Source organism: Xenorhabdus doucetiae, assembly GCF_000968195.1.
GTDB classification, from domain to species: Bacteria; Pseudomonadota; Gammaproteobacteria; order Enterobacterales; family Enterobacteriaceae; genus Xenorhabdus; species Xenorhabdus doucetiae.
This window is the reverse complement of the sequence record NZ_FO704550.1, coordinates 461,372-519,042: the sequence shown is the minus strand read 5'-3', so window position 1 is coordinate 519,042 and position 57,671 is coordinate 461,372. Positions and strand designations below refer to the sequence as shown.

55 protein-coding genes and 5 pseudogenes (1 of these 60 cut by a window edge) are annotated in these 57,671 nt (G+C 43.5%); 30 read left to right on the top strand and 30 right to left on the bottom strand.

All coding sequences use genetic code 11. From position 1 onward, the window contains the following. The first annotated feature begins 112 nt into the window (after positions 1 to 112). Genes XDD1_RS02590 through XDD1_RS20455 form a run of 3 tightly spaced genes read left to right on the top strand, consistent with a single transcriptional unit; the run spans position 113 to position 2,405 of the window. Positions 113 to 997, top strand: coding sequence for a DUF2829 domain-containing protein (locus tag XDD1_RS02590; RefSeq protein ID WP_045968413.1), 885 nt, complete (start codon positions 113 to 115; stop codon positions 995 to 997). A gap of 32 nt (positions 998 to 1,029) precedes the next feature. Further along, a complete protein-coding gene (locus tag XDD1_RS02585) occupies positions 1,030 to 2,067 on the top strand; it encodes an IS630 family transposase (RefSeq protein WP_045968390.1) in 1,038 nt (345 codons plus the stop codon). Continuing rightward, a complete protein-coding gene (locus XDD1_RS20455) occupies positions 2,055 to 2,405 on the top strand; it encodes a DUF7823 domain-containing protein (protein ID WP_456243156.1) in 351 nt (116 codons plus the stop codon). The genes XDD1_RS02585 and XDD1_RS20455 overlap by 13 nt, the downstream gene beginning before the upstream one ends. Positions 2,406 to 2,559: 154 nt before the next feature. Here XDD1_RS20455 and XDD1_RS18365 read toward each other — a convergent pair whose 3' ends face one another. Next, entirely contained in the window at positions 2,560 to 5,619 is a 3,060-nt protein-coding gene (locus tag XDD1_RS18365; protein ID WP_052705630.1) for an inverse autotransporter beta domain-containing protein, read from the bottom strand. Between the two features lie 200 nt (positions 5,620 to 5,819). Continuing rightward, complete coding sequence (locus XDD1_RS02570) at positions 5,820 to 7,085, bottom strand: Ig-like domain-containing protein (protein WP_045968409.1); 1,266 nt, start codon at positions 7,083 to 7,085, stop codon at positions 5,820 to 5,822. Between the two features lie 429 nt (positions 7,086 to 7,514). Between XDD1_RS02570 and XDD1_RS20450 the strand changes: the two are divergent. Both XDD1_RS20450 and XDD1_RS20445 read left to right on the top strand, forming a co-directional pair. After that, positions 7,515 to 7,760: pseudogene (locus tag XDD1_RS20450) on the top strand (Thoeris anti-defense Tad2 family protein); the annotation flags it as partial. Beyond that, positions 7,743 to 7,955, top strand: a complete 213-nt coding sequence (locus XDD1_RS20445) for a DUF7823 domain-containing protein (RefSeq protein WP_456243155.1) — start codon at positions 7,743 to 7,745, stop codon at positions 7,953 to 7,955. The pseudogene XDD1_RS20450 and the gene XDD1_RS20445, both read left to right, overlap by 18 nt. Before the next feature lie 174 nt (positions 7,956 to 8,129). Here the strand turns inward: XDD1_RS20445 and XDD1_RS02560 are convergent, their stop codons facing one another. Next, positions 8,130 to 8,333 carry an RpnC/YadD family protein gene (locus XDD1_RS02560; RefSeq protein ID WP_045968405.1) on the bottom strand — a complete coding sequence of 68 codons (204 nt, stop codon included), beginning with the start codon at positions 8,331 to 8,333 and terminating at the stop codon, positions 8,130 to 8,132. A gap of 139 nt (positions 8,334 to 8,472) precedes the next feature. Beyond that, a complete protein-coding gene (locus XDD1_RS02555) occupies positions 8,473 to 9,438 on the bottom strand; it encodes an Rpn family recombination-promoting nuclease/putative transposase (RefSeq protein WP_045968403.1) in 966 nt (321 codons plus the stop codon). Positions 9,439 to 9,888: 450 nt separating this feature from the next. Between XDD1_RS02555 and XDD1_RS02550 the strand changes: the two genes are divergently transcribed. Beyond that, entirely contained in the window at positions 9,889 to 10,125 is a 237-nt protein-coding gene (locus XDD1_RS02550; protein ID WP_045968401.1) for a TA system antitoxin ParD family protein, read from the top strand. Continuing rightward, entirely contained in the window at positions 10,094 to 10,423 is a 330-nt protein-coding gene (locus tag XDD1_RS02545; protein ID WP_045968399.1) for a type II toxin-antitoxin system RelE/ParE family toxin, read from the top strand. Before XDD1_RS02550 ends, XDD1_RS02545 begins: the two co-directional genes overlap by 32 nt. Positions 10,424 to 10,548: 125 nt before the next feature. Here XDD1_RS02545 and XDD1_RS02540 read toward each other — a convergent pair whose 3' ends face one another. Together XDD1_RS02540 and XDD1_RS02535 are read right to left on the bottom strand one after the other, a co-directional pair. After that, the gene (locus XDD1_RS02540; RefSeq protein ID WP_045968398.1) at positions 10,549 to 10,866 is read right to left on the bottom strand and encodes a type II toxin-antitoxin system RelE/ParE family toxin; all 318 of its coding nucleotides are present in this window, start codon (positions 10,864 to 10,866) and stop codon (positions 10,549 to 10,551) included. Beyond that, positions 10,866 to 11,120 (bottom strand): antitoxin, encoded by a 255-nt coding sequence (locus tag XDD1_RS02535; RefSeq protein ID WP_045968396.1) that lies wholly within the window; start codon positions 11,118 to 11,120, stop codon positions 10,866 to 10,868. The genes XDD1_RS02540 and XDD1_RS02535 overlap by 1 nt, the downstream gene beginning before the upstream one ends. Positions 11,121 to 11,324: 204 nt before the next feature. On the opposite strand from XDD1_RS02535, the gene XDD1_RS02530 reads away from it, so the two are divergent. Continuing rightward, positions 11,325 to 11,597 (top strand): type II toxin-antitoxin system TacA family antitoxin, encoded by a 273-nt coding sequence (locus XDD1_RS02530; RefSeq protein WP_045968394.1) that lies wholly within the window; start codon positions 11,325 to 11,327, stop codon positions 11,595 to 11,597. Then, a complete protein-coding gene (locus XDD1_RS02525; protein WP_045968392.1) occupies positions 11,588 to 12,076 on the top strand; it encodes a GNAT family N-acetyltransferase in 489 nt (162 codons plus the stop codon). The genes XDD1_RS02530 and XDD1_RS02525 overlap by 10 nt, the downstream gene beginning before the upstream one ends. 5 nt (positions 12,077 to 12,081) lie before the next feature. Here the strand turns inward: XDD1_RS02525 and vapB (XDD1_RS18715) are convergent. Together vapB (XDD1_RS18715) and XDD1_RS02520 are read right to left on the bottom strand one after the other, a co-directional pair. After that, a pseudogene (vapB, locus tag XDD1_RS18715) lies at positions 12,082 to 12,292 on the bottom strand (type II toxin-antitoxin system VapB family antitoxin). 6 nt (positions 12,293 to 12,298) lie between these two features. Next, a complete protein-coding gene (locus tag XDD1_RS02520) occupies positions 12,299 to 13,336 on the bottom strand; it encodes an IS630 family transposase (protein ID WP_045968390.1) in 1,038 nt (345 codons plus the stop codon). Here XDD1_RS02520 and XDD1_RS02515 point away from each other — a divergent pair. Beyond that, positions 13,325 to 13,858, top strand: a complete 534-nt coding sequence (locus XDD1_RS02515) for an MFS transporter (protein ID WP_231854449.1) — start codon at positions 13,325 to 13,327, stop codon at positions 13,856 to 13,858. The genes XDD1_RS02520 and XDD1_RS02515 overlap by 12 nt on opposite strands. Positions 13,859 to 13,994: 136 nt before the next feature. Here the strand turns inward: XDD1_RS02515 and XDD1_RS02510 are convergent, their stop codons facing one another. The 4 genes and pseudogenes from XDD1_RS02510 to argF all read right to left on the bottom strand — a co-directional run bounded on the left by XDD1_RS02510 (position 13,995) and on the right by argF (position 19,001). Further along, the gene (locus XDD1_RS02510) at positions 13,995 to 14,987 is read right to left on the bottom strand and encodes a D-cysteine desulfhydrase (RefSeq protein ID WP_045968388.1); all 993 of its coding nucleotides are present in this window, start codon (positions 14,985 to 14,987) and stop codon (positions 13,995 to 13,997) included. A 21-nt stretch (positions 14,988 to 15,008) separates the two neighbouring features. Then, entirely contained in the window at positions 15,009 to 16,433 is a 1,425-nt protein-coding gene (locus tag XDD1_RS02505) for a Na+/H+ antiporter NhaC family protein (protein WP_045968386.1), read from the bottom strand. Between the two features lie 43 nt (positions 16,434 to 16,476). Then, positions 16,477 to 17,621 (bottom strand): annotated as a pseudogene (locus XDD1_RS02500) (trans-sulfuration enzyme family protein). A gap of 366 nt (positions 17,622 to 17,987) precedes the next feature. Continuing rightward, on the bottom strand, positions 17,988 to 19,001 hold the full coding sequence (argF, locus tag XDD1_RS02495) for an ornithine carbamoyltransferase (RefSeq protein ID WP_045968384.1): 1,014 nt from the start codon (positions 18,999 to 19,001) through the stop codon (positions 17,988 to 17,990). 232 nt (positions 19,002 to 19,233) lie between these two features. Here argF and rraB point away from each other — a divergent pair, with 232 nt between their 5' ends. Beyond that, complete coding sequence (rraB, locus tag XDD1_RS02490) at positions 19,234 to 19,656, top strand: ribonuclease E inhibitor RraB (protein ID WP_045968382.1); 423 nt, start codon at positions 19,234 to 19,236, stop codon at positions 19,654 to 19,656. A 45-nt stretch (positions 19,657 to 19,701) separates the two neighbouring features. On the opposite strand, the gene XDD1_RS02485 is transcribed toward rraB, so the two are convergent. From XDD1_RS02485 to vapB (XDD1_RS02475), 4 genes are all read right to left on the bottom strand, one after another. Continuing rightward, the gene (locus XDD1_RS02485; protein ID WP_045968380.1) at positions 19,702 to 20,205 is read right to left on the bottom strand and encodes a GNAT family N-acetyltransferase; all 504 of its coding nucleotides are present in this window, start codon (positions 20,203 to 20,205) and stop codon (positions 19,702 to 19,704) included. 107 nt (positions 20,206 to 20,312) lie between these two features. Next, the gene (locus XDD1_RS02480; protein WP_045968378.1) at positions 20,313 to 21,407 is read right to left on the bottom strand and encodes an MFS transporter; all 1,095 of its coding nucleotides are present in this window, start codon (positions 21,405 to 21,407) and stop codon (positions 20,313 to 20,315) included. Positions 21,408 to 21,648: 241 nt separating this feature from the next. Next, positions 21,649 to 22,032, bottom strand: coding sequence for a type II toxin-antitoxin system tRNA(fMet)-specific endonuclease VapC (gene vapC, locus XDD1_RS18710; protein WP_231854493.1), 384 nt, complete (start codon positions 22,030 to 22,032; stop codon positions 21,649 to 21,651). 19 nt (positions 22,033 to 22,051) lie between these two features. Next, positions 22,052 to 22,294: a type II toxin-antitoxin system VapB family antitoxin gene (vapB, locus tag XDD1_RS02475; protein ID WP_045968376.1), complete on the bottom strand. Its 243-nt coding sequence runs from the start codon at positions 22,292 to 22,294 to the stop codon at positions 22,052 to 22,054. A 165-nt stretch (positions 22,295 to 22,459) separates the two neighbouring features. Between vapB (XDD1_RS02475) and XDD1_RS02470 the strand changes: the two genes are divergently transcribed. Further along, positions 22,460 to 23,686 (top strand): PrpF domain-containing protein, encoded by a 1,227-nt coding sequence (locus XDD1_RS02470; RefSeq protein ID WP_052705628.1) that lies wholly within the window; start codon positions 22,460 to 22,462, stop codon positions 23,684 to 23,686. Positions 23,687 to 23,727: 41 nt separating this feature from the next. On the opposite strand, the gene XDD1_RS02465 is transcribed toward XDD1_RS02470, so the two are convergent. The 4 genes from XDD1_RS02465 to XDD1_RS02450 all read right to left on the bottom strand — a co-directional run bounded on the left by XDD1_RS02465 (position 23,728) and on the right by XDD1_RS02450 (position 26,912). Then, positions 23,728 to 24,501 carry an amino acid ABC transporter substrate-binding protein gene (locus tag XDD1_RS02465; protein WP_045968374.1) on the bottom strand — a complete coding sequence of 258 codons (774 nt, stop codon included), beginning with the start codon at positions 24,499 to 24,501 and terminating at the stop codon, positions 23,728 to 23,730. A gap of 49 nt (positions 24,502 to 24,550) precedes the next feature. Next, the gene (locus XDD1_RS02460) at positions 24,551 to 25,315 is read right to left on the bottom strand and encodes an amino acid ABC transporter ATP-binding protein (protein WP_045968371.1); all 765 of its coding nucleotides are present in this window, start codon (positions 25,313 to 25,315) and stop codon (positions 24,551 to 24,553) included. Continuing rightward, positions 25,293 to 25,994, bottom strand: coding sequence for an amino acid ABC transporter permease (locus XDD1_RS02455; protein ID WP_045968369.1), 702 nt, complete (start codon positions 25,992 to 25,994; stop codon positions 25,293 to 25,295). Before XDD1_RS02455 ends, XDD1_RS02460 begins: the two co-directional genes overlap by 23 nt. Before the next feature lie 144 nt (positions 25,995 to 26,138). Beyond that, entirely contained in the window at positions 26,139 to 26,912 is a 774-nt protein-coding gene (locus tag XDD1_RS02450) for an amino acid ABC transporter substrate-binding protein (RefSeq protein ID WP_045968367.1), read from the bottom strand. A 237-nt stretch (positions 26,913 to 27,149) separates the two neighbouring features. Here XDD1_RS02450 and XDD1_RS02445 point away from each other — a divergent pair, with 237 nt between their 5' ends. Then, positions 27,150 to 27,335 (top strand): AzlC family ABC transporter permease, encoded by a 186-nt coding sequence (locus XDD1_RS02445; protein WP_045968366.1) that lies wholly within the window; start codon positions 27,150 to 27,152, stop codon positions 27,333 to 27,335. Here the strand turns inward: XDD1_RS02445 and XDD1_RS02440 are convergent. Continuing rightward, a pseudogene (locus XDD1_RS02440) lies at positions 27,330 to 28,372 on the bottom strand (IS630 family transposase). The gene XDD1_RS02445 and the pseudogene XDD1_RS02440 sit on opposite strands and share 6 nt — an antisense overlap. A 552-nt stretch (positions 28,373 to 28,924) precedes the next feature. Here XDD1_RS02440 and rnz point away from each other — a divergent pair. The 8 genes from rnz to XDD1_RS02400 all read left to right on the top strand — a co-directional run bounded on the left by rnz (position 28,925) and on the right by XDD1_RS02400 (position 37,804). Then, the gene (gene rnz / locus XDD1_RS02430; protein ID WP_045968362.1) at positions 28,925 to 29,842 is read left to right on the top strand and encodes a ribonuclease Z; all 918 of its coding nucleotides are present in this window, start codon (positions 28,925 to 28,927) and stop codon (positions 29,840 to 29,842) included. A gap of 142 nt (positions 29,843 to 29,984) precedes the next feature. Further along, the gene (locus XDD1_RS02425; RefSeq protein ID WP_045968360.1) at positions 29,985 to 30,413 is read left to right on the top strand and encodes a carboxymuconolactone decarboxylase family protein; all 429 of its coding nucleotides are present in this window, start codon (positions 29,985 to 29,987) and stop codon (positions 30,411 to 30,413) included. Between the two features lie 64 nt (positions 30,414 to 30,477). Then, positions 30,478 to 30,648, top strand: a complete 171-nt coding sequence (locus XDD1_RS19595) for a hypothetical protein (RefSeq protein WP_167541619.1) — start codon at positions 30,478 to 30,480, stop codon at positions 30,646 to 30,648. Positions 30,649 to 30,706: 58 nt separating this feature from the next. Continuing rightward, positions 30,707 to 31,648, top strand: a complete 942-nt coding sequence (gene pyrB / locus XDD1_RS02420) for an aspartate carbamoyltransferase (protein WP_045968358.1) — start codon at positions 30,707 to 30,709, stop codon at positions 31,646 to 31,648. A 347-nt stretch (positions 31,649 to 31,995) separates the two neighbouring features. Further along, complete coding sequence (locus tag XDD1_RS02415) at positions 31,996 to 33,306, top strand: DUF4123 domain-containing protein (RefSeq protein ID WP_045968356.1); 1,311 nt, start codon at positions 31,996 to 31,998, stop codon at positions 33,304 to 33,306. Beyond that, the gene (locus XDD1_RS02410) at positions 33,303 to 34,916 is read left to right on the top strand and encodes a toxin VasX (protein WP_045968354.1); all 1,614 of its coding nucleotides are present in this window, start codon (positions 33,303 to 33,305) and stop codon (positions 34,914 to 34,916) included. The genes XDD1_RS02415 and XDD1_RS02410 overlap by 4 nt, the downstream gene beginning before the upstream one ends. Further along, positions 34,913 to 36,820, top strand: a complete 1,908-nt coding sequence (locus XDD1_RS02405) for a hypothetical protein (protein ID WP_045968351.1) — start codon at positions 34,913 to 34,915, stop codon at positions 36,818 to 36,820. Before XDD1_RS02410 ends, XDD1_RS02405 begins: the two co-directional genes overlap by 4 nt. Continuing rightward, positions 36,821 to 37,804 (top strand): hypothetical protein, encoded by a 984-nt coding sequence (locus tag XDD1_RS02400; RefSeq protein ID WP_045968349.1) that lies wholly within the window; start codon positions 36,821 to 36,823, stop codon positions 37,802 to 37,804. A gap of 125 nt (positions 37,805 to 37,929) precedes the next feature. On the opposite strand, the gene XDD1_RS02395 is transcribed toward XDD1_RS02400, so the two are convergent. Together XDD1_RS02395 and aac(6') are read right to left on the bottom strand one after the other, a co-directional pair. Then, positions 37,930 to 40,248: an FdhF/YdeP family oxidoreductase gene (locus tag XDD1_RS02395; protein WP_045968348.1), complete on the bottom strand. Its 2,319-nt coding sequence runs from the start codon at positions 40,246 to 40,248 to the stop codon at positions 37,930 to 37,932. A gap of 264 nt (positions 40,249 to 40,512) precedes the next feature. Further along, positions 40,513 to 40,980 carry an aminoglycoside 6'-N-acetyltransferase gene (gene aac(6'), locus XDD1_RS02390; protein ID WP_231854448.1) on the bottom strand — a complete coding sequence of 156 codons (468 nt, stop codon included), beginning with the start codon at positions 40,978 to 40,980 and terminating at the stop codon, positions 40,513 to 40,515. 72 nt (positions 40,981 to 41,052) lie between these two features. Here aac(6') and XDD1_RS02385 point away from each other — a divergent pair, with 72 nt between their 5' ends. The 5 genes from XDD1_RS02385 to nrdG all read left to right on the top strand — a co-directional run bounded on the left by XDD1_RS02385 (position 41,053) and on the right by nrdG (position 45,579). After that, entirely contained in the window at positions 41,053 to 41,796 is a 744-nt protein-coding gene (locus XDD1_RS02385; protein ID WP_045968347.1) for a metallophosphoesterase family protein, read from the top strand. 184 nt (positions 41,797 to 41,980) lie between these two features. After that, a complete protein-coding gene (gene pyrI, locus XDD1_RS02380) occupies positions 41,981 to 42,445 on the top strand; it encodes an aspartate carbamoyltransferase regulatory subunit (protein ID WP_045968346.1) in 465 nt (154 codons plus the stop codon). Between the two features lie 102 nt (positions 42,446 to 42,547). Beyond that, positions 42,548 to 42,934, top strand: coding sequence for a 2-iminobutanoate/2-iminopropanoate deaminase (ridA, locus tag XDD1_RS02375; protein ID WP_045968345.1), 387 nt, complete (start codon positions 42,548 to 42,550; stop codon positions 42,932 to 42,934). A gap of 205 nt (positions 42,935 to 43,139) precedes the next feature. Then, positions 43,140 to 45,110 carry an anaerobic ribonucleoside-triphosphate reductase gene (nrdD, locus tag XDD1_RS02370; RefSeq protein WP_148885927.1) on the top strand — a complete coding sequence of 657 codons (1,971 nt, stop codon included), beginning with the start codon at positions 43,140 to 43,142 and terminating at the stop codon, positions 45,108 to 45,110. A 4-nt stretch (positions 45,111 to 45,114) separates the two neighbouring features. Beyond that, positions 45,115 to 45,579 carry an anaerobic ribonucleoside-triphosphate reductase-activating protein gene (gene nrdG, locus XDD1_RS02365; RefSeq protein ID WP_045973293.1) on the top strand — a complete coding sequence of 155 codons (465 nt, stop codon included), beginning with the start codon at positions 45,115 to 45,117 and terminating at the stop codon, positions 45,577 to 45,579. A 21-nt stretch (positions 45,580 to 45,600) separates the two neighbouring features. On the opposite strand, the gene XDD1_RS02360 is transcribed toward nrdG, so the two are convergent. Further along, a complete protein-coding gene (locus XDD1_RS02360; protein ID WP_045968344.1) occupies positions 45,601 to 46,032 on the bottom strand; it encodes a YhbP family protein in 432 nt (143 codons plus the stop codon). Between the two features lie 99 nt (positions 46,033 to 46,131). Then, positions 46,132 to 46,383 carry a multiple stress resistance protein BhsA gene (gene bhsA / locus XDD1_RS02355; RefSeq protein WP_045968343.1) on the bottom strand — a complete coding sequence of 84 codons (252 nt, stop codon included), beginning with the start codon at positions 46,381 to 46,383 and terminating at the stop codon, positions 46,132 to 46,134. Between the two features lie 321 nt (positions 46,384 to 46,704). Here bhsA and XDD1_RS02350 point away from each other — a divergent pair, with 321 nt between their 5' ends. Beyond that, positions 46,705 to 47,055, top strand: a complete 351-nt coding sequence (locus XDD1_RS02350; RefSeq protein WP_269450550.1) for a GIY-YIG nuclease family protein — start codon at positions 46,705 to 46,707, stop codon at positions 47,053 to 47,055. Here XDD1_RS02350 and XDD1_RS02345 read toward each other — a convergent pair. From XDD1_RS02345 to XDD1_RS02325, 5 genes and pseudogenes are all read right to left on the bottom strand, one after another. Continuing rightward, complete coding sequence (locus tag XDD1_RS02345) at positions 47,018 to 47,527, bottom strand: GNAT family N-acetyltransferase (protein ID WP_045968341.1); 510 nt, start codon at positions 47,525 to 47,527, stop codon at positions 47,018 to 47,020. The two genes, XDD1_RS02350 and XDD1_RS02345, sit on opposite strands and share 38 nt — an antisense overlap. Further along, positions 47,521 to 47,709, bottom strand: a pseudogene (locus tag XDD1_RS02340) (ubiquinone anaerobic biosynthesis accessory factor UbiT); the annotation flags it as partial. The pseudogene XDD1_RS02340 and the gene XDD1_RS02345, both read right to left, overlap by 7 nt. A 127-nt stretch (positions 47,710 to 47,836) precedes the next feature. Next, on the bottom strand, positions 47,837 to 49,009 hold the full coding sequence (locus XDD1_RS02335) for an ABC transporter permease (RefSeq protein ID WP_045968339.1): 1,173 nt from the start codon (positions 49,007 to 49,009) through the stop codon (positions 47,837 to 47,839). Next, a complete protein-coding gene (locus XDD1_RS02330; RefSeq protein WP_045968338.1) occupies positions 49,009 to 50,154 on the bottom strand; it encodes an ABC transporter permease in 1,146 nt (381 codons plus the stop codon). The genes XDD1_RS02335 and XDD1_RS02330 overlap by 1 nt, the downstream gene beginning before the upstream one ends. 9 nt (positions 50,155 to 50,163) lie before the next feature. Continuing rightward, complete coding sequence (locus tag XDD1_RS02325) at positions 50,164 to 51,135, bottom strand: HlyD family secretion protein (RefSeq protein ID WP_045968337.1); 972 nt, start codon at positions 51,133 to 51,135, stop codon at positions 50,164 to 50,166. Positions 51,136 to 52,123: 988 nt separating this feature from the next. On the opposite strand from XDD1_RS02325, the gene XDD1_RS02320 reads away from it, so the two are divergent. The 3 genes from XDD1_RS02320 to btsR form a co-directional block, all read left to right on the top strand. Further along, the gene (locus XDD1_RS02320; RefSeq protein WP_052705627.1) at positions 52,124 to 55,219 is read left to right on the top strand and encodes an inverse autotransporter beta domain-containing protein; all 3,096 of its coding nucleotides are present in this window, start codon (positions 52,124 to 52,126) and stop codon (positions 55,217 to 55,219) included. A gap of 99 nt (positions 55,220 to 55,318) precedes the next feature. After that, positions 55,319 to 57,016: a sensor histidine kinase gene (locus XDD1_RS02315; protein WP_045968336.1), complete on the top strand. Its 1,698-nt coding sequence runs from the start codon at positions 55,319 to 55,321 to the stop codon at positions 57,014 to 57,016. Positions 57,017 to 57,018: 2 nt separating this feature from the next. Further along, a protein-coding gene (gene btsR, locus XDD1_RS02310; RefSeq protein WP_045968335.1) for a two-component system response regulator BtsR crosses the window boundary here: on the top strand, positions 57,019 to 57,671 show its 5' portion. Its footprint extends 67 nt past the window's final position; 653 of the gene's 720 nt are visible here — the first part of the coding sequence; the start codon lies at positions 57,019 to 57,021; its stop codon lies off the right edge, out of view.

Sequence of the window (57,671 nt, the reverse complement as noted above, 5' to 3'; positions counted from 1 at the left end):
CTTTTATAGCTTATATTATTGAAATAAAAATCTAACCTAAGTAATATTGACTGACGGTTTAGCAGTAGGATGAAATGACCTTTAACTTTAATACCTAATAAGTGAGGAAATTATGTCTGAAATTAACAAGCCAGAAAATAACGACGCCAGTCTTAACTGCCCATTCAATCCTGACATATATAATCTTGACTATTTGACGGGTAATATCACTGTACCGGTCGGTACTTTCGCATGGGCACTGAGCCAAGTATGTTTGGGACAACATGTCTATCGTAGTGGTTGGAATTCCCCCGAAAAATATGTGCGCCTTGCCTATGGACAAGTATCTATTGATAAAAGAGGTGAAGCTCCTTATATCGAGAAAAGCGATAAAGATGGCTATTGGGTTTCTTGGAAACCAACCCAAGAAGATTTGATGGCTTGCGATTGGAAATTTTTTAACGACGCCAATCTTCACTGCCCATTCAATCCTACCATATATTATAATCTTAAAGATTGGGCTGGTAATATCACTGCACCGGTCGGTACTTTCGCATGGGCACTGAGCCGAGTATATTTGGGACAACATGTCTATCGTAGTGGTTGGAATGCCCCCAAGGAATATGTGCGCCTTGCCTATGAACAAGTATCTAGTAATAAAAAAGGGGAAGCTCCTTATATCGAGAAAAGCGATAAAGATGGCTATTGGGTTTCTTGGCAACCAACCCAAGAAGATTTGATGGCTTGCGATTGGAAATTATTGCAACAAGATATTTGGATGTCTTTTGATATTAATTTAGGATATACCACAGTTCCATATTGGTCAAAAGCTATGGGGTATCTTTCCAACGATATGATACCGATTATAAAAGAAAAACATCTCTTTGAGGTTGACCCGGAGGGTTCCATAATCCAAAACAGCTTCGGTACCTTATCTAATGTCCAGAATCAAGCAACTTCAGCTATTAGGGCAGTCGAAGGATTTATGTATATACCAATCGCCATTGAAGATGCTTGATTTCTTATCCAAACCCGATCATGCTTGCAATCATGAAAATTCATCTGACACCAGAACAAAAACGTGCCCTCGAATTGATGCATGATACCACTCGTGATAGTCGAGTCTGTGATCGCATCAAGGCCGTGCTTTTGGCGTCAGAGGGCTGGACAGCTCAGATGATTGCTCAGGCCTTACGTATTCATGAAACTACGGTAAGCCGTCACCTAAAAGATTTCATCGCGCAGGAAAAACTCACCCCCGAAAATGGCGGTTCTGAAAGCCATCTCTCTGCCAAACAAACCGCCGATCTGGTTGATTATTTGACGGCAAATTTGCTGCATACGACCGCTCAAATTGTGGATTATGTACGAGCTCGTTGGCAGGTGTCTTTCAGCGTGGGAGGCATGACGAAATGGCTTCACCGACAAGGTTTCAGCTACAAAAAGCCAAAGGGCGTTCCTCATAAATTCGATGCGGATAAGCAGCAACAATTTATTGATGACTACCAGTCTCTGAAAGACCGGGCAGGTCAGAATGAACCTATCCTATTTATTGATGCGGTGCATCCTTCGCAGTCCACAAAGCTCAGCTATGGTTGGATGAAAGCGGGGAAAAATCAGGTAAAAGTGGTCGAAACCACCGGCAGTCGTACCCGTCTCAATCTTCTGGGCGCCCTCAATTTACAACGAATTGAAGACACCGTGATCCGTGAATACCCGAGTATCAATGCCGAAAATATCGCGTATTTTTTCGGCGCTATTAGAGAAACTTACCCACTTTCGCAAAAAATTCATATTATTCTGGATGGGGCGGGTTACCACCGGGCAGAATTGGTGAAAGAGGTGGCATATGTCCTTAATATTGAACTGCATTACCTACCGCCTTACAGCCCAAACCTCAATCCAATAGAGCGATTGTGGAAGTATATGAATGAGCAAGTACGTAACAATGTTTATTTTCCGGATGCGAAGACATTCCGTGAAACCCTTCGTCACTTTTTTCATGTCACTTTGCCAGAAAAAGCGAAAGAACTCACGACTAGACTGACTGACAACTTTCAGATTTTAAAACCTGCATCTTCAAGTTAGATTGGTATAGTTCTTTTCAACCCCCATATGACTCCATAGCATTTTTATTTTTTATCGTATCCTGTGAAGATAAGGATAAATGCCAGAAAGTGCTAAGGTTACTTAAAAAAGATCTTGTAGTAACGGTTGATGGTAACACCTATCATTTTAGTATTACTGACCGTGATTCTAGTGTTGATATAGTAGATTCATCTAACGGATACATTGTATATGTGACATATCGGCAAGAAACCATGGCCAGCATGGCGATAGGTGACATATTGGAACAAACAGGTAAAACCAAGCATTTCCACTTTCGCTGGTACGATAATATAAATTACCCCGATTACTCCAAATAGCTTCATCCTAAGGGCGCGTAATAAAAAGTTATCGCTTCTTCCATAAAAAAACAGGCTCAATGATTTTGAGCCTGTTTTTTGTTATTTTATCCTATTTAACAATATTCCAAATGTGTTGGTTCCTGAGAGAATTATGGTTCCAGTGTTTTCACCTTTACTGAAAGTCCACGGGGTATGACTCTACTGTCAACGGATTGCCACCTAATATTGGCGTAAGCGTCAGTATGATCTTAGCGCCCTGAACTGGGCCTTTACTTTTTAATTTTGCGGTTAAGAACGCTTTATCATCCGTGGTGGTACCTGTAATATCTTCCACACTTAGATCACTCTGATTTCCTGACGTCGGCTTGCCCGTGGTCCAGGCTACTTTATAGTACTTCGACAGATCCAGATAGGGTAAACCATTTTTGTTGGAATCCACTACTGCAACCTGGTAAATATCATCATCATCGCCAACCTTATAATCATGTGTCTTTTTTGTTATCAATGCATCATCAAGCCGAATATCACTCTTATCCACGAAAGTCGCATAATCACTAAAGTAGGTTATAGTGTTATTAGCAGCACCAAAAGAATTAGAATTCACGTTTATACCGACTTTAACATTTCTTGCTGGCTTGTCACTGTGTAAGATCATTGACACTTCCCCAGAAGGGCCTACTTTCTCAGGTTGGAAAAACGGCTTCAAACCTGGAGCAACATTGGCAAAATGGCCATCTTCAGTTTTTGCCCAAAGAATCGACGGTGCAATAAAATTATTCAGCTCCAGTCCTTCAGGCAACGGAGCATTCGTACCTTTATCTATAAGTTTTGCCTTAAAGGTAAAACTTTGGACACCATCGGCGAAAAGTGTCTGTTTTGCCATTGGGAGCGGTTCAGCTATAACGTTATAATGGAACGTCACACCATCATGGAAGTCGATTTTGTTCTTACCACCATCCAGGGAGATTTCGACGTTGAACGGATTGGTTACCTGCTTGGTACTGCTTAAGGTCGCAAACAATTGCCCCTGCTCATCCGTTTTGTCTGTCACTGATGACCACTTCACGCCATCCGGCAAGGTCTCTGGATACCATTTAATATTCACAAACTGGTTTTTCAGTGGGTGACCCTGCTTATCACTGACCACAACCGTAAAGGTATAACCCTTATCTCCAGTGAAAATGACGGGTAATGACTGTTTGGCAAACTTAGCTTGAATACCGTCAGCATTAATGATCACGAAATTTACGGGCTTATCTGTGTATACGGGCTTACCACCCTCCATTGACGCACCGACTTTAATCCCTGTTGCTGGTTTGGTACTACTTAAGGTCGCAAACAATTGCCCTTGGTCATCCGTTTTGTCTGTCACTGATGACCACTTCACCCCCTCCGGCAAGGTCTCTGGATACCACTTAATATCCACTTTTTGGTTTTTCAGTGGCTCCCCCTGCTTATTGGTGACCACAGCCGTAAAGATATGATCATTGTTTCCAACAAGAAGTGGCCCTTCTGCCGGTGGCTTAACTGACTGAAGGTTAAAATCAGAAAGCAGACTACTAAAGTTAACATCACCAAGCTGTTTTTTGCCCATGCCCGGTATTTCGAGGAAAACTTTGGCATCTTTCAGCGGCTGGGAACTGCTTACCGTGGCCAGCAATTGCCCGTCAGCATCGGTTTTACTGGGTTTTGCCCACTCAAGGCTCACGTCGTCATTTTTCGGCTCAATCCACCATTTGACATTATCAAACGGCGTATCGCGGATAATATCGGTATCGGCCAGACCATGCGTCAGCGTGGCCAATAAGTGATAACTTTCCTTACCATCAGCAGCAGAAGGAACTTTTTCAATCCTAAATTGTTTTACAGCCAAAGGTTTTACGGTCACATGCAAAAGAGCCGGCTTGGTGTGCTTGCCGTTAGTGTCTTCCGCAATGACATTGACGGTATACCTATTCTGGCTGTTCTGCACAAAATGAGGCAATGTCAGATGCAGTGCCTTATTATTATCGCTGGTAATGTTCCCGCCATTTTGGGTAAATGCGTCACTGGCCTGCCAGATGATGCGCTTGACGCGGGATTCTGCGTTTGCCGTCACCGGGATTGGCGTTGGCCAGGATTGCAGGCTGTAACCGACAATCGCGTTTTGCGCCAGCGTCAATTGCAGTTCTTCCACTTTCTTGCGGTAATCCAGCACAATCTGGTTGTTTCTTTCCACCAGATCATAACGGCTGCCGGCCAGTGTCCGCATGGAAGCCACACTATCCGGCGAGAACTGCTCACTAAAAGGCACACCAAACCGATAATTCAGGTTGGCCTGAAACAGGGTTTCACTGTGCCCGCTGCCGCCATATTTGTAATCCGCACCGATGGTCACCAACGGAACCGGCGTATAATTCAGGCCAACCCGACCCAGACTGGGGTTTTTCTGTTTACTGTCACGATTGAACAAGGCGACGTTATCACCATAATATTGTTCAAAGCCTAACTTACCGCCCAGATTCGGGTAAGCGGGTAAATAGAATTCACCGAGAAGATCAAAACCGTTGGCCGGGCGCTCTTCCCAACCGTGCTCTTCCGGTGAATCACGCCATTTAGTCAGGCGCCAGTAGGTATTGGCGGAGAGTTTGACATAATCGGTCCACGCTTCGCCCCCAACGCCGAGACGCTGGTTTTTACCCGTGACATCATGGTCATAGAAGGTATTCAGCCCGTACATCCAACTGGGGGTAAAATAACGCCCGCCCAAACCGACGTTCACGGTATGGCGGTCATCTTTATGGCGATAACCCAACTGGGAGAAAGCCAGCCAATCCGCTTTATTGTCATAGAGCGGCAGCAGCAGATCCAGCGAGCCATTATCCAGCTTGCCTTTTCTGTCGAAAGCAAAGTTAATTCTGGCTGTCCCGAACTGGGATAACCATTTCTGGGTTTCGCCGAACAGCGCGCCGTTGATTTTTCCCAGCGCATAGGATTTAGCCTGTTCGGTCAATTCAGAAGGGGAAGACGATAATACCTGAGCCACCGACTGAACATTTTGTGCAATTAAGCCGGCGGTTTCATTGTCTCTATTATTTGATTCGTTTAGCCACTTTTCACTTTCCACTTTCTGCGTTTGGTGTTCTGTGTTTTTTTCACCTATCGCCGATGAACTGATGGCGACAAAGGGCAAAAACAGAGAACCGATATAAGGTAAAAATCGAATGAACTTCTTACCAATATATGGACTCATATATAGCACCTCATAGAATATTTGATGTCCCAACTTTCAATAAGAATAAAAATTAATACTTTTGTGCACTTAAATTACATTAGGTGACTTGTTGGAAAGATGCTTAATGAAATGTTGTTATTGGCTGATAATAAAAAGTTATCGCTTCTTCCATAAAAAAACAGGCTCAAAATAATTGAGCCTGTTTTTATTACTTTATCCTATTTTTTATGGATCACACAGAGGAAAGCATAGCTCTTATTTGTTGGTAAAGATGCTGGTATTACATCAGTTATCTGCTTGGTAGATATATCATATGTAACTAACTTGCCAACCGTTGGTACCCCGGGCCTGTCATCTTTCACCATGAGTTTGACGCTGTCTGGGGCAACCGCATGCTTCGAATCAGCCCACGAAAGCAGGGTCCAATGTCTCAGGTCGGGATATTCTTCCAATAGAGTTATACCCTGACTTACCCCAGATACTGGTATAATCTCCGACAAATTCACGGCTGTAAGCGTGTAGGATTGACCTGGATTACCACCATACTTGCCACTACTACAGTCATTATCATTAGTAACATAACCCGCCCCTGTAGCGCTGTTAATAGACATTATATTTGTCAACTGCCGCTGATAATTTAGTGTATGAGTGTAGGCTTTTATTGCTCCCGTCTTATCGTTGATCACACTCAACTTAAGCTCTGTCAAACCCAGTGCTGGAGCGTCACCTCCATTCATTTTACCCAGATAGAACTTACCAAATTCGGGGTTGTAAACGACCGCCGTACTGCCACGGGTAACTTCAGCTATGGCTGTTTCACTATCAGGATCGAAAACAGGTGTATTTGCAGCATCCCGTAGCTCTGCTATCGTACGGTCTGGGAGGTTAACAGGTCCATTCCCACTACTAAAGAATTTATAGGCTAGTCCAACTATTGGTTCCGGTTGATTTGTCACATTAGTTCCTCCATACTGGGAAACATCCTGATTGTAAACAAGCAATCCAGTCGGCTTTTCTGGTGCTGTAAAGTTCACGGGAGTGTTAGCAATTCTTTCCTGTTTGTCATCTTTCGTCACAATATCCAGTTTGGCCAACACCGTATTAACACCGACAGTACTGGCCAACGTTGCCGTTAAGTAGCCATGCTTATCGGTAATCAGGCGTTGATCGCCAAAAAACAACTTACCTTCCTCTTGCAGCTTGCCGTAATCATAATTGTTGTCACTGGCATCGACCACGCTCCAAGTTACCTTATCGGCATCAAAGGACAAATCAGGCATGGCATCACCACTGTCTGCATCGGTCACTTTTACCCGATAAGAATAAGCCTGTTCTCCGTCGCCAATAATATCCTGATTGGTCGATGTGAGTTCAATCTTGCCAAGCTTAATGGCCGCAGAGGCGTTCATGGATATCGATAGCAAAAACAAAGAACCGATATAAGGCAATAATCGGATAAACTTATTATTAATATAGGTTTTCATATAAAGCTCCTCATGTAATATTTTATATTCCAGCACTCAATAAAAATATAAAATTAATCTTTCTGAGCGCTTGAGACACAGTAAATAATTTATTGCCAACAGAGTAATGAAATATTGCTATTGGCTGATAATAAAAAGTTATCGCTTTCTGGGGTGGATAGTTAAATCTATTATTCATTATACCCCGTTAAAATCCACTTTATTGAATATCGGGTATTTTTCAGCAGTAAACTTCGAATTTACCCCCCAGCGAATTATTCACTTGGCGAAGTGATAAATTCCAGCGCATTTCACCCTACTTAAATGCGTATTTATTCGGTTATGCGTTATTCGATTGAGATAAAAACTCTCCCTAAGTAAGATTAACGGGCTGTTTATAATTAGGATGAAATAACCTTTAACTATTAATTCATAATAGGAGAGGTATTTATGTCTGAAGTGAATAAACTGGATGAGACAGGATGTCCGTTTGATCCAAACCAATATCAGGTTAACGATGACAATATCAATGTACCCGCTGGGACTTTCGCATGGGCGCTGAGCTTAGTGTATTTGGGAAAACAAGTCTATCGCAGTGACTGGAATGCTCCCAAAGAACACATGCGCCTAAGTCACGAATCGGAAGCGAATAATGGCGAAGGCGGAGGGAATCCTTATATTGAGAAAAGTGACAAAGCCCTTCATGTAACAGCCGATGGTGTAACCTATTATATTGGTATTTCCGGTAGCTTCACCCAAGCCACCCAAGCCGACGGTAATACATATTATTCTCTTTATTATCGAGATTATAATTATTCTCAGATACAACCTTTAATTACCATATTGAAGCAAACGGGTCAAACCAAGCGTTTTGAACTCAGTTGGAAATAAATCCCCTAAATCCACTCCCTGAATTTAAGGCTGCACTTCGTGAAGTGACCCCCAATAGTTGGACAACCAAACCAACATTGGGGATCTTTTATGTCAAAATACAGCAGAACACTCAAAATCGCTATTGCACATGCCGGCATCTTCCAGCATGTGCAGGTGACGCGGGAAAATCAATCAATGCCGTAATGCTTCAACCTTTTCCCGGCTTAGCCCTGTACTGCGAATAATGATATCCACACTCACGCCGTTTTGTAAAAATGCACGGGCGGTTTCCAATTTACCTTCTTCACGGCCTTGCTCACGGCCCTGTTCAAGTCCTTGTTCAAGTCCTTCCCTTCGCCCTTCTTGTTTCAATTCTTCTGCAATGGTCATCACCATATTTTTGTCCTCCGGCAATTGGTTAGCTATATGATGGATTATTTGCGTAAAATTCTGCGCATGGCCATTATGCAATAAATAGCGAAGCAGAACTTCAACCTGCTCTTTTGTATTTGCGCAGGTGACGCGGGAAAATCAATCAATGCCTTAACGCTTCAATCTGCTCCCGGCTCAGTCCTGTACTGCGAATAATGATATCCACACTCACGCCGTTTTGTAAAAATGCACGGGCGGTTTCCAATTTACCTTGTTCACGGCCTTGTTCACGGCCCTGTTCAAGTCCTTGTTCACGGCCTTGTTCACGGCCTTGTTCTAGTCCTTGTTCAAGTCCTTCCCTTCGCCCTTCTTGTTTCAATTCTTCTGCAATGGTCATCACCATATTTTTGTCCTCCGGCAATTGGTTAGCTATATGATGGATTATTTGCGTAAAATTCTGCCCATGGCCATTATGCAATAAGTAGCGAAGCAGAACTTCAACCTGCTCTTTTGTATTATCTCCCGTGCCCAGTATCATAATCAGCCCGTTGAGCCAGGTGTGCATATCACGCTCGCGGATATGTTTCTGAACCCACTCCAGCATGGCAACCGCTTTAGGGTGGGTCAAGATCTCGTCATCACTGAGTACACTGAGATCCACTAACGGAAACGGCTGGCTATACAGACGCACTGCCTGCTCCGGTTGGTCAAAACAATCCAGCCACTGCATTGAATAAGGATAAGGCTGGGTTTTTCCATGATAAAACAGCAAGGGCACGACCAGCGGCAATTTTTTATGCCCGTTTTTCAGGTGACTTGCCATCACTGACACCGAATACTGCATCAACCGCCATGCCATCATCGGATCAGGCGTTGACTGATGTTCAATCACGCAATAAATATATCCCTCGCCTTGCACCGTTTCAACCGAGTACAGAACATCCGTATACAGTTTCCTTAATTTTTCGTCGATAAAGCTTCCCGGCTCTAATCGTAGGGTCGGGAAATGGCATAACGACCGGACATGTTCCGGCAGGTATAACGATAAAAATGCTTTGGCTGTATTGGATTGTGTTAAAACATACTTGAATAATTCATCATGATTCGGTCTTTCGTCCTTGTTTCCCACTCACTTTCTCCCTGTTTCCATTGATTGTTAAAAAATGCCACTGGCCTGCATGATAATGGCGAAAATGGAACGCAAGTTAAACACAAAAATGGTGCAAAATTGATGCAATAGCGGATTTTGCGGAGGAATTAACAATCTTTTTGTAATGGATGTATACCCAGTATTTGTTTTGCGAGAGGCTTCGCAAGGTCGGTTATTGATGATGGGAAGTTGTTCAGGTGGGCGATAAAGTGGATGGTGAAATTTGAACGTGGTTCCGCCGATATGGAAATTTTAAAAATTCTTCCTTAAACAAGTCACTGGTGTTACTAATGGCTGATGGCATGTATTTAATTATTTAATGCAACAAAAAATTGCGTTATTCGACAAAATGGCGCACATTATACCTGCGCTTCCGAAAGCGTATGCGTTTCGCACCGCATGTAACACAAACACCGAGAGGCTACGCAAATGGCTATTAGTATCCGTTTAGATGATGACTTCGTTAGCGATGTAAAGGTTCACGCAGAAGCTTCAAGCAGGAGTGTACCAAAGCAGATTGAGCATTGGGCAAAAATAGGTCGCATCGCCGAAGAGAACCCTGATTTGCCGTACTCCTTTATCCTTGAGTCGTTACTGGCGAAAAGCGAAGTCAATAATGGTAAGGTGTCGCGTTATGTCAGAAGGACAAAAAAGTCCCAAGATTGATGTTTATGAAACAAGGTGTTTCTCTAAAGCGTTATCTAAGTTACCTGAAAATCTTCTTGCCGTCGTGGAAGATGAGATAGAGAAAATTATCGACGACCCAGAAATTGGCGAACAGAAGAAAGGCGATTTAAGTTTTCTTCGCGTTCACAAATTTCAGTTAAATAACCTGCTAACCTTGCTTGGATATCATTGGGTTGAAGAAAAGATAGAGCTATACCTGTTAAATTTTGGTTCTCATGAAAATTTTTATCAGGAACAAAAGCGACACAGGAAAGACGATTTAAAGTTTATTAAATAGTCTATAAGGCTGCACTTTGGTGTGGCTTTTTTGATGCGCGGTTTGCAGGGTTTTGCCGCCTTTGCGTGTTATCATTTTCTGGTTTTTGACGTAATAACGGGACATTTCTATCATGTCATGCAGGTTTAAGATTTGTGTCCTGCCAGACGCTCGGCCAAGCGTGTTATTAAATCCATACGTTCATGAAAAATTGCCACAATCAGGGCAGGCGTATTCTCTTGCGGCAGACAAAATACGTAATGGCTTCCGCAATGTGCCATGCGTAATGCAGGGAAAATGGCGCTCATGTCCCTGAAAGCGCCTTTTCCGGCAGCGAGGCGCACAATTCCATGTTCCAACGCGGTAATATAGCGGCGCACTTGCGCATCACCCCATTGCTTGCGCGTGTATCGGATAATTGCCCGTAAATCTGCTTCGGCAGCATCCGTAAGTATATAGTCCATCAAACGCGGTCTTCTTTCGTAAGCTCTTCATTAAGTATGTCATTCACGCTCTTTTTGGATACCTTCCCTTCCAAACCTTCCCTGATTCGTGTATCCAATAAGGCCTTTATCTCCTGCCATGCCTGATCGCTATCATCCATGGCAGGAAAGAGACGTTCAAGCGCATATTGCTTGATAGTCTTGCCTTGCAGCGCGGCCATGGCTTTCAGGCTTTGGTGCTGCAGATCGGTTATATCGATGGTGAGACGGCTCATAGTTTTCCCTTTAACTGTTATACACAAACCCACATTAGCACATATTATCATCATTTGTGACTTTTAAAACAGGTGATGAGCAGTAGACAGATCGGTCGCAACCGCAAAAGCGTGTCGCTATCGCTGGCAGTGACGCCAAACGTATAGCCATTAGATATACAGATGTTATAATAATACTCTATCCATTAGCGACACAGGTGATTTATGAGAACGCAACCTAAAGAAACCCCGATCAATATCCGGGCGAAAGCCTTTCAGCGGGAGCTTATTGATCATGCAGCAAACCTGCAATCGAAGACCCGAACTGATTTCATTCTGGATGCTGCCTGCCGCGCAGCCGAAGAGGCGATACTTGCTCAAAACCACTTTTTCGTTAACGACGAAAAATATCATGCGTTCATGCAGATGCTGGAACAACCGCTTGCTGATAATGCCGGTTTTAAAAAACTCATGGGGTATAAAGCACCATGGGAATAAATGCACCTGAAATATTAACAGCTGAACATAATATAAATGATTTTTATTGCCAGCATGAAACATTAAACGAATGGCTTTCACGCCGGGCGTTAAAAAATAATAAGCTCGGCGCGAGCCGCACCTTTGTGATTTGCAAGGAAGGTACAAAAGACGTTATCGGTTATTATTGTCTGAGCGCGGGTTCAATTAATCATATTGAATCTACACCATCGCTTAAACGCAATATGCCAGATCCTATCCCTGTCGTGCTTCTCGGCCGTCTGGCTGTCGATGTGGAATATCAAGGGAAGAAGTTCGGGGCATTGCTTCTCCAGGATGCCTGGAAACGTGTCGCCAGCATGGCGGAACAGGTGGGCATTTCAGCTATCATCGTCCACGCACTTGATGAGAACGCCCGAACGTTCTATACGCGCCTTGGTTTCACCCAGTCACCGTTGGCACCCTATACGCTGATGCTGCCATTAGGCAGGAAGAACTGATGAATTTAAGGCTGCTGCCTATCGATCATAAAACCGGGAGTGACATTTTCACCATCAAACCAACTATCCCATCCCTCTCCTGCTGGCGTTATGATGCGGGTTCGACCGATAGCAATAATATCAACATGATTTTACCTCTTCCGGTAAAGCAACAGCTTTAGGCAAACGTACAGCCTGACTACGATTACTTTTAAAGACGTTGTCTTTTCCATATATACCAATCTAACTTGAAGATGCAGGTTTTAAAATCTGAAAGTTGTCAGTCAGTCTAGTCGTGAGTTCTTTCGCTTTTTCTGGCAAAGTGACATGAAAAAAGTGACGAAGGGTTTCACGGAATGTCTTCGCATCCGGAAAATAAACATTGTTACGTACTTGCTCATTCATATACTTCCACAATCGCTCTATTGGATTGAGGTTTGGGCTGTAAGGCGGTAGGTAATGCAGTTCAATATTAAGGACATATGCCACCTCTTTCACCAATTCTGCCCGGTGGTAACCCGCCCCATCCAGAATAATATGAATTTTTTGCGAAAGTGGGTAAGTTTCTCTAATAGCGCCGAAAAAATACGCGATATTTTCGGCATTGATACTCGGGTATTCACGGATCACGGTGTCTTCAATTCGTTGTAAATTGAGGGCGCCCAGAAGATTGAGACGGGTACGACTGCCGGTGGTTTCGACCACTTTTACCTGATTTTTCCCCGCTTTCATCCAACCATAGCTGAGCTTTGTGGACTGCGAAGGATGCACCGCATCAATAAATAGGATAGGTTCATTCTGACCTGCCCGGTCTTTCAGAGACTGGTAGTCATCAATAAATTGTTGCTGCTTATCCGCATCGAATTTATGAGGAACGCCCTTTGGCTTTTTGTAGCTGAAACCTTGTCGGTGAAGCCATTTCGTCATGCCTCCCACGCTGAAAGACACCTGCCAACGAGCTCGTACATAATCCACAATTTGAGCGGTCGTATGCAGCAAATTTGCCGTCAAATAATCAACCAGATCGGCGGTTTGTTTGGCAGAGAGATGGCTTTCAGAACCGCCATTTTCGGGGGTGAGTTTTTCCTGCGCGATGAAATCTTTTAGGTGACGGCTTACCGTAGTTTCATGAATACGTAAGGCCTGAGCAATCATCTGAGCTGTCCAGCCCTCTGACGCCAAAAGCACGGCCTTGATGCGATCACAGACTCGACTATCACGAGTGGTATCATGCATCAATTCGAGGGCACGTTTTTGTTCTGGTGTCAGATGAATTTTCATGATTGCAAGCATGATCGGGTTTGGATAAGAAATCAAGCATCTTCAATGGCGATTGGTATAGATCGCATTGACTTCATTTTGCTGATATTTGGAGTAGCGGCTTTGCTCGGTATTTGGATTATCGGCCTACTGGTTGATCGCTATTTAAGAATATCGGTATTGTTCAGCCTTAGCGTATTTACCTTAACGGCGATTATGCTGGGGTTCGGCGGTAAAATCCCACTTGTTATTTACTTAGCTGTTACTCTGTGGGGGCTGACTTTTGGTGGCGCGGCGACATTACTGCAAACTGCTTCTGCAGACGCTGCGGGGGATGGTGCTGATGTGGCACAGTCCATGGTTGTTACTGTCTGGAATCTTGCCATTGCGGGGGGAGGCATTGTCGGAGGAATACTATTGGAGAGCAGCGGCGTATCTTCATTCCCTTGGGTTATATGTATATTGCTATTGCTTGGATTAATCGTGGCTTGGCAGGCCAAAAAATACAGTTTTCCTCATCGTCGCCAAGTTTCGAGAAACTGAGCGTGTCCAGTCGGATAAGTGTATTAATCCAGCAGCAGACAACCGAACTGTAATAAATGCCACTTTTTTACTACACGCCGGTTGCCAATGGAATGTCTTCAATGCCACCATGTAGCCAAGACATTATTTCTTTAGCTTAGCTTATGACATCAATCCCAGAATAAGAAAACAGCGCAGGGGCTCCGCCCGTATGCACAAACAGCAATGGCTTCTGACTCTCAATGGTGTTATTCAGCACATGATCAATTAATCCGGCCATGGCTTTTCCGGTATAGACGGGATCTAATAAAATGCCCTCTTTTTGTGCCAATAGTTTAATAGCATCAGACCCTTGTTTATTTGGCATGCCATACATTGGTGCAAAATAGTTGTCCCACAACAGGACATCCGGGCAGGTTGTTTGACCTAAGAGCGAGCTGATTTCTTGCTGCAATTGACTCACTTTTGGCGCTTGTTCGGCGGTAACACGCGAAACAGTAACACCAATCACCGGTGTTTGTGGGAGTGTGGCGTGTAATCCGATCGCCAATCCCGCGTGTGTTCCTGCGCTGCCAGAGGCGACAATAACGGCAGCAAACTCTACATCTTTTGGACGCTGTTCGGCAATTTCTAATGCGCAACGCACATAACCCAATGAACCCAGGGCGTTAGAACCGCCGACGGGAACAATATAGGCATCTTTGAGATTGAGCTGGTCAATCAATGCCTCCATTTGCCTATTGGGATCGAACAACTCATTACACATAACACATTGGGCGTTGAATAATTCCGTTAGTAGTTTATTGCCATTATGCAGAAAATTATTATCTTGGTTTTGGATGGGATTTTCCAATAAAGCGACACATTTTAGGCCATACTTCGCCGCCATCGCTGCGGTTTGCCGAACATGATTGGATTGAATGGCGCCGGCAGTCACAATCACCTTCGCCTTTTTTTGTAATGCGTCAGCAATAAGATAGTCCAATTTCCGTAATTTATTCCCGCCCATCGCCAGGGGGGTTAAATCATCTCGCTTAATATAAATATCACGCCCTAAATAGTGAGATAAATTCTCCAGTTTATCCATCGTGGTTGCCGTTTTTAGTAAATCAAGACGGGCGAATTTTGCTAAATTTTCTTTTAAAGACATATTATCCTCAGCGGATTTAAATTAATAAGTAAAGCCTAAATAAAAATAGATGGCGAGAGCGAAACTTGCCGTCACCAACGCATAGGGCATTTGCGTGCGAATATGTTCAATATGGTCACAATCGGTTGCCATGGAGGCAACAATGGCATCGCTGGAAATGGGCGAGGTCATATCACCAAAAATCGAACCCGCAATGGCGGCACCAATCATATATTCAGGAGGCATACCCACGGAAATACCGAGCTGTACACCAATGGGGATCATAATGGCGAATGTCCCCCATGAGGTGCCTGTTGCTAATGACATGATGGAACTAATCAGGAAAATAAAACCGATGGAGAAACCTGCCGGAATAATATCAGAGGTAATGTGTGCAATATACGCACCGGTATTTAAATCAGCGGAAACGTTACCCATTAAAAATGCCAATACCATGACAGAACTTATTTTTATCATGCTGGCATAACCAATATAAAGTTCTTTAAAAAAGGTTTCTATGGTTAAAATTCGACGTATCAAGAACCAGAAAAAAGAGACCGTGGTTCCAAAGATAACACTCCAATAGATAGAGGTTGAACCGCTGCCTTTACTAAAATCACCATTACCTGTGATATAGAGCGCAAGGGGCAGCATCAATACCGTCGATAAAATAGGAATAAAGAAATTTAAGGACGTATGACTGTTAGGGTGTTCAATAACATCATTATTATCTTCACTGTGCTTGCTTTCGGTATTATTATTTAAATGTTCATGTAACGCCCGCATTTCTGCGGTTCTCATTGGCCCCCAAGATACATTAGAAAAAATATAGAATAAAACAGACGCCAGCGATAACCAGGCCATAATATTATAAAGCATAGACCCGGCCAGAATATCAAACGGTTCACCGTTGATTAACCCTTTAGAAATCTGCACGCCGATGACGCCCATCATTGCCGCTCCCCAACCATTAATCATGGCAGAAGAGCAAACAGAAACACAGGATGTCTGGATAATGTAAGACATTTTTTCTGGTGGAATACCATAATTTTTGGCTAATTTCTTGGTAGACGCGCCAGCGATTAACTGGTTAATTGAGCTTTCAATAAATATTAATGAAGTAATCATCATTGCCAAAAATTGAACGGCTTTTTTATTTTCAATCAGTTGCGTTTTATCCGTGAGTAAGCGAACTAAGGATCGCACGCCACCTGTTACCACCACCAGCCGCATTATTCCACCAATCATTAACATAAAGATGATGGTTTTGGTATTACCGGGAGAAGAAAAGGTATTAATAATGCCCTCAACCGTTCCTTGTATGCCTAAAATAACATTATGGTCATGAATAACTGTAAAGCCCACTAATATACCGAGCAGGAGTGATAAAATAACCTGGCGTGTAAATATCGCTAAAATAATGGTAACAACAGGGGTAATGATGGTCCAAATACCGTAATCATTCATTTTTTACTTACCTTGTTTTTGTTATTTTTTATATAAATTCAATTTATTCTAATGCTTGTTCAAGGTCAGCCAATAAATCGCGAATATCTTCGATTCCTACTGATAAACGTAACACAGTATCATAAATACCAATCGCTTCGCGCTCTTCTTTAGTCATTGAGCCATGCGACATGGTTGCAGAATGGTTGACCATACTTTCTACCCCACCGAGAGATTCTGCCAAAACAAAATAGCGTAATTTGCTTAAGAATTTTTTGGTATCTTCCAGATCACCTTTTAATTTGATCGTGACAACAGCACCACCGGCGCGCATTTGTGCCTGACAAATAGCATAGTGTGGATGCGTGGGTAAACCGGGATAATAAACCTGTTCAATTTTGGGATGAAATTGCAGGAAATTGGCGATTTCAAGCGCATTAGCACATTGCGCTGACATACGTAGCGCCAGGGTTTTTAATCCACGCAGGGCTAAATAAGCATCAAAAGGGGATGCAATGGCACCGAGCGTCGTTTTTAAAAAATCTAACCGATTGGCTAAATCACTTCGGTGGGTAATAACTGCTCCACCAATCAGATCCGAATGGCCGCCAATGTATTTACTGGTCGATAACATCACAATATCGGCGCCTAATTCGAGCGGTTTTTGGTTCCAGGCGGTGGCAAAGGTATTATCAACACAAGTTAAAATATTTTTATTTTTTGCGAATGCACAAATACGTTTGATATCCACTAACTCTAATAATGGATTCGTCGGGCTTTCTATCCAGATTAAACGGGTATTTTCTTTTATCTTAGCCTCAACTTCGGTGAGGTTATTTAAATCGACATAGTCAAATTGGTGACCGTGATTCTCGATAGCGACTCGTTCAAATAAACGAAACGTGCCACCATAAACCCCTTTCATCGCAATAATATGGGACTCTTTGGGTAACAGGTTTAAGACTAAAGCCGCGGCTGCGACACCCGATGCGGTTGCCGTTGCGTAAGTTCCCCCTTCTATTTCGGCTAATAAGGTTTCATAAGCATGGCGTGTTGGGTTACTGCAACGGGAATAACAAAATTCACCCTGTTCAGATAAATTTTTCTGTACAAAAGTACTGGCGGTTGTAATGGGGGAAAAATAGCATGGTTTTCTTTGTCTTGCTGTTTTCCACCGTGGATCAATGCAGTCGCTATATTTTTTATCATTTTTGTCGTCCTATAAATGAATTATTAATGTTTTTTAGGGGGAGTATTTCACTCTTGCAAAAGAATATGGCATAGGGAGATAGAAAAATTTTTCCAAAAAATAACCATAAATTTTTAATTAATAGAAAAATTTTTCTAAAAGAGATGATTTATTATAGCAATCAAATGGTTAAATGAATGTGATTTAATGTGATGATTATCAATATATTGAAAATTTGTGCATAGTGACAGAGTTGTTTTCTCACTTTTAACGGGAGATTTGTGGGATATACCCAACTCAGTTGGAGATACCGGACTTAGGTGAGTTGGGTATATTAACATGTTAATTTTTGAGTATAAGCGGAGGTGATATAAGTCCGCCGATAACTACAATGTGAGATTTTCCACCAGCGTTGCCACCATCACCGCCTTAATGGTGTGCATGCGGTTTTCGGCCTGATCAAACACAATACTGTATTCTGATTCAAACACGTCATTTGTCACTTCCAGCCCACCATATAGATTGAATTCCTTCGCCAGTTGCTTGCCGAGCGCCGTCTCTTCATCGTGAAAAGCAGGCAGGCAGTGCAGGAATTTCACGGCTGGATTTCCGGTCAGTTTAATCACAGCCATATTGACTTGATAAGGTTTCAGTAAGGCAATGCGCTCTTGCCAGACCGACTTTGGTTCTCCCATGGATACCCAAACATCGGTATAGAGAAAATCAGCCCCTTTTACCCCTTGCGCAATATTTTCTGTCAGCATGATCTGAGCGCCGGTTTTTTCTGCCTGCTTTTGGCATTCTGCAATCAAATTATCGTCTGGCCAACAGGCTCTTGGCGCGACTAAACGGAGATCCATGCCCGTCAATGCGGCCGCTTCCAGCAGGGTATTGCCCATGTTATTGCGGGCATCGCCCAAATAGGCAAATGTGATTTCAGACAGCGGTTTTTGGCTGTGTTCCTGCATCGTCAGTAAATCAGCCAAAAGTTGAGTTGGGTGGAATTCATTCGTCAGCCCATTCCAAACCGGAACGCCGGCGTATTGCGCGAGCGTTTCGACAATTTGCTGACCGTGCCCACGGTATTGGATGCCATCATAAAAACGCCCAAGTACCCGCGCGGTGTCCTTGATGGATTCTTTGTGCCCGATCTGACTGCCACTTGGGCCTAAATAGGTCACATTGGCACCTTGATCATGGGCGGCAACTTCAAAGGCACAGCGTGTACGGGTGGAATCTTTTTCAAAGATCAGGGCAATGTTTTTCCCCGCGAGTAAGGGCGATTCCGAACCTGATTTTTTATTCGCTTTTAATGTATGAGCCAAAGTTAACAGGGTATTAATTTCTGTGGGGCTAATATCAAGTAATCTTAGGAACGAGCGCTTGAAAAATGGGTTCATTATGGATTTTCTCCATCAGACAATATTGAATTTATATTCACTATATATCGATAAAAAATTCAATTACAAGCCTCGTGTTTAGCATTTATAAGAGTAAGTCTATTAAGACGGGTTATAGATCAGTCGCTTATGGCTTGCATTTCTCTTTAAACAAAACGGGTTAGATATATCCTTTGCCCAGAAAAGATGGGAGAATGCAAAACAAGACAGCCAACTGACGGAGGGGATTGGCATGGCAGACCTACATGCTTTAGAAGAACAGCGTGAAGAAACTCGCTTGATCATCGAAGAATTATTGGAAGATGGCAGCGATCCTGAGGCGCTTTATATTATTGAACACCATTTTTCGGCAGAAGATTTTGATCAACTGGAAAAGGCCGCCCTTGAAGCCTTCAGATTAGGTTATGAAGTCACGGATGCGGAAGAGCTGGAAACAGAAGACGGAGCTGTTTTGATGTGTTGTGATGTGATCAGTGAAAGCCGTCTGGAGGCTGAATTGATCGACGTACAGGTTGAGCAGCTCATGGATCTGGCGGAAAAGATCGGTGTCAATTACGACGGTTGGGGGACGTACTTTGAAGATCCCAATGCCCCTGATGATGAAGATGAGGGTGATCTCTTTCCCCCTGAGGAAGATGAACCTAGATTGCATTAAGGGATTTTGAAGCCAAATGCCCCACTTGAACGGTGGGGCTTGATTTTACAGTTCTTTGACCATCCTGATTTCACAGTCGCTGTGGCCGGTGTTGCCAAGTGGCTGATCAAGATAGCTGAATCCCAGTTTCTCATATAGGGCAATGGCGGCTTTCAAGTTTTCCGTGGTTTCCAGATAGCAGCGTTTAAACCCCTGTTCTGCCCCGAATGAGAGAGATTGCTTTACAATTTGTTTGGCAATACCTTTTCCCCGCAATACTGATGAAAGGTACATTTTCTGCAATTCACAGATATCGTTATCACCTCCCGCCAATGGAGCAACACCGCCGCCGCCAACGACTTTCCCCGCCATTTCAACCACCCAGTAAGTGCTGCGTGGCTGGTTGTAAACCTCGTACAAGGTATCCAGAATCGGATCAGCAACGGCAAAGCCTTTGTCAGCGGTTAACCCATGCTCGGCAGATACCTCACGGATCACCGCGGCAATACCGGCATTGTCTTGTTGGGTGATGGGACGAATAACGTAGTCGTGTGTTGTTTTTGTTGTCATTATTTTCTCTTTATATTTTTATTGATAGGGGAGTAAATAATACAGAATGGAATCTATTTGTATAGCTAATAATTAGTTACTATTAGATTGATTCCATTTTGTAATATTTATAAATCACCATACTTTTTTTCATATAAGTTAATAATATCCTCTTGCTTACTGGTTAATAATTCATAAAAAAGAGGAATGAAACGGATAGAAATAGCGATCATCATGACGATTAAAGATGAAATGATCAGTGAAACCCTATATCCATAGTGCGTTATGATAAACGGAGTTAATAATAAACCCAGTGGGTTAGCGAACCCAATGAGTGCATTGTGAATAGTTTGAATCTTTACCCGATTTTTCTCAGGAATAGCGATGGAGCGGTTCGATTCTACACTGATATTATTCATCACTATTGCCATTCCCATGAAAAATGCCAGAATACTCCAAATAAAAATATAATGAGCAAAAGCTAACAGAAAGAAGCACAACCCAATGATAAAGAAAGACAAAATAACACATCGCGTTTTTCCGATGATTGTTTCAACTTTCTTCTGCAAATAACATGATGAAAAAATAGCCCCTCCGGCGGCGCATCCTTCAATTAGGCCAACTGAGATAGGGTTTCCTCCTGCAATTTTTACTATAAAATAAGGAATGATCAATGATGAAAACGAAGCAAGAAACATATTGATTATCATTGAGAAGAAAGCCCACCAAGGTTCAAAACGATAACGCATAAATATAGCGATAGATTTTTTTATATCATAGTCGGCAGGTGATTTTTCGAAAGAAATGGATTGGCCTTTACAATCTAAAGAAAGCAGAATAATAAAAGAAATTAATGATAAAAACACAATCACCCACATCATATTTTCAAATCCAATCGATTGATATCCTCCCATGCCAATGGCAATGCCAAATAAATTATTTGATGCTTGAATTAAAAAAGTTTTTCTGAATGCTTCAACGATAAAATCATTATCCACTATGGAGGGAATAAAAGCATTAACAACAGGGATAAAGAATGCTTCAACAAAACCAATTCCAATGGAAACAAAAATAAATATCAACGGGCTTATGGTTAAATATTTAATTATAATGGCCGTTAGTGATATCCCTATAAAGAATAATATTAATTGAATAAGAAATCGTTTCTTTTCTGATTTTTCGAATTTATGCGCAAGAAAGAAACCGAATACACTTCTTGACATAAAGTAGCAGAAAAGGAAATATGACGATAACCATACATTACCACTGCGTAGAAGGTAAAGTGTTATTATGGAAATAAAAATACGCGATGAAAGAATGTATATTGACTCAGCATAGCGTATTTTCCAGAAATCACGAGTCATTGCTTTATATTGTTCCTGATATGGACATATGGATGTTATCCAGAAATGATTTTACGACATTCTCCATAATAGAAATTAACAAAGCATCAACAAGATGTATTTATTCTGATTCTTTTGTCCAATCTTCGACTCTCAATCCATCCACTCTATTAAATTCTCTAGTGTTATTAGTAACAACAATTAATCCTTTGCTTCTAGCGTGTCCTGCAATATGCAAATCATTATCACCTATTCTTTGCCCCTGTTTTTCAAGTATCGCTCGAATGTTTCCATAATGAAAAGCAGCTTGTTCATCATAAGGTATGATGGTCAGTCTAGATACAAAATTCAAAACAGTAGCGAGATTTTTTGTAGGATTTGCACTTTTTCCTACGCCAAAAATCAATTCTGTTAATGTAATGGTAGAAATAGCTATCTGAATTGCATGTTGATTAAACTTAGGAAGTGAAAATTCAGAGAGTTTTTTAATGGTAAAAATAACAATATTGGTGTCAAGTAATTACTTAATCATCAAAAGGTTCCCTTTTATAAGTTACTTGCTCAGGACGTTCGGATAAAAAATCGTCTGTTACACTTTGTTCAGATAAAAAGAATGAATCCCATGTATTTTTTGCTGATGTAACAATGCGTTCTTTGTCATTTTCTCTGATTGTTACCGTTTTTACATTATCAAGAAAATGGAGATCTGCTGGAAGTCTCACATATTGATTCCGATTACTTGTAAACACTTTTCTTTGACGGATCATAAGTTATTCCTTCATAAGATTTTTTCTGAATAAATATACACTTATATTCTAACCATTTATAACTAATAAATATAGTCCTTGTTTATATTACGTTTATCATTAATGCAATACATTCTCCTTGTTTTGAAATAATAATAACTTATGCTTTTATATTTCTGATTTTGGATGGAATTTTTAAAAATAATCATAAAGAAAAATTTAACAAAAAACCAACTTATTCATGGTAATAATATGAAAAAACGCTCTTTTCCCATTCGAATTCCGCTTTATTATGTTCGAGGTGGAACTTCAACGGGGATTGTTTTACTACAAAAACATCTGCCAGAAAAAAAAGCACTAAAGGAAGAAATTCTTAAGATTATTATGGGTGTTCCTCTTTATGGGAACAGTGAAAATAATAAGCAACTACATGGTTTGGGTAGAGAAACCACAACCAGCAACAAAGCCTTTATCATTGATATCGATTATCAATCTAACAAGGTGATAAGTACTTTTGCACAGCTTGAGAAAGAGAGTCATACTGTTTCATGGGAGGTTAATTGTGGAAATATGACATCAGCGATACCTTTGGTAATCAGGGATCTGCCGGAAGAAAAAAGGTTAATGCCTGAGGGAAAGTTAACGATTTATAATACCAATACCCATAAAAATATTTTATGTACGATGGCGAATGTCTCTCCTCAATACCAATTGGCATCGATGCCGGATGTGATTGGCGATTTCCCGGAAGTGAACCTGTCATTTGAAGATCCGGCCTGTTCAAAAACAGAAGCCCTTTTTCCTACAGGCAATTTAATTGACGAAATTAATGATATTCCGGTCACTTGTATTGATGTCACTGTCCCGATGATCATTATCAACGCAGAAAGTTTAGGGATCACGGGTTATGAAAATTTTAATGAAATTAAAAACAATCAAGTATTACAAGAAAAAATCATGGAAATCAGGGTAAACATGGGAATGAAGATGGGGATTGGTAAGCGAAATGGCGAAGTGATGAATGAGAAGGACTTAAAAGAATCCATCACTCAACCGAAAATAGCGATCATTGCGCCTCCTTTGTACGAAGGGGATATTACTATCAGATATCTCACACCCAAAAATGTCCATTTATCGGTTGCCGTCTCTGGTGGCTGCTGTTTAGCGGCTGCTTGCTGCTTTCCCGGAACAGTCGCCAGCAATATCTATTATGCTCATTGCATTAACGATCATTCTACGGTGCGTATTGAACACTTATCGGGAATATCGGAGTTCAGTATCACACATGAGGGTGAATATATAAAGTATGCAAGTGCCCAGCGCAATGCCCAAATTCTGATGAAAGGTGAGTTTTTTATTTATAATCCCAGTGATGAATTAGAAAAAGCAATGAAAGCGTTTAAGTGTAAATAAGGCGGTTCATTCAGATACCGCCCGCTTATTTATCAAAAAAATTACTTAGAAATATCCTCGCCAAAATACTTCTCGGAGATACGGGCATACGTGCCGTCATCCTTTATCTCTTGCAGGGCTTTATTAACCGCTTCCAGTAGTTCAGCATCTCCTTTGCGCAGCAATACGGCGGATTGACTCGCATCAGTTTGTTGAGCGACAATTTTCACCGGCGCATTAGGGCGCTGTTTTTTGAAATCGAGGAATGACAGCCGATCATTCAATGTGGCATCGGCGCGTCCGGTGGCGACCAGATCAATGGCTTGGTTAAAACCATCGGTACTGACTAAATTAGCGCCATAAGAGGTTGCCAGTTGCCCGTAGTTACTGGTGAGTGATTGGGCTGAACGTTTTCCTTTAATATCGGCGAAAGTTTTAATATCACTGTTATTATCACGGGTGATCAACACGACTTGAGACGTTGTGTAAGGAAGGGAAAAACTGTATTTCGCTTCACGTTCTGGGGTGATGCCAACTTGGTTGATCACGGCGTCAAAACGCTTGGCATCCAGCCCGGCGATCAATCCATCCCATTTCACTTCCATAAATTCCGGTTTGACGTTCAGGCGGCGGGCGATTTCCCGTGCGATATCCACATCAAAACCGGTTAATTTATTGCCGGCATCGTGGTAGGTAAAAGGAGGATACGTGCCTTCCGTGCCAATCTTAAAGACGCCAGAGGCTTTGATGGCATCAAAATCTTTGCCGGCATAGGCAGGGGCAGAAATAGCAAGGGCAGTCGCACTCGCCAGTAACAGACTCAAAATTTTCTTCATTGTGTTTCTCCGAATAAATCATGTTGCTAATGTTAAACGTGACTGCTTGCTATATTTCCCAATCCGGTAAGGTTTCTGTCAGAGTAGAGATAAACTCGGCAGTACGCACCTTACCGGGGCGGGTGAAGAGGGTTTTTGCCGTGCCGGATTCAATAATCTCGCCGGATTCCAGAAACACCACGTTATGGGCAAGATTGGCCGCCAGACGCAAATCGTGCGTCGCCATTATCATGGTGGTGCCTTCTCCTGCTAACTGTTTCAGAACCGAAACGACTTCTTTGGATAATTCAGGATCAAGCGCTGAGGTTGGCTCATCGCACAGCAGCACTTTGGGGGAAGGTGCCATCGCTCTGGCGATAGCCACTCGTTGCTGCTGGCCGCCCGATAAGGTGCTCGGCCAAACATCCGCCTTGTGGGACAGGCCGACTTTTTCCAGCAATTCCCTCGCCCGTTCTCTGGCACGTTCTTGGGACCATTTTTGTACCCAAATTAGCCCTTCCATAATGTTTTCAATCACCGTCAGATGCGGGAAAAGTTGGAAGTTCTGGAATACCATGCCAGTTTGCAGGCTAAAACGCTGGATTTCCCGATGCGGCAGCCGCTCTTTTCCGTTAAAGGTAATTTGCTCTTTGCCAATTTCCAGCTTGCCCGCCTGTGGGATCTCCAACAGATTAATGCAACGCAGCAAGGTGCTTTTACCGCTACCGGAAGGGCCAATCAGTGCGGTCAGGCTGCCTTCTTTAATGGTCAGGTTAATATTTTTCAGCACCTTTTGCCCGTCGAAACTTTTTTCAATGTTGGTGAGCTGAATCATCTCTGGCTTCCTTATTGCTATTTTGCTGGGCGAATTTCTTTTCCAACCGGACTTGCAGTGCGGACAGTACCGAACTCAAGAGGAGATAGAGAATAGCGGCCTCGGTGTACAGGATTAACGGCTGATAGGTGACGGCGGCAATGCGCTGTGCCGCCAGAAACATTTCCGGCACCGTAATCACGGAAGCCAAGGACGTGTCTTTGACCAGCGAAATAAAGGTATTAGACAGGGGAGGAATAGAAACCCGTGCCGCCTGTGGCAGAATGATCCGGCGTAGTGATTGCCACCAGCTCATCCCGATAGAGTGAGAAGCTTCCCATTGCCCTTTGGGGACAGAACTCAATGCAGCCCGGATCACTTCTGAGGTATAAGCTCCCACATTCAGGGTAAAGCCGATCACCGCAGAGGTGAATGCTTCCAGGGTAATGCCGACACTGGGCAGGGCGTAGAAGATCAGGAATAGCTGCACCAACAGGGGAGTACCACGGATCAGCCAGACGTAAAACCGAACTACCGCAACCAGTGGCTTAGGGCCATACAGCCGGATTAAGGCAACGATAAACCCCAACGTGATCCCAAGTGCAAATGTAATCAGCGTGAGGGGAATAGTGAATGTCAGGCCGGCGTAAAGCATCGGCCACAGGGAATCCAGCGCTAAACTGAGCCATGATGGGGTCATAAAACCTTCCTGATAGAGATTAAAAATATGTTTATTTTTTATAGGCTTGTTTTAATGATGATATTGCAAGAAAAGGTGAACGCTATATACAAGAAAGTTATAGCTTAGAACAATCCCACATGCCCATCTAATTAACGTTTTGGATTATTTACCCGTCCCTTCCGCGAAATATTTATCCCAAATCCGCTGATAAGTCCCGTCCGCTTTTATGTCAGTAATGGCTTTATCGATTGCGGCTTTTAATGCTGTATCGTCTTTACGCAGCAGTACAGCAGTTTTAGCGGCCTGAGCCTCAGTGGCAACAATTTTTACCGGTGCTTCCGGGCGGTGCTTTTTATAATCGAGATACGACAGTTTATCGTTGATCGTCGCGTCGGCACGGCCGGTGCTGACCAGTTCCACTTCCTGATTAAACCCGTTGGTGCCGATAATCTCCGCGCCATAATGCCGGGCGATCTGGGCAAAGTTATTGGTCAGGGTATGCGCCGATTTTTTGCCTTTTAAGTCGCTGAACGTCTTAATATCGTTATTATCATTGCGGGTAATCAAGACGGCGTGTGAAATAACATAAGGCAGTGAGAAGCTGTATTTTTTCTCGCGTTCCGGGGTAATGGCGATTTGGTTCATCACGGCATCGAAACGCCCGGCATCAAGGCCGCCAATCAGGCCATCCCATTTGCCTTCAACAAATTCAGGTTTTACGTTCATGTGCAGTGCAATTTCACGGCCGATTTCCACATCAAATCCGGTCAGTTTTCCAGAGGCGTCATGATAACTGAAGGGGGAATAAGCGCCTTCTGTGCCAATTTTGAATATTCCTGTGGATTGGATGTGCTCAAGCGTAGATTGCGCATAAGCAAGGTAGGTGAAGCCAAATTGGATAAGGCCAGCCAATAATATATTGAGTAAGGTTTTCATCTTATTTCTCCGGAAAGGAATTATTTTTTTAACATGATTTATACTATAACGGGAATATTAAAATCATTTTATATAAAATAAAGTTATATCATATCGCGATATTATTGATAATAAATAACACACCAAAATTGTGGCTCATTGATTACAAATATCATTAAATATATCTTGGAGTACGACGAGTATATAACGCTAACTATAAATAGGTGCCCTGTGTTGAATTTATTCTTTAGGAAAGGCATGGCTGATTCTTTGCCTGTTTGTATCTCCTTCTTCTTTATTTTTACTTCGATTGGTGCCCTTTATCAAAGTCATGGTGTTCCATTAACGGAAACGTTGGTGGGATCATTATTGATCTATGCCGCTCCGTTACAAGTGGCGGCGGTTGGTTATCTGGCTGATGGTGCGGTAAATAGGTTTTCATAATTGTGATACACCCATTTTTCTCATCCCCGGTTTCTGCTGTTGTAAGGAAGCGGTTTCCATGAAGATTTTGACATGGTGAAGCAACTGCCACATAAATTGGCAGCAGTGGTTTCGTGTCACGGTTTCATGCAAGGATTGCCATAGACGTTCAATTTTATTCAACCACGGGGAATAGGACGGTAAAAAGAGAAGGTTAAATTGGGGATTTTTTGCCAGCCAAACCCTGACCTTCCGGCTCTTATGAATGCAATAGTTATCTAAAATTAACGTGATTGTCTTGGCACTGGTATATTGATGATTAATTTCATCTAACAATTTGATAAATAAATCTGAGTTCTTTCTCAAGCCACCGACATACGTGATTTCTTTCGTTTTCGCATTGAGGCAACCCGCAAGGTAGTGTTTTGGTTCTTTCCGGGGGTAACAACACGCTTTTGCTGTCCTTTGAAGCACCAGTCTGCACCGATTTTCGGGTTAAGGTTGATGTCCACTTCATCCTCATATAAGACAGGATGTTTCCCTGAGGCATTGGATAACGCCTCGCTGATTTTGGCCATTTTTTCATCATACTCAGGGTCAGGTAATTTTAAGGTTGGCGCCGCCCTTCGCCAAACGATGCCCGCCCGACAAAAGTAGCGATAGAGTGTACTTTGAGAGAGCGATAGGTTCAGTATCTCATTGATTTTAAGTGTAATCAGTTCAAGGCTCCATCGTGAACGGAGATAGCCAAGATGTTGTGGAGAGTGCTGTAATAAGAAAGAAATGACGGAGAGAAGCGGGGCTAAATTCCAGATGGCAGGCCTTCCCGCAGGGAGGCTTTTAAGCCCTTCCAACCCGTATAATGTTAACCAATTTACCCAACGATTAACTGAAGAACGTGAACAGTGAAGCGTTCTGGAAACGTGAGAAACCGTACTCCCTTCATGCAACATCAAGAGCGCGGTGAGGCGACGTGCATAGTTCTTATCCCGGGTTTTCTGGATAGCTTTTTTCATTTGACGTCGTTCATTTCGGGGTATTGATGTTATGATTGGCATGACTCAGTCCATTTTGGGATTTGTTTTGATTTGGCGATTAATCAGATCGCGAAAATCGGACTGAGTTCCCTTCAAGTGATCTACTATTTTGAAAACCTATTTATTTGGTCTATCAAACTGATTTTTAATCGTCTCAGATTTAGTCAGTATCACTAATTCATCGAGGCGTGTGAACACCAAGGGACTTTATCGTACTTTAACTACCAAGCGATTCTGTCGTCTTGAAATAATTACCAAGGGAAATTGACGAATCTATTTGATCAGTGATTCTCTGAATATTCCTTATACGTATTCAGAGGTTGCGAAGGATGATTACTATTTGAAAAATAATTGATTTTATTTTCAACTGATTTTGGTGATTTTTTTTGCAAGTTAACTTTCTTATCTTTCTCTATCGTTACTTATACAGCTTCCGTCGCACGGATGGCGACATTCGCCGAAAATGGGCGTATAAACCAACATTTGGTTGAAGAGGAAATCACGCGGCTCAAATACCTTGCCCGATTCGGTCTGGATTGGGAGAGCATTCAACATCATTAGAAGAGCAAGAATATGGAACTGAAATTTTTAGGTACCAGCGCGGGCATTCCGACCAAAGAGCGTAATGTCACCAGCCTGATCCTCGATTTACAGGGCATCCGCAACGCGCTGTGGATGTTTGATTGCGGTGAAGGAACGCAACACCAGATCCTGCATTCTCCCGTCAAAATAGCCAAACTGGAGAAAATCTTTATCACTCACCTGCATGGTGATCATGTCTTCGGTTTGCCCGGCCTGTTGTGCAGCCGTTCGATGGGCGGTTCTACCGATCCCCTCACGTTATATGGCCCGACCGGTATACGCCAGTTTGTGGAAACCGCGCTGCAACTGAGCAGCTCTTTCCTGACCTACCCGTTGGAAATCATCGAAATCCAGCCCGGACAACTGTTTGATGACGGCGAATTCAAGGTCACGGCTTATGCCTTGAATCATCGGGTGGAATGCTACGGTTACCGTATTGAAGAGCACGATAAACCCGGCGCACTTGATGCGGAAAAATTAAATCAGGATGGCATTCCCCGCGGCCCGTGGATGCAGACTTTAAAACAGGGCGGAACAGTAACGCTGGAAGATGGCCGCACAATTTGTGGCAAAGATTATTTAGGCGCGCCGATCCGTGGCAAATCACTGGCTATTTTCGGCGATACCGAACCGACGCCGGAAGCCCTGAAACTCGCCGCCAATGTTGATGTGATGGTGCATGAAACCACCCTGGAAGATGCGTTTGCCGCGAAAGCCAACGAACGTGGGCATTCCACGACGAAACAGGCCGCAACACTGGCGCGTGATGCCAACGTCAAACACTTTATCGCGACCCATATTAGCGGACGCTATGGTATTGAAGAGTGTCCGCGATTATTGGCGGAATGCCGGGAAATATTTCCGCATACCGATCTGGCCGAAGATTTTGCTGTATTTGTGATTAAATAAACGCTCACAAAAAAATAAAGAGCAAGGTAGTCAATGTGACATATGTATAAATATCAGTATAAATTCTGATATAGAATATTTCTTATTATTCTTCGAGAAAAACTTTTCAACATCGTTTTGGCAGGACAATAGAGAGATAAGCATGAATTACGCAAAAGTTTCACCCAAGGTTATTAATCCGCTCTATAAAAGCTATGAAGAAATTCATGCCGCTGAACTGGATCAGGCACTTATTCTGCTGGTGGAAACACGGGTATCCCAAATTAATGGTTGCGCCTATTGTTGCCATCTTCATGCCGAAGCCATCCGCAAAGATCATGGCATAGAACAAGTAAAACTGGATAAATTGCCCGCGTGGTTCAATTCCAATATCTACAGCCCAAAAGAAAAACTGGCTTTGGAATGGTGCGAGGCTTTAACCAGCAATCCTAAGCAAAGCGTATTAGATAATATTAAAGAACGCCTTGACACGGTTTTCACCGAAAAAGAGATTGTTGACCTTACCGCAGCGATCTCGCTGATGAATGCCCTTAACAGAATGGCAGTCAGTTTGGGCAGTCGGGACGAATAATAACGTCATTATTCAGGCCAGTCAGGAAACATGAAAACAAAAATTTCTGCCCGCAATCCTTGCGATGAACGCCAGCGTGAGTATAATGCGCGACGATTTGCCGGGAGAAAACATGAAAAATTGTGCTGTAAAAGCTGTTACAAAACATCAGGCTAACGAAACACTGTCTGTCGGCAGCGTAAGCGCATTGTTTTTCCCATTGCTTAAACGAACATTTAAAAAGCCCCTCAATTGAGGGGCTTTTTTTTGTCTGCCCAGTCCAAGGCTAAAAGTCATCAAAGAGGAACGTAAACATGGCTAACCCGTTATATCGCAAGCATATCATTTCAATTAATGATCTGAGCCGCGCAGATCTGGAACTGGTATTGCAGACGGCCGCTGCATTGAAAGCCAATCCCCAGACTGAATTACTGAAACACAAGGTGATAGCGAGTTGTTTCTTTGAAGCCTCCACACGCACCCGTCTCTCTTTTGAAACCGCGATTCAGCGACTCGGCGCTTCCGTCGTGGGCTTTGCTGACAGCAGCAATACTTCATTGGGTAAAAAGGGGGAAACGCTGGCGGATACCATTTCTATCATCAGCCAATATGCCGATGCGATCGTCATGCGTCACCCACAGGAAGGGGCGGCACGACTGGCTTCTGAGTTTTCCGGCCATATCCCTATTATTAACGCCGGCGACGGCGCCAACCAGCATCCGACCCAGACTTTGCTCGATCTGTTCACCATTCAGGAAACGCAGGGCAGGCTGGAAAACCTGAAAATCGCGATGGTCGGTGATTTAAAATATGGCCGGACTGTTCACTCGCTGACCCAGGCGCTGGCGAAATTTAGTGGCAACCATTTCTGCTTTATCGCGCCAGATGCCCTGGCGATGCCAAGCTATATCCTGCACATGCTGGAAGAAAAACAGGTGAGTTACAGCCTGCACAATAACTTTGAAGATGTCCTGCCTGAACTGGATATTCTGTATATGACGCGCGTCCAGAAAGAGCGCCTTGATCCTTCAGAATATGCCAATATCAAAGCCCAGTTCGTTCTGCGCGCGGCGGATCTGGTGGATGTCAAAGAGAACCTGAAAGTGCTGCACCCGCTGCCGCGCATTGATGAAATCACGGTAGATGTCGATAAAACCCCTTATGCTTACTATTTCCAGCAAGCGGGGAATGGCATTTTTGCTCGTCAGGCATTGTTGTCGCTGGTATTAAATGAAGATGTTGTTATCGCTGATTAACAAGAATAAATAGCGATTAATATTATGACTGAGGAAATTACTCCTCGGTCATAATATTATTTATAACGAAGAGTGACAATTAAAATTATAATAATCAATTTCAAATATGCGTATATTTAAAAGCGTTTTTCTTATTTTAACCTGTTATAAAATTAGGTTATTATCCGGTGTTTCGATAACATCGTTTTGTGATGTTATTTGGATGGTGAATATTTTTATGGAGCCATAGTGACGGATATTTTATCCGATATTTTTGTTTGTTCTCAGCCTGCTCCAGAGTTTAAAGGGATGTTCATCACGCTATGTTTGATTCCGGCTGAAAATAGGCAAATTGACGATATTATATTATGCAAAGGCAAAAAAATTACCACCAACAGTATACATACATTTGGGTGGCCGAGTTTTCATATGGTTACTGTGGCTCTGAACAACAAAAACCTCGACGCTACCGAGCACAGGCATTGATCCAAGCCCAAAGCCAGCATCAAGCATTAGTGCAATTATCTGAGCATATGTTGCATTCATTACGGGCAGATGAAGGCCAGTACGAGAAAATTTTGCCCTTTCTGCAATATCTGGATACCAGCGCTCACCTTGAAAAACACCTGATCCTGAATCTTAAGAACGTCAGTGAGCAACAGCCCATCATTGTGCTAAATCCACAGGATATCAGCGAGCCGCTGCCAATCGATACCGGTGATTTAGAAATCACCCAATATCCTTGTCCCCCCTTTACGGGTGAGAATCCCTTTAATCGGTACTGGATTAGCGATGATTTACATTCCCTGCTTTATCAGCAAAACCAAAATGCCACGAAATATTCCCATTGCTATCTGGTCATTGATGCAGGGGTTTACCATAAACATGCCGGCCATTTTATCGTTCCTTCATTGATGGCCTCTGGATTGCCTTATCGTTGCCTGTTTAAGGGGTCAACCCAAATTGCCCTCGAAGATGCAGCCCCTTATCTGATCGAACTGACCGGCCACGAGGACAAAGAATTTCTGCGGCAGATATTCATCACCCACTACACGCCGGATATTGGGATTTTCATCCATACTGACAGCCAGTTTGATGAACTGTATAACCACCTGCGCAAATTTCCCTACTTGCAACAAGAGCACAGTCAACAATGGGTATTTTTCCGCTTCTATTACTCACTGACCTTGGATTTAACCCTAAAAAGCCTGTCCCGTGGCGCTCTTGCTTCCTTTATGCGGCATATTGGTGCCATTTACGGTTTCAATCATGAAAATTGCCTGATGAAAGCGACCGTAACAGCAAATATCAGGGAAGCCAAACTTGAGACTGTCACGATCAATGACAGGATGAACCTCAATTTTGAACGATATATGCAGCAAAAGTACTTCCACAAGGTTAAGGCGTTTATCAAAGAGCATGTTCAGCAACAGTGTCAGGTTCCAGAAGATCAACGGTTACCCTTTATCACCAGACAGGCCAATTACGCCTACCTGAACGGATTCACCCTTGAGCTGACGGGGCTTTACTATATTGTGGCGCGCTCTGTGACCGCCAAAAATGAAGCCCTCTGGAACCACACGTTAGACGCTGTTTTGTCTGAGCCTTCCAATCAAGAAGCCAAAGCCTACAAACTTCTCAAGGAATGCCTTACCCCTACAACATGGAGCCAGTCATGACATCTTCAATAACCGACATTAGCGAAAGTGCGAATAAATCCGTATCCAGACTTGATATGGGGAGCGCGAAGTACCCGTGCGATGGGAATATCAAACCTCTCTATCCTGTCCGTTATGCCTATGTGAATTTCTTTGGGGCAGAGCTGGAAAACCCAGAAGCACCACCCGATATTCACACGCTGATGTCTGCAACCACGCTGAAAGAGAGCAAAGGCTATGCTGCCCGTCTGCTGCGCCCAGGTTGGATTTACATTCGAGAAGAAGACAGTATGGAGCATAGACCCAGTAAAACGGCCTATTTTCATATCTTTAAATACGAACAAAACGGCGAGCAGCAAACGGAGAACTTTAGAAAATTCATCTACCGGAACAAGAAAGATGCGCGTGATGGCATAATACCGGAACCGGGTTTAAATGGAGAGGGATATCCTTTTTTGTTTGTCGCGAAAGATGTCTCGAATATCAGTATTGCCTATAGTGAACATCTGTGGCATCCCGATGTCATCGCCCGTATCAATGGGGATTTGGAACTGCGTAAAAAAACCATGCAGTTCATTAATCTCGACGATGATAATCAATCCCATGCCATTGAAGCCAATGAGACTCACTTTACCAAACTGATTCAGGACTACAAAATCCGCAAAGAACAGTTTGCCGCCGCCAAAGCCAAAATTGATGCCAATAATTTCGGTGATATGGATTTAACCACCATCAGGATCGATGAACTGACCACGCAGTTATCCTATGAAATGGATGCGGATAAAATCGCTCGTGAGATCCGCAATAAGCTCTGTTATCAGGAAAAATCACGGATTGTGATCCTGCATGATCCCGTTGGGCGGCAAAAGGAAATTTTGGAAGCGCATCATATTTTGACTGCATGGCAACAATATAATGCGGAACTCAACCTTTACCCGTTAACGATAGGTTTATACATCGAAAGCCTTATTGAAGCGCATCGTAACAAACCAATAGAAAAACGTTCTATCGGGGGTGTCCTGAATCGTAGTGCAATAAAAAAACATTGGAGACCAATAAAAAACCAGCATCAAGAGTTTGAAAAACGACAGGATAACTTTATTAGTTTATTCAAAGCGTTTGCCAGTGCCTCTGAGGTTACCGGGCAAATCGGCAGCCTTGATAACTACCTGAAATATTTTTTCTCTGTCCATCAACATGAAAAAAAAGATATTTTAGAAGAAAATGATATTCAGGACATTCACTCTTTTGTGGATCTGATTTTCGACATTTTTCATGACCTACAAATGTCCATACCCGCAGAAAAAATGCTGGAAGAGTTGATTTCACTGGCAGCCGATAACCCCAGTGCAGCACTCAACGATCTCCTTGATAAAGCAGTCACTTCTTCCGACAACCTATATGATCCCAACAAACAAGCAGATTCAAAAAGAAGCGCTGCAATTACGACTGCCGTTAATAACGCTTCTCCCGAATACAGCTCTAATGCTTGGGAAATTGCCGCAACAGGGATGGTAAAGATCCTGACTCATGGTGAAAGCGGAGATATTGCCCGACTAAACTTTATCATGATACGAAGGACTTTATTAATAACCCTGATAAATCTGTTCAACAGTCTAAAAGGTGGTTGAATGAGAAGTCCCTGAAAACCTTGCAAGCCGCTAAATATGTATCAGAAAAATTTTTTGCGATATTCGGCAGAGTTTTCGGCAAAGCCGTCGCACTGATGGAAACAGGAACCATCAAGATAAAAGGTCCCTTGACTCATTTAAGTGAGGCGGCTATTCGTTTAATCACCAACAAAATTGTCCCCGTTTTATTAAAACCTTTTGGTATTGCTATTGATTACCGGATGGGGCTTCATATAACCCTTGAAGAATTCGGGGAAATTCACAAACGATTAGTAAAAATCGCCGGAAAAAAACATTATCCTGGTAATAAGGGGCCGAAGATGCCTCGATATAATGAACCCTTCAGAAAACTGCGTGTATCAGAATCCCTTTTTTATCAAAAGCGGCAGGAAATTATCCAGCCTGGAAAAGCAGAACAGGCATTCGAAAACGCCGTTAAAAAAGCGGGTAATACCGCGATAAAAGCCGGGATAAACACCGGGCAAGTCGTATCAGAACAAGTAAAAACAGCCGCCACTCAAGCCAATATTGGTATCAAACTTGCCAGCATAACGGTCAAAGAGGGTTTTAATACTTCCTTCGATTTTTTCAAAGTCGGTACACACAACACGGCAATATTACTCCAGAAAACCGCACCGGGTCTTAGCTTATTTCTTAATGTCAAAACGGCAACCTCTGTCGTTATCCAGTCCCAATTTAGCCAAAATAACCCGTTGGATCAGAATGAACTCAGCAGATCTTATGACGTTGTTAAATTTACAACAGCGCTTATTTCATTGACGGCCGACTTATTAGTCATCACATCGGAAGTCACTAAACATGCGCACAAATTTATGCCTAATGCCTCCCCAGTCCTATTAAATAGACTTACCGGAATTTCAGAAGACTTATCAGAAAAACTGGCTCGCAGATGGGTAAAAACGGGTCTTGGCTTAGTGAGTATTATTGGCGCTTATGTTTCTTTTATTGACGGTCGGAAAGCGGCATCTATTAGTAATAAAGGTGCTGCATACAGTAATTATGCGATAGGGTTAGGTAGCGCAGCATTGGGAACTGTTAGTGTCAGTATGGCAGCAAGTGCAGTTGCCGGTATTGAAATGACAGCAATGGGAGCTGCGTTGATAACAGGGATGGCTTTTATAGGCTGGATACTGGTAATTGGCGGCACCATTGGCCTGATATTTAGCAGTCGCTCTGATATGCAAAATCTGATCTGTAATAGTTTTTGGGGAAATGGGAATAAATATCCGTTTTGGGGTAAAAATAAACGACCATCATTTATAAGACAGTTAGAAATAGCCCGAGAGATAACCGATAAAACTCAAAATGATTTTGATATTCGTGGTGCTTTTGATATTGAAAATCAGGAATTTTTGAACCTGTTCTTTATGCCTGACTTGACCATTAAACCAAAACAGGAATACAAAAGATTTAGTACTGATTATACCTTTAGGTTACCTGCTTTCCAGGCTGGAAGTTCTGATCTCCAATATGCTTTTTATAAACCACTGCCTAAAGACCCCGTCGATATCTGGCATTCAGGCAACATGGCGCCCGTAGAAGTTATCCAACAACACATGGAATCTCTTAAGAAAGAAAGAGAACGTTATAAGGAGTTAAAATCTCGATCGGAAGAGATTGATGGGAAACTCTATCTCTATGATGAAGAACTTACGGCAAGATTTCGTGAAGCGTTGAAAAAAGCTAAATCTGAATACAAAGATGGTAATCTGGAGCTAACTATTAACATTGAAGATAGATATCCCTATCCCCATAAGGAAACAGCGGAATTATTTTGGCACTATATTCCATATGAAGATGCCATTGTTCCATTGCGTTACCTAACAAATACAGAAATGAGTAAAAAACCGATTATAGGATTTAAAGGTGCGGAGTTCCGATAAATGAACCATTCACAAAAAATAATTACGACTCTTCATGATGTTCCTCCAACTCTACTGATTGACCAGCAGGAATCCCTGCTGGCTATACCACTGGTGAAAAAAAGCTACGAAGCATTACAAAGTTATCTTCCCTTGAATAGTATTGACGATAACCAATGTACCCTGCGCAATACGCAACGACTTGCACGGGCAATAGTATTATTTCCTTTTCTTATTGGAATGTTGCTGTTTTTTTACCATAACATTGTTAGTTTTGTCGTTCAGAAAGAAAGAAATGAAGCCAATATCATGGATTGGGTCGAACTTGTTCGTAAAGAATACGGAGAAGAATTTTACCTGCGTAAAGATCTGCCTGATTATATGGAAGATGCCCGTTTTATTGGTAATGACAAAACTATCTCTTTCTGGAAATATCTTTATTATCGCTATAACTATTTCCATGCCAGTACCAAATTTTTAATCATCGACTTTCTACAGTTCAGCTCATTACTGGTTTTCTCTCTCTATCTGATACACCGATGCTTTTTCTGGAAATTGCAAGCGCCAATATTTATTGACCGACAGCGCCAACTGTTTTTTAGCTGGTACAAAGGCAAAGTTTATGCAGCGCGTTATTCACAAGTGGGTGTCTCCAATCAGACCGACCCGATGAAAATCGTCCATTTAATGGGGCTGGCAATGTATACATTGGATGATAATAACGCACTGGCTCGTCGCGCTTTCCAGATGTGCCTCTCTTATGGCTCCTTATGGGGATTTAATACCAGACTACGGCAGGACGAAGCCCACGCCTTTATCGTCAAATATTTATTACAAGGAAAGGATGCAGTTGCAGCCACTGATTATAAGCGTTTCCCTGCTTTGTTCTTGTTCAAAGATAAAAAACCGGCTGATTTTGATGAGCAACTTGAACGTATTTTGGCGGAATTGGATAAGCGGGATGGTGAAAAAATAAATACAGTAAGTAAATCGGCAACTGCATAAATTGATTCAAAAAGTTGGTGATCTCCAAATATGCTATCTCAGCAGTTCCATCTACCGATCGGAAGATAGAATTGCTGAAAAATGCCGTTTGAAAAAGAAAAACCGACTTACACTATGTGTTCTATTTACACAAGCCGCCGAAGTTCAGCCCGATTCTGTTCCGTGAGGGATAATTTAACCGGCACAGATTTTGAGGTTGGCGTGCCTGTACCATCACCAAAACTTTCCATTGGGACTAATGGGTTGGTTTCCGGGTAGTAAGCGGCAAGGTTGCCGCGGGGAATGGTGTAAGGCACTAACTTGAAGCCGGAAACTTTACGCTTAATCCCGTCATGCCATAGGGTTTCGATATCGACCTGATCGCCAGCTTGATATCCTAATTGAGCCATATCTTCCGGATTTATAAACAACACTTCCCGCTGTCCATAAACCCCGCGATAACGATCATCCAACCCATAAATCGTGGTGTTGTATTGGTCGTGTGAACGCAAGGTCTGCAACGTAAAAGGAACGTCAGCGCCGTCAATTTGTGGGAACAGGGTTTTCGGTAGCGGCGCAGGGCTGAACTGCGCTTTTTTGTTCGGTGTCGCAAAACGTAATTCGGCCGCCGCATTGCCAAGATAGAACCCGCCGGGGTGTTCACATTTTTGATTAAAACCCGCAAACCCCGGAATGGTGGCCGCAATATGATCGCGAATTTTATTGTAATCGCCGGCTAATTCCAGCCAGTTAATCGTCGCAGTATTGCCTACGGTCGCATTGGCAATGCCTGCCACAATCGCTGTCTCAGAACGTTGGGTATCACATAACGGTTTATTCACGCCCTCCGAAGCATGAACCATGCTGAAAGAGTCTTCTACCGTCACAAACTGCGATCCTGTGGCCTGAATATCGCGTTCGGTGCGACCCAATGTTGGCAGGATAAGCGCCCCTTTTTTACCGGTAATAAGGTGACTCCGGTTTAATTTTGTGCTGATGTGTACGGTCAAATCGCAGTGTCTAAGCGCTTCTTCTGTTCGCTGAGTATCCGGAGCCGCGGCCGCAAGGTTCCCGCCCAGTGCAATCAACACCTTCACTTCGTCACGCAACATGGCACTCAACGCTTCCACCACATTGTGGCCGTGAGCACGAGGTGGCTCGAAACCAAAATGCGCGGCCAGGCTATCCAAGAAAGATGGGGACGGTTTTTCATTAATTCCCATCGTCCGGTTACCCTGGACATTACTGTGACCCCGTACCGGACAAAGCCCTGCGCCCGGTTTACCCAATTGGCCAAAAAGTAATTGCAGGTTGACGATTTCGCGCACGGTCACCAAAGAGTGTTTATGTTGCGTTATCCCCATTGCCCAAGTACAGATGACGCGTTCAGCACGCTGGTAAATGGAGGCCGCCTCGCGCAATTGTGCTTCGCTCAACCCCGATTGCTCTTCGATCAATGACCAGTCGGTTGCCGCCACTTCTTGCAGGTAAGCCTCCACGCCTTCGGTGTAGGTTGAGATGAATTCCAGATCAAAAATACCTGATTGACCTTCGGCCAGCAGACGATTATGAGTTTCCAAAAGAGCCTTAACCATCCCACGCACCGCGGCCATATCTCCGCCAAGTTTGGGCTGATAATAACGATGGCTAATTTCCCCTGCCCTTGGTGTGATCACTTCGAGCGGCTTTTGGGGATCAGCGAAACGCTCCAAACCGCGCTCACGCAACGTGTTAAAAGTCACGATACGTGCACCCCGTTCAGCCGCGTGCCGTAAGCTATGCAGCATGCGTGGGTGATTGGTGCCGGGGTTTTGGCCGAAGACAAAAATGGCATCGGCGTGATCAAAGTCTTGCAGCCGAATTGTCCCTTTCCCAACGCCTAAACTTTTTAGCATGCCGCTGCCACTGGCTTCATGACACATATTGGAGCAATCAGGAAAGTTATTTGTGCCGACCAGACGGCCAAAAAGTTGATACAGCCATGAAGCCTCATTACTGGCGCGCCCTGACGTGTACAGTTCAAGCTGATTGGGATTATCCATCGACTTAATATGGCGGGCAATCAGGGTAAAAGCCTCATCCCAACTGATCGGCTCATAATGATCCGTCTGCGGGTTATAGCTCATCGGTTCCACTACTCGCCCTTGGTATTCAAGGAAATAATCACTTTGCCGGTAAAGTTGACTCACACTGTAAGTGGCGAAGAATTCCCGATCAACATAGCGGCGAGTGGCTTCCCAAGTCACGGCCTTGGCGCCGTTTTCACAAAAACTAAACAGGCTTTTGTTGTCATCTCCCCATGCGCATCCGGGACAATCGAAGCCTCTGGGCTTGTTCATGCGCATCAGGTTAACCATATTTTTCAGGGCTTGTTTACTGTCAAAGACGAAGCGGGTTGTTGCCTCCAGTGAACCCCAACCCCCCGCAGCCGCGTGGTAAGGTTTTATTTTTGATTTGAATTTCATAAAAATCTCTATTTTTTATGCCGCGGTCAACACGCTCTGGCCACAGATTTGCAGGTGAACCCATAACGCCGAATTCATTCATTGGTGGCTGACCACCGAGGTAACGTTAGTGTATTAATGGATGACATTTTGCAGAACAATAGTGTGATGGAGATCAAATATATGCTATCAGAGGCTAAAAGATGAATAAGGTTTCTATTCGGTGGTAAGTTTTTTTCTTTCTGGGAGAAAAATCTGTATCACCGCCATAATCTATTAAAAATATTAATTTAATTCTTTTTTGAAAAAAACGACCTTTTCAGTCACTTGGAATCCCAATCCAATGTGCACCTGTTGTGACAGAACATTATCCAATTCGGTATCGGATGCGAGTTCCTTACACCCTTTTTTCCTCCCCCAAGATTGCACTTCGTCTACCAATAGCTTGGCTATCCCACATTTTCTATGGCTTGAAGAAACAAAGATCCCCTCCAGAAAAACCACCGGACTACTGTTACAACCATTGACATAGTCATGTCTGACTGAGGCATCAGCAAAACCCAGTCCGTTACCCGCTTCATCTCGCACAATAAATGAAACCAACTGGCTGGAGGAGATAATCTCTTCCCCATCAGCTTGGTGGGCTGCTGTTGCATGATGAGGCCAGAGCTGTTCTCGCAATGCTATCCATACTGGCAAGTTACTTTCATTTAGCTCTTCGATTAACATAATGATATCTAGGTTATTTTTCATTTATTATGATTAATTCCTGCTGTTTGATATGGAAATATCATACAATCCATTTCTTTTCGGAGGTAATAAAAAATGAAAGTGATTCACTTATCGGATATACATTTAACCCGAAATCGAGATCAAAAATTATTTGATGTAAATCCTTATGAAAACTTTGATTTTGTTTGTGAAGAGATATTAAGAATAAAAAACCTGAACGAGATAGCGTTAATTATCGTTTCCGGTGATATTGCAAATGATGGTGATATCGAAGCATACAAATACTTTTTGCAAAAAATGGAGTCCTTAAGAACAGCTTATATCGCCATACTGGGTAATCATGATCTCAAGGAGAACTTTAATATAGCGATCACAGAAGAAAAAAATCAATTTATGATCCATTCCCGTCAATATAAAAATAATACCTGGCGTATTATTTCAGTCGATACTGTTGTCGAAGGTGAGGATTTTGGTTTTATATCCAAAGATAACTTAGCAGAATTAGAAGAAGAAATGGTTAAAAACAGTGATGTTAATATCGCTATATTTATGCATCACCATGCTATTCCAGTTGGTACACCCATTGTAGATAGCTGCATGTTGAATAATGGTAAAGCATTATTAGATCTTTGTAAGAAATATAAGGTTAAGTTTATCGGTAGCGGGCACGCACACACTTCACGTATTTGTCATCATAATACCATGACAACCTCTGTTGCTCCCGCGGTGGTATTCCAATGGCTGCCAGGTATAGAGACCGTTAAGGTATCAAAAGGCTTTGGTTTCAATATCATTGATTTTTCATCTGAGTTATCTATCACTTCATGTATTTATTAATGACTATTCTCTCGATTTTTCAAGTTGCAGCGCGGTTGGCTGCACTTGTTCATCGCCAACATTCACCTTTCAGATGCAAAACCTAATCAGGTGAAATGCCAAATCGTCTGTGACAAAATAAGTCGATTTCCTTGATCCCCTAATATCTGGAGGAGGAATACCGAAACGGTATTTATGACACAACATGACCCAAGACCATCAACTACAAGTAGAAGCCATTAAATGCGGCACGGTTATCGATCACATTCCCGCCCATGTCGGTTTTAAGTTATTGTCACTGTTCAAACTCACCGAAACAGACCAGCGCATTACCATTGGCCTGAATCTGCCTTCCAACCAACTGGGTAAAAAAGATCTGATTAAGATTGAAAATACTTTTCTGACAGCGCAACAGGCAAACCAGCTCGCCATGTATGCACCACATGCCACCATCAATAACATTGAGAATTATGTTGTCGTCAAAAAGATGCCTATCAATCTGCCAGACCAAATCGACAACGTTCTGGTTTGCCCAAACAGTAACTGCATCAGTCACAATGAACCCGTTAACAGCAGCTTCTACGTTATGTCAGCGAAAGACGATGTGATGTTGCGCTGTAAATATTGTGAGAAAGAGTTTGATCGTCAAGCCGTTATCGATAACGCTTAAGCCATCGACAAGCATGTCCTGTATCCATTGATGCGGGACAGTGGATCACTATAATAGCGATCCAGAAAATTTTTCCATTCAGACGTCAAACAGGAGTTTCTAATGTCACGTTCTATCCATACCGAGAATGCACCCGCCGCAATCGGCCCTTATGTTCAGGGTGTTGATCTGGGCAGCATGGTTATCACTTCCGGCCAGATCCCGGTTGATCCCAAAACTGGTGCGATCCCTGACGAGGTGACGGCTCAAGCCCGTCAATCTTTGGAAAACGTCAAAGCGATTATTGAACAATCTGGCTTGAAAGTGGCTGATATCGTAAAAACCACGGTGTTTGTCAAAGATTTGAATGACTTTGCTGCCGTGAACGCCACTTACGAAGCGTTTTTCGCTGAACATGATGCGCCGTTCCCTGCGCGTTCATGCGTTGAAGTTGCCCGTCTGCCAAAAGATGTGAAAATCGAGATTGAAGCGATCGCCGTTCGTCGCTAAGTTATCCTTCTCTCCGCCCTGATCACTTCGGTATCAGGGCGTTTTGTTTGCCTCTCCTGATAACCTGCTTTTCTTTGTCTGAGATCAACTTTTTAAGTGGTATATTCGCTTAAATGATCTATATATTGTGTTTAAATACGTAAAAATCACTACATATAGTATTTATGCACAAGATTATCCACATCAACACAAAAAACGAACAGTCATGTCATTTTTGTCAGTGGATAACCTATCGAGGAGCCAGATTATGAAAATGGTTGTGACGCAACAGGATAACCGCTACGTTGACGTGAGTCAGGGTAATAGCGGTTGTACATGGCATGATCGGCTGGATCAGGAAATTCGGGGCCTGGTCGAGCAAAGTCATTTATCTCTTCTTAATGAAAATGCCAATAAAGACAGCAGGGTTATTCCGACTCAGCGTGATTTATTGGCGGGGATTGTCGCCCGACAATATGCCAAGCAGCATATTCTGCCGCATGATGTGGTGCAGGCGCATGATAAAGGCGAAATTCACTATCATGACTTGGATTACGCTCCGTTTTTTCCGATGTTCAACTGTATGCTGATCGATTTGCAGGGGATGCTGACCCACGGCTTTAAAATGGGCAATGCGGAGATTGAGACGCCCAAATCCATTGCTACTGCCACTGCGGTCACGGCCCAGATCATCGCGCAAGTTGCCAGCCATATTTATGGCGGCACAACCATTAATCGCATTGATGAAGTCCTCGCGCCTTTTGTGAAAGCCAGTTATGACAAGCATCTGGCCATTGCCAAAAAGTGGCAGATTGCTGATCAGGTGGCCTATGCCGAAGCCCAAACGGAAAAAGAGTGTTATGACGCTTTCCAGTCGCTGGAATATGAAGTCAATACGCTGCATACCGCCAATGGGCAGACGCCGTTTGTTACTTTCGGTTTCGGATTGGGAACAACCAAAGAAGCCCGTCTGATCCAAATCTCGATTCTGCGCAACCGCATTGCGGGTTTGGGAAAAAAGCGCAAAACCGCCGTCTTCCCCAAGCTGGTTTTTACCCTTCGCGATGGGCTGAATCACCGTTTTGGTGATCCCCACTATGACATTAAATTATTGGCGCTGGAGTGTGCCAGTAAACGCATGTACCCCGATATTCTCAATTACGATCAGGTGATCAAGGTCACGGGATCATTTAAAACGCCCATGGGTTGCCGCAGTTTCCTCGGCGTTTATGAGGAAAACGGCCGGCAAGTTCACGAAGGGCGCAATAATTTGGGCGTTATCAGCCTGAACCTGCCGCGCATTGCGCTCGAAGCCAAGGGGAGTGAAGCGGATTTTTGGCAAATTTTGGATCAACGCTTGTTGCTGGCAAAAAAAGCGCTGATGACCCGCATTGCCCGTCTCGAAAATACCCAAGCTCGCGTTGCCCCCATCCTCTATATGGAAGGGGCCTGTGGTGTCCGCCTGAAAGCCGATGACAATATCGCCGAGATCTTCAAACACGGCCGGGCGTCTATCTCATTGGGTTATATCGGCATTCATGAAACGATAAATGCGTTATATGGTCATCACCTTCATCTGTTTGATGATGAACAGCGCCAGCAGAAAGCCATTGCGATGGTTAAACACTTGCGTCAGGCCGTCGATCAATGGAAACGGGAGAGCGGTTATGGGTTTAGTTTGTACAGTACGCCAAGCGAGAATTTATGTGACCGCTTCTGCCGTTTGGATACCGCCGAGTTTGGCGTGATTCAGGGCGTCACGGATAAGGGCTATTACACCAACAGCTTTCATCTGGATGTGGAGAAGAAGGTCAATCCCTACGATAAACTGGACTTTGAAGCGCCCTATCCGCCACTGGCAAACGGGGGTTTTATTTGCTACGGCGAATATCCTAATCTGCAACATAACCTGAAAGCCTTGGAAGATGTCTGGGATTACAGCTATTCACGTGTGCCTTATTATGGCACCAATACGCCCATTGATGAGTGTTACCAATGCGGTTTTACCGGCGAGTTTGCCTGTACCAGCAAAGGATTCACCTGTCCCCAATGTGGCAATCATGATCCCGCCCACGTTTCCGTGACGCGCCGGGTTTGTGGCTACCTCGGCAGCCCTGACGCGCGCCCATTTAATGCCGGTAAGCAGGAAGAGGTAAAACGCCGCGTGAAACATCTTGGCAACGGGCAAGTGGGTTAATGCGATGAATTATCACCAATATTATCCGGTTGATGTGGTCAATGGCCCCGGAACCCGCTGTACGCTGTTTGTGTCAGGTTGCCTGCATCAATGCCGTGGCTGCTATAACCAAAGCACATGGCGCGTCGATTCGGGTCAGCCTTTTACGCCAGCCCTCGAAGATCAGATCATGGCTGACCTGAAAGATCAGCGGATTAAACGGCAAGGTTTGTCATTATCCGGCGGCGATCCGCTGCATCCCCACAATGTTCCCTGCATATTGCGGCTGGTTAAACGGGTACGCGAAGAGTGCCCAGATAAGGATATCTGGCTATGGACAGGTTATGGCCTCAATGAATTAAATGAAGAGCAACAAGCAGTTATCAATCATATCCATGTGCTGGTGGATGGGAAATTTGAACAGGCGTTGTATGATCCCGCGTTAATTTGGCGGGGCAGTCATAATCAGGTTATCCATTATTTCAGGTGAGGAATTTAATCAGGCAGAGCATTAACGCTGCCAATGCAGTTTTTTGCCAAAACCGAGGGTGTTATTCACCATTTTGATTTCATTGAGATTAAGCTGCCAGATGGGAGATTTGGCAGACAGCGCGACAGGAAAACGGCGGCAATAACGCGCTCTGGCGAGGGTTGCGGCTTCACCGCTCAATGGCATGACGTCACCACGAAATTGAATCCCTTTTATTTGTGCGATATTGCGTGTCTGGCCGGCGATCGTCCCTGCAACGACGGGATTGTTTTGCATCATCTTACCGTGGCGGGTATCAGTTTCAGTCATAAACCAGAGCGCCATGCTATCCGCATCAAAGGCATAAAAGCAGTTCGCACACCATAAATCCTGAGCCGAAGAGGTGCACAGCGTGAATACATGTTGCCTGACGAGATATTGGCGAATGATTAAAATTTCTTTATTTGAATCCATATATTTCCATACCGTTATTTTATTCGGATCATAACAGAACACGCTTGATTCCCTATCGGGTGACGTGTTCTGTATTTGACTTACGGCTTACAGGATAAATTATTTATAAATTTCAGCAACGCCATTGAGTTGGTTCTGGCCATTTGCCGAAATAATGCGGAAATACGTTGCGCCAACTTCATCAGCTTTTTTGGATAACTCTGTGGTCAGGCTATCGAGTGTTTCTGCACCGCTAACGGAAACAACACCGACTTTTTCTCCCTTAGCAACTTGAACTTCAGTTGCGGCAAAAGAACCAAAAGAAACCGCACATAGTGCTAAAATAGCCCCAATATTTTTTACATTTTTCATATTTCGCTCCTCTGCTCATTTTTAAGATAGAGTTAATCTCTCGTGATGGCGAGCATGTTATACGCTTGTTCAGACGATGATAATTAGCAATTCTTGCTATAATTTTTCAATTTTTTTGAACAAAAAAATTACCGCGGGTTGATAAATGGCATATAATTTAAGTAAATTCATTTGGTTATATTGGAAATCATCAAAAAATCAGCTTATAACTATGTTTAATACCATACTTAAAACCGCACTTCAGACCACACTTATCACTAAAATATAAATTAAATCCCATAGAAATTAACTTAATAAAATAATTAAAAATAAATAATGAATATTAAAGTCTCTCACTGGTATATCTACCTGATCAGAACCCGGAACGGGAGCCTGTATACCGGAATAACGACCAATATATCCCGTCGATTGATGCAGCATGCAGCCGGAAAAGGGGCAAAATACCTACGAGGAAAAGCGCCATTGATGTTGGTTTATCAGAGTCCAGTCAAGGATAAGGGAGCGGCACTAAAAGTGGAATATCGGGTGAAGAAACTGAGTAAACAGCAAAAAGAAAGGCTAGTTATTGACCAGCCTCTCTGTATAACAACGTATTTAATGCAAATGGGTTCATCTGAGAAGTTTTTCACCCTGGCTATGACCACAGGTGATCAAAATAAGCAGGATAAGTAACCAGACCATGACAATCGCCCTGTGAAATATCAGCCAGGGGGTAGATCAAGAAGTAATCCTCACAATCAGGCCATGGGCAATATAATTGGTATTCATTAGCAAGCTTAAAGCCAAAACGGTAGTAATATTCCGGATCACCCAGCACCACAACCGCTCCATAGCCAAACTCGTTGAGGCTATCCAGCCCTTCATAAACCAATTTTTCACCCAGCCTATGACAACGATACTGTTCCGCCACCGCCAATGGCGTCAAACCAACCCATTGATGATCTTCACCATTGATATCAACGGGCGCGAAACCGGCATAGCCAATCACCTGGCCTTCATCGTCGGTCGCAACAATACCCAATGTCAATAAACCATCTTCTCTTAGTTGATGAATTAACTCAGCTTCTGCCGATGTTTCAAAAGATTGACGTAACAAACGATCAATCCCCATCGCATCAACAGGAATTTCGACTCTGATTAACATGGCGATAACGCGCGATCATTCCGATCAGCGCCCTCCTTCTGTCCCGCTTTGATAAATTCAGCCCGATGCAATAAACCAAAACGAAGGATGGATGGCATAGATTCCCATTCAATGGAATCCATCAGATTTTTCACATGTAGTTCCAATTCTATATTCCCTTCAACCCGCAAACGACGCTGAAAGCTGTAGCAAGAAAACAATGTAGCAAGAAAACAACGTATCAGAAAAGGGATTGCTTACATTGGGAAAATCGATAATAAATCCCTTATTACAAAACGTCTACAGGACAAACATCGGTAAGGGCCATGTTTATAGAGAAAATAGCCGTTTAATGCGCTGGATGAGATAACGAAATTCTTTATTGCGTAGCATACCAACCAAAATGCCCAACACCATATATATCACGCCAAGTAGTAACATCATGCCAATATCTTTGTACACATTGTGCAGCGGCAATCCCATCTGGTTAACCCCTGCGATTGCTTTTGTTGCCCATGTTGATGGCAAGGCCGATGAAATCACCCTGACCCACTCAGGCATCGCCTGAGGCGGCCAAATGGTGCCAGAAATATAGAAGACCGGCGTAGTAATAAAAGCCAACGTCAAATAAATCATTTCCACGCTGCGCAAGCATTCTGTCACCAATTTTCCCAACCCTAATACCGTCAACAGGAACGGGAATGTCAACAACAACACAAGGTAAATCGGCGCATCTTGCCGATACCCTAAGATCCACGGCCACAGGATAAAAAAGATCACTGACAGGAACAGCCAGATGGGGATCAAAGCGGATAATGTTCCCAAATAGACGGGAAGCGGTGGACTGCCCTGGGGGGTTTCCCGTAGGGAAATGCTGACGCGAACACAAGAAATTAACAAGGAGTGTTGCAACAGCATGACTAATAAACCCGGAAAGACTATTGCGGGATAACTGACACCTGGGTTAAATAATCCGATGGTTTCACCCCGAATCGGTTGTAGCAAGATTTTTACCTGCTCAATGCTGAAACCCGATTGCAAAAGCAACATGCCGTCGTACTCTGACAAGAGCTGTTGATAAGCCAGTGACAAATTCTTTTGAATCTGCCCATTGGCGAGGCGATTGGTCGCATCACCATAAACTGGCACAGTGACATTTTGTCCGCTGAGCAGGCGTTTTTCAAAATCCACCGGGACGATGATAATGGCAAAGATGGTTCGCTGTAGCAAGTCACGCCGGGCATGGTCGAGACTATTGTAGCTTTGGGTTTCCACGTTCGCCGTGGAATCAATATTACGGATCAACGCACGGCTCGCATGGCTGTTATCCTGATCGATCACGGCAATCGGTAAATCCCACAAAGAAGGATGAACATAAACCATGCTTATCACACACAACGAAACAATCAATAGCAGCCACATGGGTTTTTCCAACATCCCCAGAAATACATCGCGCAATGTCTGCCAGTATAATGCCCAACTTGCTTTCCCATAGCCCGACATTATGCGACTCCCTCTGATTGATTAAGCCGCTGCCACAAGCGATTGCGGATCAGAAGGCTACAAACCGCAGGATAGATCAGCAATATCAGGCAAATATGCAAAATAATCTGTAACGAGACTTCCCGCAGGAAGATGTCAAACAGGGCATTCAAGGCATAAGTTAATGGTTCAAGAGTAGAGATAACCCTGGCCGGCCATATCATGGAGAGTTCTGGTACGATCATACCGGAAAATGCCAGTGCAATACTGACCAGCATCCCCATCATCGTGTAAGCCGTTATTGCACTGCTGGTGAAAGTAAACAGTAACAAGCCAATGCTTTGCGCAGCGATCACATAGAAAAATCCCACAATCGGCATATACAACGGATTACCGGCGACTTTTGCATCTGAGAAAATCACCAGCGCCGTAATTTCCACCATCAATAGCAGTGTGAAAATCAACGTATAGGGTGCCAATTTCCCCAATAATGCCCCAATGAAAGATTCTGCATCCAAGAGTGGTTTTCCCCTGGCCATTGTATAGATAGTGCATGTGACGACAAAAAGCTGTAATAGGTGAATGGTTGCCGCAAATTGCTGGAAATAAATATAACTGCCACTGGCGTTAAACAAACTGTCATAGGACATCGTTGCTTTGGCTAACGGCGGTAATTGCCGCCCCATTTCGGCAGCAATGATTGTGCGGTATTTGGCATTCGTTTCTGCCATCAATCCGCTGAAATCCTGGATTGAGTAGCGCCCGGCTCCATAAAACAGGGCATTGTAATAGATACTTATCGTCGGCTGTTTTCCACTTAAAGCCTCTTTTTCAAAATCCTCTGGAATATAAAGCAGCGCGTAATCCTGCGCCCGGCGTATACGTTCTATGGATTCCGGCAAGCTATTGTTATAAGACTTGATATCCGCATGGGGGGCGGCATTCAAATTGCGAATAAAGGTACGTGATTGCGCGCTCTGGTCGTTATCCACAACAGAGACAGGTAAGTTAAACAGGGTGCCTTCTGAAAAATTGGCACTCGTTAAGATAAACAGCAGCAAAGGGAATAGCCAACTCAGCCAGTGAAAAACCGGACTGTGCAGCGCAGCGCTAAATTCCTGGGTAAATCTTTGCTCAAAACTTCCCCATACCGCTTTTATATTCATCAGGCCACCTTACTTATCCCAGAGCCATAACGCACTCATGCCCGGACGTAAGCCATCGACGGGTTGCAAGGGATATAAGCGAACCTCAAAGGTTCTCAGATCAAAATCGCCCGTCGCACGGGTTGCCCGTTTTGTCGCATAATCCCCCATTGGCGCGATATAGCGGATTTCAGCCTCAATCTCTTGATTGCCCAGGGCAGGGACACGCAATTTAATTTTGTCGCCCTTGCGAACGTTGGCCAAAATATTTTCCCGCAGGTTATAGACAAAATAAGCCTCTGAAATACGTACCAATGTCGCCAACGGACTACTGGCATTAAAAAGTTGCCCTACTTCCGCGGGTAATGGCCCGACTTCACCATTAACGGGGGCTTTAACTTGCAGATCATCGCGCTGTATTTCCAATTCACGCAGATTTTCTTCTGCTTCATTCAATGCTGCCTGAAGCTGCCGCCGTAATTCTATGCGGTCTCCATTTTTCCCTTCATCCAGCGCTGCCTTAGCTCCCAGCATCTTCTGATAGGCAATATCCCGTGCGCTACGTGCATTATCCAGATCAGTGGCGGACACATAACCATTGGTTGATATATTTTTGAGCCGATCAAATTCACGTTGTGCATTGTTGTATCCTGATTGGGCCTGTGCAAGAGCGGCTTCTAAACTTCGAATGGTCTCCTCACTCGTCCCATTCAGGGATAATTCAAGTTTTGCCTTAGCTTGATCGCGTGTCGCTTGCGCCGCGCCAACTTTGGCTGCCAGTTCGGGGCTGTCAAGACTTACCATCAATTGCCCCACTTTAACGTTATCACCTCGTTCAACATGAACCTTAACGACTCGCCCCGCAACCTTGGAAGCCACGATGACTTCCGGCGCATCAACCTCTCCCTGCAACAAAAGTTCCTGACTATGGGAACGGAAAAGCACGGCCATTGCGATCAGGAAAATGATCAGTAAGATGGTGAAAAGTGTTCTTTTCTTCATTATGTTCTGTAAGCCCCAAGCGTACTATCAGGTCAACATTCTCCACTGCCTAAATTTTAGCACTTTCAGGAGAAATGCCTTTGATTAGTTATAAATATCGCTGTAAATCATATTAAAGCCACAAACAAAGTAATATTGATCTAAAATATTATTATAATAGCATTATATTTTTAACAAATATAAAACATTTAAATAGGTTTTCATCATAGTGAGAGCTTGCAATCTTGTCCCGTGCGCCGCGCGGGACAAGATTGACGCCTGTCATTTTGAAACGCTATTTAATACATCATCATATAAAGCCGAATAGTGACCATGAAATAATTAGTTAAATAATATTTATATTATTGGGTTGATGAACAGGATAGATTAATCTCTTAACTCTTTTTCACTCAAGATAATTATTGGCGATAAAAAGATAATAAAAGAATGGCGATAAACAGAAAGTCATTATGCAATAAAATTACATCTTATATTGACCACTACAAATTCTTATATATTAAAACCAATAAATGCCATTCTGTTGTTTCAAGCCCTCTCGACAGAGATTCACTTTAATCATCATCCGTTGATTTGATTGCACGGAATAGAATAATAAACCAACAATGATTCACATTAATTTATGCTTCATGCTGCCTTTCTTCTCATCTGCAAGAAGGTATCAAGGCCTTGCTGTTTTATGCAAAATGATTGATAAAGAAAGTTATATTGATCAAAAATTGATTTTATGTTGGAATAAAAAACCTCACAAAAACAAAATGTCAGATCAATAATCTGATTGTTAACTATTAAGCAGAATTTGTTAACTGTTTTGTGATATCTCAAGTCAAGCCATGTCGTGGTGTCATCTCTTTCATTGCGTCACTACCTGACGCTTTTATCCCTGATGACACAACTCATCGCAAACAGTAAATAGTAAGTAATATCCTGAAATGGATAGATTTACTGCTGACTATCACCGGGTATTTTTTATTGTTACAGGTTTATAGATATGAACAGAAAATTCGATAAGCCGTGGCTACAGCATCAGCAACATTTGGTGAAACGTGTAGCTTGGATAAACATTGTCACCCAACTTGTGTTTCCCGCTGCTAGTGTATTTTCCCCCGCTATCGCTGCTGCCAAAACCCCTTCAACGTTTAAAAATGAAAAATGGGCTTTACCAACAGAGCCTTATATTCTGAAATCAGGAGAAACTATCGGTATTATCGCCAAACGTTATGGTTTAACTGTTTCTGATTTAAAAAAAATTAACCAGTTGCGTGCTTTTGATAAGCCTTTTACCACGCTCGAAGTGGGTAGTGAGATTGATGTTCCAAAACCTCGAAACAATAAATTTCTGCCTTTTAACTATCCTTCACTCAGGCAGCCTTCAATAGAACTATTTTCATCTTCGTCAGAACAGCCTTCCTTAAGCCAGACCACATTAAAACACTTTTCATTAGAGCAACCGCCATTAAACGAAACGGTGACGGTTATTACAGACGAAAATATCAGTACAGACGAAAATGCCAGTCGTTTGGCTGAGTTTTCCTCTCGCATTACCCAGTTGCTGGCTAATGGCAACATTAAAGATAATGCAGCAAGTCAATTAAACAGTCTGGTAATGGAAGAGGCCAATCAGAAAATTCAAAATTGGTTGGGGCGCTATGGCACAACTCGTGTGCAAATCAATATGGATGATCATGGCCGTTTGAGTGACAGCCAATTTGATATGCTATTGCCGCTGTATGATACCTATCACCAGATGGCCTTTACCCAGTTTGGCCTGCGCCATATTGATAAACGCAACACCGCCAATATTGGTTTTGGTCAACGCCATTTTTTTGACGATGGGATGTTGGGCTACAATGTTTTCTTTGACCACGATATCACTGGCAATAATAGCCGGCTCGGCCTTGGTACAGAATATGCCCGCAATTACCTCAAATTGGCGGCAAACGGCTATTTGCGGTTAAGCAATTGGAAAGAATCCCGCCTTTTGACTGATTATGATGAGCGCCCCGCCAATGGCTTCGACTTGCGAGCAGAAGGCTATTTGCCCTCTTTACCACAGCTCGGAGGCAAGCTGATGTATGAGCAATACTTCGGAGACGAAGTTGGACTCATAAGCAAAGACCAACGCAAGAAAGATCCTGCCGCCTTTACTGTCGGGGTTAATTACACGCCTATCCCATTGCTGACTTTCGGTATTGACCGCAAACAAGATATGTCCGGTGATGGGGAGACCCTGTTCAATATAGAACTGAATTATGAGATTGGTACGCCGTGGGCCAAACAGATTGATCCGGATGCCGTAGCGTTTAAACATTCTCTGCAAGGCAGCCGCTATGATTTGGTTGATCGCAATAATCAGATTGTTTTGGAATATCGCAAACGTGAAGTGATCTCTCTGACAATAGATAACCTGATTACGGGTCATGCAAGAGAGAGCAAACCGCTCCATATCAGTGTCAGCAGCAAGTATGGGTTTAAAGATATCCAATGGGAAGCAGCGGGATTTTTTGCCAATGGGGGTAAGATACAGCATCAAGGTGGTACACACTATCTGTTGATCTTGCCAAAATATCAACCTCAGGGGCCCAACACCTACACGGTTGGGGCAACGGCTTACGATGAGCACGGCAATGCGTCTAAGCGGGCTGAAATGAAGGTACAAGTGCTCCCCGCCATCGTTAATGCCGATAAATCCACCTTCTCGACAAAAGACAAAGAGCTATTGGCTGATGGTCATGCTACCACCCTCCTGACATTAACCTTGAAAAACCAGAATGACAAACCCATCCGCGGAATTGCCTCAGAAATCAAATTGGTCTCAAGTGGATTACAAGGCAGTGGCAGCGATCCGAAGATCGATGACATGAAAGAAGTTCAGCCGGGGGTTTATCAATCCAAGCTCACAGCCGGCGAAAAGATCGGAGTACTAAAAATTACTCCGGAAATAGAGGGGGTTACCATCAAGCCCATCGCAATCCTATTCGTTCATCCTGAGGCACCAATCATCACGAACTTGACCATAAAGGGCAAATTAGAGATGGGACAGAAATTGAGTGCTACCTATACCTTTAATGCTAATCATGGCGACAAAACGGATAAATCGCGCTATGTGTGGGGTAATAAGGGCAATATTGACATGACCAAAGGCCGGACAATAACACAATCAGGCAAGGTGCCTGACTATATATTGACACTGGCCGATGCGGGTCGGGTGAAAGAAGTTGCTGTGCAAGCACAAAACGCGATGGATCTTATCGGCAATACACAGAGCGTGGATACCAGCATGAGTACCGAACAGGGAAACGAGACTCATGATGGCGGAAATAAAGGCACTGTCAGAGGGCTTGCCGATGATATGGCGATCACGGCAACTGCTGATAAGGTTAGAAAAGAACAACCGATTATGCTGAAAATTGAAACGCTAAATGACGGAAAAATAGCCCGCAATGTAGCGGTCAAAGTTAAAGCGATTCAGGCACAGAATCGCCAAGATGGGAATGAAAAAATCACCGCATTATTTGATAGCAAATCAGGTGAATACCAAGGTTTTACGAATGATGAAGGTGTTCTGTCTATTGCTGTGGCCGACCCGAATGGACTCGGTGTGAAGACGACGTTGTCTATCTCGGTAGGTGGTACTGCTGATCCACAAACTAAAGATGTCATTTTTACTGTAGCTACCAGCCCAGACGTTTCCGTGGCTCATTTTTGGGGGCATATGGCTGATACCCTAGTGGGTAAAAATGGCGTTGTCTTTTACCGCCCTCGATTAAAAGCAGAACTATCTGCTCATTTGGCCGCAAATGATGACATTGAAGAAAATGGAGAAATATGGCCGCGCCGTACCTTCCAAGGAGCTGAATGGTACTGCAAGCATATACAAAAAAAATTACCAACAAAAAATGATTTAATGGCTCTGTACCAGGCCCATCCGAACAATGCAATACATGACCACCTTGGTTGGCCTGAACGTCGCTCCTATCGTTCTGCCACGCCAGAGAAAGATGAACATTACGCTGTGAATATCGCCCAAGGATTTGAACATGTCGTAAATGATCAAGTCCTTGATTACGTCACCTGTAAAGAATAGTACTATTTGCCAGTCATTCTCAGTTCTTGGCTAAAAAATCCGCCCTACGGGGCGGATAATACTTTCCCGCTCCCCTTATTAATTACAAAATGAAAAGATATGTACGAATTTAACCTCGTGTTGTTATTACTTCAGCAGATGTGTGTCTATCTGGTGATCGCTTGGCTCCTGAGTAAAACGCCCCTGTTTATTCCCCTGTTGCAAGTGACCGTCCGTTTACCCCATAAGCTGATGTGTTACGTGATTTTTTCCATCTTTTGCATTATGGGCACCTATTTTGGGCTGAATGTTAACGATTCAATTGCCAATACCCGTGCAATTGGCGCTGTGCTGGGCGGCTTCCTCGGCGGGCCAACCGTCGGGGCGATGGTGGGATTCACCGGCGGACTGCACCGTTATTCGCTCGGTGGCATGACCGCCTTTAGCTGTATGGTATCCACCATTGTCGAAGGAGTATTGGGTGGTCTTGTCCATATTTATCTGATGAAAAAAGGACAGCTCAATAAGTTATTGAATCCGTGGACAGCGGCCGTTGTCACTTTCTTTGCTGAATGCACGCAAATGGGCATTATCCTGCTGCTTGCCAATCCTTTCGGTGAAGCGCTGAGTTTGGTGAAAGATATCGCCGCCCCTATGATCATCGCCAATAGTATCGGGGCGGCCATGTTCATTCGTATCTTATTGGACAGGCGTGCCATTTTCAAAAAATATACCAGTGCCTTTTCTGCCCAAGCACTGAAAATTGCGGTCTGTACAGAAGGCATTTTGCGGAAGGGTTTTAATGAAGATAACAGTATGCGCGTGGCGAAAGTGATCTACCAAGAGTTAGAGATCGGGGCGGTAGCGATTACGGACAGAGAAAAGTTACTGGCATTTATTGGTATTGGTTCGGATCATCATCTACCGGGTACGCCGATTGCGGCTAAACAATCTCGTCGTGCGATTGAAAATAATGAGGTCGTGTATGCTGATGGCAATGAAACCCCTTATTGTTGTTCCCTTAGCCCAACCTGCAAACTGGGTTCCGCACTGGTGATCCCGTTGCGGGGAGAAAATCAACAGGTCATCGGCACAATCAAACTTTACGAAGCCAAGAATCGCTTATTTAGCTCCATCAATCGCACATTGGGCGAGGGAATTGCCAGTCTGCTCTCTGCCCAAATTCTTGCCGGACAGTATGAACGGAATAAGCAATCTTTACTGCAATCAGAAATCAAGCTCCTTCACGCGCAAGTGAATCCTCACTTTTTATTTAATGCCTTAAATACATTGCAAGCCGTTATCCGTCGGGATAGCCAGCAGGCAGGCCAGCTTGTGCAGTATCTCTCGACCTTTTTCCGTAAGAATTTAAAGCGGCCTGAAGATATCGCCACACTGGACAATGAGATAGAGCATGTAAATGCTTACTTACAAATTGAGAAAGCCCGTTTCCGGGAACACCTTCAGATTGCCATCGAGATACCTGAGTCCCTGCGTAATGCACGGTTACCGGCCTTTTCCCTCCAACCCATGGTAGAAAATGCCATAAAACATGGCACATCACAGTTACTGGAGACAGGAAGAATTACGATTAGGGCCCATCAGGAAGCCAATTTACTCTTGGTGGAGATTGAAGATAATGCCGGGCTGTATTGCCCCCAAAAAATGGGGGATGGTCTTGGGATGAGTTTAGTAGATAAACGTCTGCGGCTTCGTTATGGTACACAGTATGGGGTACGAGTTGATTGTCAGCCGGAAGCATTTACCCGTGTCATTTTGTGTTTACCCTTAGAAAAAGAGACAAAAAAAGCGGCGTAAAGATGAATATATTGATTGTTGATGATGAGCCATTGGCGCGTGAAAATCTGCGTTGTCTGCTGGAAGAGGAAACCGATATTCAAATCATGGGGGAATGTGCCAATGCCGTAGAAGCGATTGGTGCCATTCATCGCCTGAAACCTGATGTCGTCTTCCTCGATATTCAAATGCCCCGCATTACCGGACTGGAAATGGTTGGTATGCTCGATCCTGAGCATCGCCCTTATATTGTCTTTCTGACTGCGTTCGATGAATATGCGGTACAAGCCTTTGAAGAACATGCTTTCGATTATTTATTGAAGCCACTGGAAAAAGAGCGCCTGAGCAAAACGCTGCAACGATTACGTTCTGGTTATCAAAAGCAAAATCTGGCAGATATTCAACGTGAAGATGAACAACTGAAATATATTCCCTGTACCGGGCATAGCCGAATCTGGCTGATGCCATTGGATGATGTGCTGTATGTCACTTCCCGGCTGAGCGGGGTCTATGTCATGAGTGCCAGCGGACAAGAAGGCTTTACTGAGTTGACGCTGCGTACGCTGGAAACCCGCACGTCACTCACCCGCTGTCATCGCCAGTATTTGGTTAACATGACGCAATTACGAGAGATTGTTTTTGGTGAAAATGGTCAGGCAGAGCTGGTTCTCAGCAA

Bases quoted from the DNA above. Each gene is read 5' to 3' on its own strand.
- XDD1_RS02590 (WP_045968413.1), top strand. From the start codon at position 113: ATGTCTGAAATTAACAAGCCAGAAAATAACGACGCCAGTCTTAACTGC.
- XDD1_RS02585 (WP_045968390.1), top strand. From the start codon at position 1,030: ATGAAAATTCATCTGACACCAGAACAAAAACGTGCCCTCGAATTGATG.
- XDD1_RS18365 (WP_052705630.1), bottom strand. From the start codon at position 5,619: ATGAGTCCATATATTGGTAAGAAGTTCATTCGATTTTTACCTTATATC.
- XDD1_RS02570 (WP_045968409.1), bottom strand. From the start codon at position 7,085: ATGAAAACCTATATTAATAATAAGTTTATCCGATTATTGCCTTATATC.
- XDD1_RS02560 (WP_045968405.1), bottom strand. From the start codon at position 8,333: ATGGTGATGACCATTGCAGAAGAATTGAAACAAGAAGGGCGAAGGGAA.
- XDD1_RS02550 (WP_045968401.1), top strand. From the start codon at position 9,889: ATGGCTATTAGTATCCGTTTAGATGATGACTTCGTTAGCGATGTAAAG.
- XDD1_RS02545 (WP_045968399.1), top strand. From the start codon at position 10,094: ATGTCAGAAGGACAAAAAAGTCCCAAGATTGATGTTTATGAAACAAGG.
- XDD1_RS02540 (WP_045968398.1), bottom strand. From the start codon at position 10,866: ATGGACTATATACTTACGGATGCTGCCGAAGCAGATTTACGGGCAATT.
- XDD1_RS02535 (WP_045968396.1), bottom strand. From the start codon at position 11,120: ATGAGCCGTCTCACCATCGATATAACCGATCTGCAGCACCAAAGCCTG.
- XDD1_RS02530 (WP_045968394.1), top strand. From the start codon at position 11,325: ATGAGAACGCAACCTAAAGAAACCCCGATCAATATCCGGGCGAAAGCC.
- XDD1_RS02525 (WP_045968392.1), top strand. From the start codon at position 11,588: ATGGGAATAAATGCACCTGAAATATTAACAGCTGAACATAATATAAAT.
- XDD1_RS02515 (WP_231854449.1), top strand. From the start codon at position 13,325: ATGAATTTTCATGATTGCAAGCATGATCGGGTTTGGATAAGAAATCAA.
- XDD1_RS02520 (WP_045968390.1), bottom strand. From the start codon at position 13,336: ATGAAAATTCATCTGACACCAGAACAAAAACGTGCCCTCGAATTGATG.
- XDD1_RS02510 (WP_045968388.1), bottom strand. From the start codon at position 14,987: ATGTCTTTAAAAGAAAATTTAGCAAAATTCGCCCGTCTTGATTTACTA.
- XDD1_RS02505 (WP_045968386.1), bottom strand. From the start codon at position 16,433: ATGAATGATTACGGTATTTGGACCATCATTACCCCTGTTGTTACCATT.
- argF (WP_045968384.1), bottom strand. From the start codon at position 19,001: ATGAACCCATTTTTCAAGCGCTCGTTCCTAAGATTACTTGATATTAGC.
- rraB (WP_045968382.1), top strand. From the start codon at position 19,234: ATGGCAGACCTACATGCTTTAGAAGAACAGCGTGAAGAAACTCGCTTG.
- XDD1_RS02485 (WP_045968380.1), bottom strand. From the start codon at position 20,205: ATGACAACAAAAACAACACACGACTACGTTATTCGTCCCATCACCCAA.
- XDD1_RS02480 (WP_045968378.1), bottom strand. From the start codon at position 21,407: ATGTCAAGAAGTGTATTCGGTTTCTTTCTTGCGCATAAATTCGAAAAA.
- vapB (WP_045968376.1), bottom strand. From the start codon at position 22,294: ATGATCCGTCAAAGAAAAGTGTTTACAAGTAATCGGAATCAATATGTG.
- XDD1_RS02470 (WP_052705628.1), top strand. From the start codon at position 22,460: ATGGAATTTTTAAAAATAATCATAAAGAAAAATTTAACAAAAAACCAA.
- XDD1_RS02465 (WP_045968374.1), bottom strand. From the start codon at position 24,501: ATGAAGAAAATTTTGAGTCTGTTACTGGCGAGTGCGACTGCCCTTGCT.
- XDD1_RS02460 (WP_045968371.1), bottom strand. From the start codon at position 25,315: ATGATTCAGCTCACCAACATTGAAAAAAGTTTCGACGGGCAAAAGGTG.
- XDD1_RS02455 (WP_045968369.1), bottom strand. From the start codon at position 25,994: ATGACCCCATCATGGCTCAGTTTAGCGCTGGATTCCCTGTGGCCGATG.
- XDD1_RS02450 (WP_045968367.1), bottom strand. From the start codon at position 26,912: ATGAAAACCTTACTCAATATATTATTGGCTGGCCTTATCCAATTTGGC.
- XDD1_RS02445 (WP_045968366.1), top strand. From the start codon at position 27,150: ATGGCTGATTCTTTGCCTGTTTGTATCTCCTTCTTCTTTATTTTTACT.
- rnz (WP_045968362.1), top strand. From the start codon at position 28,925: ATGGAACTGAAATTTTTAGGTACCAGCGCGGGCATTCCGACCAAAGAG.
- XDD1_RS02425 (WP_045968360.1), top strand. From the start codon at position 29,985: ATGAATTACGCAAAAGTTTCACCCAAGGTTATTAATCCGCTCTATAAA.
- XDD1_RS19595 (WP_167541619.1), top strand. From the start codon at position 30,478: ATGAACGCCAGCGTGAGTATAATGCGCGACGATTTGCCGGGAGAAAAC.
- pyrB (WP_045968358.1), top strand. From the start codon at position 30,707: ATGGCTAACCCGTTATATCGCAAGCATATCATTTCAATTAATGATCTG.
- XDD1_RS02415 (WP_045968356.1), top strand. From the start codon at position 31,996: ATGCAAAGGCAAAAAAATTACCACCAACAGTATACATACATTTGGGTG.
- XDD1_RS02410 (WP_045968354.1), top strand. From the start codon at position 33,303: ATGACATCTTCAATAACCGACATTAGCGAAAGTGCGAATAAATCCGTA.
- XDD1_RS02400 (WP_045968349.1), top strand. From the start codon at position 36,821: ATGAACCATTCACAAAAAATAATTACGACTCTTCATGATGTTCCTCCA.
- XDD1_RS02395 (WP_045968348.1), bottom strand. From the start codon at position 40,248: ATGAAATTCAAATCAAAAATAAAACCTTACCACGCGGCTGCGGGGGGT.
- XDD1_RS02385 (WP_045968347.1), top strand. From the start codon at position 41,053: ATGAAAGTGATTCACTTATCGGATATACATTTAACCCGAAATCGAGAT.
- pyrI (WP_045968346.1), top strand. From the start codon at position 41,981: ATGACCCAAGACCATCAACTACAAGTAGAAGCCATTAAATGCGGCACG.
- ridA (WP_045968345.1), top strand. From the start codon at position 42,548: ATGTCACGTTCTATCCATACCGAGAATGCACCCGCCGCAATCGGCCCT.
- nrdD (WP_148885927.1), top strand. From the start codon at position 43,140: ATGTCATTTTTGTCAGTGGATAACCTATCGAGGAGCCAGATTATGAAA.
- nrdG (WP_045973293.1), top strand. From the start codon at position 45,115: ATGAATTATCACCAATATTATCCGGTTGATGTGGTCAATGGCCCCGGA.
- XDD1_RS02360 (WP_045968344.1), bottom strand. From the start codon at position 46,032: ATGGATTCAAATAAAGAAATTTTAATCATTCGCCAATATCTCGTCAGG.
- bhsA (WP_045968343.1), bottom strand. From the start codon at position 46,383: ATGAAAAATGTAAAAAATATTGGGGCTATTTTAGCACTATGTGCGGTT.
- XDD1_RS02345 (WP_045968341.1), bottom strand. From the start codon at position 47,527: ATGTTAATCAGAGTCGAAATTCCTGTTGATGCGATGGGGATTGATCGT.
- XDD1_RS02335 (WP_045968339.1), bottom strand. From the start codon at position 49,009: ATGTCGGGCTATGGGAAAGCAAGTTGGGCATTATACTGGCAGACATTG.
- XDD1_RS02330 (WP_045968338.1), bottom strand. From the start codon at position 50,154: ATGAATATAAAAGCGGTATGGGGAAGTTTTGAGCAAAGATTTACCCAG.
- XDD1_RS02325 (WP_045968337.1), bottom strand. From the start codon at position 51,135: ATGAAGAAAAGAACACTTTTCACCATCTTACTGATCATTTTCCTGATC.
- XDD1_RS02320 (WP_052705627.1), top strand. From the start codon at position 52,124: ATGAACAGAAAATTCGATAAGCCGTGGCTACAGCATCAGCAACATTTG.
- XDD1_RS02315 (WP_045968336.1), top strand. From the start codon at position 55,319: ATGTACGAATTTAACCTCGTGTTGTTATTACTTCAGCAGATGTGTGTC.